General features: G+C 45.9%; 36 protein-coding genes. 20 read left to right on the top strand and 16 right to left on the bottom strand.

From position 1 onward, the window contains the following. Positions 1 to 55 precede the first annotated feature (55 nt). A complete protein-coding gene (locus tag CLV42_RS05680) occupies positions 56 to 706 on the bottom strand; it encodes a YdcF family protein (protein ID WP_106600931.1) in 651 nt (216 codons plus the stop codon). 215 nt (positions 707 to 921) lie between these two features. Here CLV42_RS05680 and CLV42_RS05685 point away from each other — a divergent pair, with 215 nt between their 5' ends. From CLV42_RS05685 to CLV42_RS05695, 3 genes are all read left to right on the top strand, one after another. Beyond that, entirely contained in the window at positions 922 to 1845 is a 924-nt protein-coding gene (locus CLV42_RS05685; RefSeq protein WP_106601346.1) for a 1-phosphofructokinase family hexose kinase, read from the top strand. 72 nt (positions 1846 to 1917) lie between these two features. Beyond that, positions 1918 to 3369, top strand: coding sequence for a L,D-transpeptidase family protein (locus tag CLV42_RS05690; protein ID WP_106600932.1), 1452 nt, complete (start codon positions 1918 to 1920; stop codon positions 3367 to 3369). A gap of 185 nt (positions 3370 to 3554) precedes the next feature. Continuing rightward, positions 3555 to 4586 carry a hypothetical protein gene (locus CLV42_RS05695; RefSeq protein ID WP_146154319.1) on the top strand — a complete coding sequence of 344 codons (1032 nt, stop codon included), beginning with the start codon at positions 3555 to 3557 and terminating at the stop codon, positions 4584 to 4586. A 51-nt stretch (positions 4587 to 4637) separates the two neighbouring features. Here CLV42_RS05695 and CLV42_RS05700 read toward each other — a convergent pair whose 3' ends face one another. From CLV42_RS05700 to CLV42_RS05715, 4 genes are all read right to left on the bottom strand, one after another. After that, positions 4638 to 5315, bottom strand: a complete 678-nt coding sequence (locus CLV42_RS05700) for an ABC transporter ATP-binding protein (RefSeq protein ID WP_106600934.1) — start codon at positions 5313 to 5315, stop codon at positions 4638 to 4640. 2 nt (positions 5316 to 5317) lie between these two features. Next, positions 5318 to 6571: an ABC transporter permease gene (locus CLV42_RS05705; RefSeq protein ID WP_106600935.1), complete on the bottom strand. Its 1254-nt coding sequence runs from the start codon at positions 6569 to 6571 to the stop codon at positions 5318 to 5320. After that, positions 6568 to 7647 (bottom strand): efflux RND transporter periplasmic adaptor subunit, encoded by a 1080-nt coding sequence (locus CLV42_RS05710; protein WP_106600936.1) that lies wholly within the window; start codon positions 7645 to 7647, stop codon positions 6568 to 6570. Before CLV42_RS05710 ends, CLV42_RS05705 begins: the two co-directional genes overlap by 4 nt. A gap of 64 nt (positions 7648 to 7711) precedes the next feature. After that, complete coding sequence (locus tag CLV42_RS05715) at positions 7712 to 8815, bottom strand: site-2 protease family protein (RefSeq protein WP_170117409.1); 1104 nt, start codon at positions 8813 to 8815, stop codon at positions 7712 to 7714. A 175-nt stretch (positions 8816 to 8990) separates the two neighbouring features. Between CLV42_RS05715 and CLV42_RS05720 the strand changes: the two genes are divergently transcribed. The 4 genes from CLV42_RS05720 (at position 8991) to CLV42_RS05735 (ending at position 12955) form a co-directional block, all read left to right on the top strand. After that, positions 8991 to 9647, top strand: a complete 657-nt coding sequence (locus CLV42_RS05720; protein WP_106600938.1) for a BON domain-containing protein — start codon at positions 8991 to 8993, stop codon at positions 9645 to 9647. Positions 9648 to 9658: 11 nt separating this feature from the next. After that, complete coding sequence (locus CLV42_RS05725; RefSeq protein WP_106600939.1) at positions 9659 to 11626, top strand: amylo-alpha-1,6-glucosidase; 1968 nt, start codon at positions 9659 to 9661, stop codon at positions 11624 to 11626. Further along, positions 11623 to 11826, top strand: a complete 204-nt coding sequence (locus tag CLV42_RS05730) for a hypothetical protein (protein WP_106600940.1) — start codon at positions 11623 to 11625, stop codon at positions 11824 to 11826. Before CLV42_RS05725 ends, CLV42_RS05730 begins: the two co-directional genes overlap by 4 nt. Before the next feature lie 292 nt (positions 11827 to 12118). Next, positions 12119 to 12955: a hypothetical protein gene (locus tag CLV42_RS05735; protein ID WP_106600941.1), complete on the top strand. Its 837-nt coding sequence runs from the start codon at positions 12119 to 12121 to the stop codon at positions 12953 to 12955. Positions 12956 to 13080: 125 nt separating this feature from the next. Here CLV42_RS05735 and CLV42_RS05740 read toward each other — a convergent pair whose 3' ends face one another. Next, positions 13081 to 13524: an Hsp20/alpha crystallin family protein gene (locus CLV42_RS05740; RefSeq protein ID WP_106600942.1), complete on the bottom strand. Its 444-nt coding sequence runs from the start codon at positions 13522 to 13524 to the stop codon at positions 13081 to 13083. 238 nt (positions 13525 to 13762) lie between these two features. Here CLV42_RS05740 and CLV42_RS05745 point away from each other — a divergent pair, with 238 nt between their 5' ends. Further along, on the top strand, positions 13763 to 14821 hold the full coding sequence (locus CLV42_RS05745) for a response regulator (protein WP_106600943.1): 1059 nt from the start codon (positions 13763 to 13765) through the stop codon (positions 14819 to 14821). 211 nt (positions 14822 to 15032) lie between these two features. Here CLV42_RS05745 and CLV42_RS05750 read toward each other — a convergent pair whose 3' ends face one another. From CLV42_RS05750 to CLV42_RS05765, 4 genes are all read right to left on the bottom strand, one after another. Continuing rightward, complete coding sequence (locus CLV42_RS05750; RefSeq protein ID WP_106600944.1) at positions 15033 to 15398, bottom strand: PEP/pyruvate-binding domain-containing protein; 366 nt, start codon at positions 15396 to 15398, stop codon at positions 15033 to 15035. A 10-nt stretch (positions 15399 to 15408) separates the two neighbouring features. Beyond that, positions 15409 to 16245, bottom strand: coding sequence for a universal stress protein (locus CLV42_RS05755; protein ID WP_106600945.1), 837 nt, complete (start codon positions 16243 to 16245; stop codon positions 15409 to 15411). 16 nt (positions 16246 to 16261) lie between these two features. Continuing rightward, positions 16262 to 17101: a universal stress protein gene (locus CLV42_RS05760; RefSeq protein ID WP_106600946.1), complete on the bottom strand. Its 840-nt coding sequence runs from the start codon at positions 17099 to 17101 to the stop codon at positions 16262 to 16264. An 82-nt stretch (positions 17102 to 17183) separates the two neighbouring features. Further along, a complete protein-coding gene (locus tag CLV42_RS05765; protein WP_106600947.1) occupies positions 17184 to 17675 on the bottom strand; it encodes a hypothetical protein in 492 nt (163 codons plus the stop codon). A gap of 198 nt (positions 17676 to 17873) precedes the next feature. On the opposite strand from CLV42_RS05765, the gene CLV42_RS05770 reads away from it, so the two are divergent. Continuing rightward, the gene (locus tag CLV42_RS05770; protein ID WP_106600948.1) at positions 17874 to 18695 is read left to right on the top strand and encodes a universal stress protein; all 822 of its coding nucleotides are present in this window, start codon (positions 17874 to 17876) and stop codon (positions 18693 to 18695) included. 158 nt (positions 18696 to 18853) lie between these two features. On the opposite strand, the gene CLV42_RS05775 is transcribed toward CLV42_RS05770, so the two are convergent. The 3 genes from CLV42_RS05775 to CLV42_RS05785 form a co-directional block, all read right to left on the bottom strand. Further along, a complete protein-coding gene (locus CLV42_RS05775; RefSeq protein ID WP_106600949.1) occupies positions 18854 to 19762 on the bottom strand; it encodes a helix-turn-helix domain-containing protein in 909 nt (302 codons plus the stop codon). Positions 19763 to 19835: 73 nt separating this feature from the next. Next, on the bottom strand, positions 19836 to 20642 hold the full coding sequence (locus tag CLV42_RS05780) for an SDR family oxidoreductase (protein ID WP_106600950.1): 807 nt from the start codon (positions 20640 to 20642) through the stop codon (positions 19836 to 19838). A gap of 103 nt (positions 20643 to 20745) precedes the next feature. Further along, the gene (locus CLV42_RS05785) at positions 20746 to 22476 is read right to left on the bottom strand and encodes a hypothetical protein (RefSeq protein WP_106600951.1); all 1731 of its coding nucleotides are present in this window, start codon (positions 22474 to 22476) and stop codon (positions 20746 to 20748) included. 252 nt (positions 22477 to 22728) lie between these two features. Here CLV42_RS05785 and CLV42_RS05790 point away from each other — a divergent pair, with 252 nt between their 5' ends. After that, the gene (locus CLV42_RS05790) at positions 22729 to 22938 is read left to right on the top strand and encodes a YgaP family membrane protein (RefSeq protein ID WP_106600952.1); all 210 of its coding nucleotides are present in this window, start codon (positions 22729 to 22731) and stop codon (positions 22936 to 22938) included. Between the two features lie 335 nt (positions 22939 to 23273). Here the strand turns inward: CLV42_RS05790 and CLV42_RS05795 are convergent, their stop codons facing one another. Further along, positions 23274 to 23732: a pyridoxamine 5'-phosphate oxidase family protein gene (locus CLV42_RS05795; RefSeq protein WP_106600953.1), complete on the bottom strand. Its 459-nt coding sequence runs from the start codon at positions 23730 to 23732 to the stop codon at positions 23274 to 23276. A 148-nt stretch (positions 23733 to 23880) separates the two neighbouring features. On the opposite strand from CLV42_RS05795, the gene CLV42_RS05800 reads away from it, so the two are divergent. From CLV42_RS05800 to CLV42_RS05820, 5 genes are all read left to right on the top strand, one after another. Beyond that, positions 23881 to 24921 carry a zinc-dependent alcohol dehydrogenase family protein gene (locus tag CLV42_RS05800; RefSeq protein ID WP_106600954.1) on the top strand — a complete coding sequence of 347 codons (1041 nt, stop codon included), beginning with the start codon at positions 23881 to 23883 and terminating at the stop codon, positions 24919 to 24921. Further along, complete coding sequence (locus CLV42_RS05805) at positions 24914 to 25933, top strand: zinc-dependent alcohol dehydrogenase family protein (RefSeq protein ID WP_211303392.1); 1020 nt, start codon at positions 24914 to 24916, stop codon at positions 25931 to 25933. The genes CLV42_RS05800 and CLV42_RS05805 overlap by 8 nt, the downstream gene beginning before the upstream one ends. Positions 25934 to 25945: 12 nt before the next feature. Beyond that, positions 25946 to 26836 (top strand): DUF6544 family protein, encoded by an 891-nt coding sequence (locus CLV42_RS05810; protein ID WP_106600955.1) that lies wholly within the window; start codon positions 25946 to 25948, stop codon positions 26834 to 26836. Positions 26837 to 26978: 142 nt separating this feature from the next. After that, complete coding sequence (locus CLV42_RS05815; RefSeq protein ID WP_245901508.1) at positions 26979 to 27590, top strand: LOG family protein; 612 nt, start codon at positions 26979 to 26981, stop codon at positions 27588 to 27590. 12 nt (positions 27591 to 27602) lie between these two features. Then, positions 27603 to 30098 (top strand): cation-translocating P-type ATPase, encoded by a 2496-nt coding sequence (locus tag CLV42_RS05820; RefSeq protein ID WP_106600957.1) that lies wholly within the window; start codon positions 27603 to 27605, stop codon positions 30096 to 30098. Positions 30099 to 30100: 2 nt separating this feature from the next. Here CLV42_RS05820 and CLV42_RS05825 read toward each other — a convergent pair whose 3' ends face one another. Further along, the gene (locus CLV42_RS05825) at positions 30101 to 32188 is read right to left on the bottom strand and encodes an LTA synthase family protein (RefSeq protein ID WP_106600958.1); all 2088 of its coding nucleotides are present in this window, start codon (positions 32186 to 32188) and stop codon (positions 30101 to 30103) included. 130 nt (positions 32189 to 32318) lie between these two features. Here CLV42_RS05825 and CLV42_RS05830 point away from each other — a divergent pair, with 130 nt between their 5' ends. From CLV42_RS05830 to CLV42_RS05850, 5 genes are all read left to right on the top strand, one after another. After that, a complete protein-coding gene (locus CLV42_RS05830) occupies positions 32319 to 32993 on the top strand; it encodes a response regulator transcription factor (protein ID WP_106600959.1) in 675 nt (224 codons plus the stop codon). Further along, positions 32990 to 34036: a sensor histidine kinase gene (locus CLV42_RS05835; RefSeq protein WP_106600960.1), complete on the top strand. Its 1047-nt coding sequence runs from the start codon at positions 32990 to 32992 to the stop codon at positions 34034 to 34036. The genes CLV42_RS05830 and CLV42_RS05835 overlap by 4 nt, the downstream gene beginning before the upstream one ends. A gap of 53 nt (positions 34037 to 34089) precedes the next feature. Next, a complete protein-coding gene (locus tag CLV42_RS05840; protein ID WP_106600961.1) occupies positions 34090 to 36489 on the top strand; it encodes an outer membrane beta-barrel protein in 2400 nt (799 codons plus the stop codon). A gap of 119 nt (positions 36490 to 36608) precedes the next feature. Continuing rightward, entirely contained in the window at positions 36609 to 37853 is a 1245-nt protein-coding gene (locus CLV42_RS05845; protein WP_106600962.1) for an exonuclease SbcCD subunit D, read from the top strand. Between the two features lie 4 nt (positions 37854 to 37857). Then, positions 37858 to 41592 (top strand): AAA family ATPase, encoded by a 3735-nt coding sequence (locus CLV42_RS05850; protein ID WP_106600963.1) that lies wholly within the window; start codon positions 37858 to 37860, stop codon positions 41590 to 41592. On the opposite strand, the gene CLV42_RS05855 is transcribed toward CLV42_RS05850, so the two are convergent. Next, a complete protein-coding gene (locus CLV42_RS05855; RefSeq protein ID WP_245901511.1) occupies positions 41589 to 42512 on the bottom strand; it encodes a lysophospholipid acyltransferase family protein in 924 nt (307 codons plus the stop codon). The two genes, CLV42_RS05850 and CLV42_RS05855, sit on opposite strands and share 4 nt — an antisense overlap. Positions 42513 to 42957 lie beyond the last annotated feature (445 nt).

The raw sequence follows: 42957 nt of genomic DNA on the forward strand, positions 1-42957 counted from the left end.
ACGAAAGCCCAATAGCCCCTTCAGGGCATATCTGGAAAAACGGTGAAGATAAGAGCTAGTTGATACGCTTGTCAAATCCCATACCTACAAGCTCAGTATAGGCGGCCCATACATCCTCCGGTATTTCCTGCGGTATCTGAAACCCTTTGCTGCTGTATGTTTTTATTCTGTATAAATCACCCGCCAGTGTATCGAGAAACGTTTCGTAGGGTATAATGCCACTGGAGAGATAGTCGGTCATGGATATCTGCGGAGAGGTTACTGATATGGGTACCTCTTTAAAATGATTCCTGAAAGTGGCATAGGTACGCCGCTCCATGTAAGGTTTGTGTACGAGTATAAGACTCGACGGATGAATGTCACGCGCCTTCAGTAATTGCATACTGAAAACAACATTTTCACCCGTATTGGTCGATTTGTTTTCCAGGAGGATAGCCGATTCCGGTACACCTCTTTTAATGGCCAGTTCCGCAAATGTTTCTGCTTCACTTACTTTCCACGCCTCCTGTGTCAGATATCCGAAGCCACCCGAGAATACAATCAGGGGCGCCAATCCTTCCAGGAAAATATCCGCAGCTCTTTCCGCCACACTGGTATCATGACTCCCTAATACCAACATACAATCCGATGCTTTGATCTCCTGGTGCATACAAAGGTAGTCCCATATTTTCTGGGCCAGTCCGAAAGTCTTGTTTGCTGATGACATACATTAATTCCCGTTGAGAATGATCACAATATCCGCAAGGTACTCATAGCCTTACATGTCGTTTGTAATAATACTAATTATACTATTTATATGCAACGTTCACGGATCAGTCATTTTGTTAAGTTTTCAAAGACGAGCATCATACGTACCTGATGACGATGATCATACCGGCATATTTTTTAATGAAATACCTTTGAATGGAAAAATCAGTGCCCATGATACTCACAATAACAATGAACCCTGCACTCGATAAAAGTACCACGGTAGAAAAGCTATTAGCAGAGAAAAAGCTACGGTGCGAACAGCCGGTCATAGAAGCCGGCGGTGGTGGCATCAATGCCAGTAAAACCATTAAAGAGCTGGGCGGAGAGAGTGTGGCATTTTACCCCGCCGGAGGTGCGAACGGCAGAAGATTGCAGGAGCTGCTGATAACATTAGGTATTAACAGTATAGTGGTCCCATTAAAGGGAGAAACAAGAGAGAACCTCACGGTGACAGAGACCAGTCATAACCAGCAATTCCGCTTTGTGATGCCTGGGCCTACACTGGATGAAGAAGACGTAGAAAGATGCTTCGCTGCCATTGAAGCCATACTTCCCGTCCCTGATATCATCGTAGCCAGCGGCAGTTTACCTCCCGGTGTACCAGATGATTTCTTTGGCCGCCTGGCACATTTATGCAAACGAACAGGTTCAAAGCTGATCGTGGATACATCCGGTGAACCACTGCTGCATGCCGCCAGGACGGGCATTTACCTGCTGAAACCCAATATGTCGGAACTATGCAGCCTGGCCGGCAAAGAATACCTGGAACTGGACAGTGTCACAGAAGAGGCCCGGAAGATCATTGAAAAAGGTTATTGTGAAGTGCTGGTGATATCCATGGGACCTGCAGGTGCATTGCTCATCACCAAGGACCTGAGCGAACAGATCAGCGCGCCTACGGTAAAGAAACATACTACCGTGGGGGCGGGCGACAGTATGGTTGGTGGTATGGCCTGGATGTTGGACAAAGGAGAACCGATACAGGCTGTGGCGAGATTTGGTGTGGCCTGTGGCACCGCCGCCACCATGAACGCAGGTACACAACTATGTAAAAAAGATGACGTATACCGCTTATATAAGTGGATCAACCGGTGATATGTAAGTGACTATAAACAGTCCTGTCGGTAACCATGATCATTTTCCTGTCTTTTCTGCCATAGTACATTTATGGTAAAAAGCCGTATGCTGAAAAGAGCCTGCCTGTTGATCCTGTTCTTAGCACAATATTTTGATGTTGCCGCCAGCCAGCAAATGTGCTGGCTACCTACCAGTTGCGCTGCAAACAGGCAGCTGCTTTTTAACTATTTCGAACAGTCTGCACTCCTGGGACTTGATCAGCGCGATTATGCCTACACACTGGTACAACAATTGAAAGCCGGTATTGTGCCCATAGACTCCGCAGAAGCAGATGAACAACTGTCGGCAGCCGCCCTTGCATTCTTCACGGATGTGGCATATGGTACTAAAGTAACCAGAGTAGGATATGACGGATTAAAATATACGCCGGACTGCCTGGACATCCCAAACCTGTTGCACCATGCCCTTTCTGACAATACATTCGGACAACTGCTCAACAGACTGGAACCTACCGGCCCTGAATACCGGGCTATCAAAAGCATGATTGCCTCCTATACACAGCGTTTACAACATAACAGTAGCCATCCCGCAAAGGTCAGTTCCGACCTCGTAGACAGCACCAATCATCCCCTGATAGATAAACTGTACCAACTGGGTTATTTGGATACTATCTGCTACAATATATCCGAAGATACCTTGCGGAATAAGGTCCGGGCCATGCAAGGCCTGTTTGAATTCCTCGAAGATGCTGCATTGAGACGCGGGGTACTGGAAGAGCTGAATATTCCGCTTGAAAAAAGACTACTGGAGCTAAAACATGCGTTGAATACTTTCCGCTGGCTGAACTGCGTACGCAAATACCAGTCCGTGCTTGTTGTGAACATCCCCGCAGCAGGCCTTTACCTATATCAGGGGGATAGTCTGCTCCTGTATTCCCGCACTATCGTAGGAAAGGAAAACACGCCCACTTCTCCTCTTACCAGCAGGATAGACGAGATTATCATGTATCCTTACTGGACGGTGCCTTACAAAATTGCCACCAGGGAATTATTGCCCGGTATAAAAGGTGATCCTGTTGCATACCTGGATGCCGGCAACTACCAGGTACTGGACAAATCCGGGAGAATACTGGATCCTTCCACTATCAACTGGCAAGCGCTTAGCAGCACCAATTTCCCTTATACCCTCCGGCAGATGAATGGTTGTGATAATTCGCTGGGCATCATCAAGCTGAATTTCTTTAACCCATACAGTACTTACCTGCACGATACACCGGGCAAAAGCTATTTTATGTTCAACAAACGATACTTCAGTCATGGCTGTATCCGGGTGGAGGATGCTATTCCGCTGGCAAAGCTGTTGCTACCGGAAGAAGCGCAACGTATAGACAGCCTGGTCAAAGTGGCTGCTGCCCCACAGAAAGGGCCTGTTGTTATGCCCCTTCAGCAAAAAACACCGGTATTCATACTGTACGAAGTAGCCTGGCCCGATCAACAGGGGAATATCAGGCTCTATGATGATGTCTATAACAAGTTCAGATAACAGTTTATAAGGATTATTCAAACATTAAGGCTTCAATAAGTGTTATGGTTGTATCAACGCTCCGTGGACCGGGTCGATATGCCAGCTACAACTACTTTTGTGTGATGATAGAGTCATCAGATTGCCGGGATAGTATCTTTTTTTCCACGTGAAGCTGTCACCTAACTTCTGAAAAACAACTATGTATGCTATCACTGTTCTACAGGTCAGCAGCGTTCATGTGCATTTCAGGTTTGATATTTGCCTGTACCCGACCAGTGGCGGAGGATCGTCGCACAACATCTCAAGACAGCCTGGAACAAGCTTCTACAGGGTCTGCAGCCGTATTGTCAGATGAAAAGAAGGATAATAGCGCACGCTATCAGCAATACCTTCTTCATCTTGTACATAACAATCCATCGGAGAAGTGGCCTGCATATGGAGCAGTACCTCCGGAAGGGGCACTGCTTCCATATCACAGGGTCCTCGCCTTTTACGGCAACCTTTATACACCTGCAATGGGAGTATTGGGTATACCCGAAGAAGAGATGCTGGCGAGGCTGAAGGAGGAAACAGCCAGGTGGCAGCAGGCCGACACAATGATCCCCGTATTACCCGCCCTGCATTACATTGCTGTTACTGCCCAGGAAGATCCGGGGCCTTCCGGTAAATACCGCCTGCGTATGCCAAAGGAGCAGATCGATAAAGTGCTCACTATGGCTCACCAGCAAAAGACGCTACTATTCCTGGATGTACAGGTAGGCCTAAGCACCCTGCAGGATGAACTGCCTCTCCTGGAAACATATCTACGCCTGCCGGAAGTACACCTGGGGATAGATCCTGAATATTCGATGAAGCATTTGCAGGTACCCAGTTCCAGCATCGGTACCTTTGACGCGGCTGATATCAACTATGCTATTACCTTTTTGTCAGACATTGTAAAGCGATACAATCTGCCGCCCAAGATACTGGTGGTACACCGCTTTACACAGGCGATGCTCACCAACTATAAGGATATTAAGAAAGTACCGGAAGTACAGGTAGTGATCAATATGGATGGTTTTGGCTCACCTGCTAAAAAGATAGATAGCTACACGGGATTTGTTGCGCGGGAGCCCGTACAGTATACAGGTTTCAAACTGTTTTATAAAGTAGACCCGAAAACAGGTAAACGGCTAATGCGACCAGAAGAAGTACTGGCATTGTATCCGAGTCCTGTTTATATTCAGTATCAGTAAATCTTATTATTATGTATACGTAACTACATCATTATGACATTCGGCATCCAATCACTTGATGATCCTACCGTCTTCCATTTTTATGATCCTGTCAGTACGCGCGGCAAACTCCTGGTCATGAGTTACAATCAACAGCGTTTGTTTGCGCTCACCTGCAAGCTGCCTGAAGATGTCAAATACTATTTCACTATTTTTCTTGTCAAGGTTACCGGTAGGCTCATCAGCCATAATGATACAGGGATCATTGATCAGCGCTCTTGCTATCGCTACACGCTGTTTTTCGCCACCAGACAACTGGTTTGCTTTTTTATAGGCCAGCCGTCCGATATCCAGCATATTCAGCCTTTCCATTGCATGCTTTTCTATCTCCTGCGCAGGATATTTAGCAAGTTTCAGCCCTGGTAGCATGACGTTATGCAACACACTGAATTCACTAAGCAGATAATGAAATTGGAAAACGAAGCCGATCTTCTCATTTCGTACCCTGGCAAGCTCCGGCTCCGGTTTATTGGCCATTGGTACGTGGTCAATAAATAACGCTCCTTCATAGTCCGTATCCATAGTAGACAGAATATATAACATGGTTGATTTACCACAACCAGACTTACCGGTCACCGTCACAAACTCGCCTTTATTGATGCTGAAATTAATATCGCTTAACACCTTCACGTCAACCGGATCGTGAAAGTATTTATTGATATGGCGTGCTTCAAGAATAATGTCGTCCATGGCTATTTTCCCCTGATGATGACTACTGGATCAATCCTGCTGGCTTTTCTCGATGGCTGCCAGCCCGCGAGGTATGTTGATGCGAGTGAAAAAATCCCGCCAATGAAATAGATAAACGGATCATAACTTACCGGATATGTTTTGATCGTGGGCAAAGACGTGGTACGGAAAGGCAATTGATCTATTCCCAGAGAAAACAGAAATCCGGCCATCAATCCCGTGACACCTCCGGCGATCCCTATGCTCATGGCAATGGAAATGAATATACGTCTTACGTCACGTCCTGCAAAGCCGCTGGCTTTCAATATGGCAATAGTATCCATTTTCTCATATATCAGCATGTTAAGTATATTGTAGATACCAAACCCCGACACTGTAAGCAACGTGATGCCCACGGCATAAGATATAAGCGACCTGATAAAACTTCCTGTTTCAAATTCTGCATTGAGCGTCTGAACATCCTGTGCGCTGACCCTGAAAAGGTGGTTGTATTCGCGGGCCATTGCCGGTGCTGCCGTGATATCTTTTATCTTAAGCTGTATATCCGTAATGTAATTAGCTGTTTTGCCAAGTAGCTTCTGAGCCGTGCCCAGCGATGTAAAGCTCTGGACCTTGTCAAAATCCCGGATACCCGACTGCCATATAGCAACAACTTTCAGCGGAAACCGTTCGCCTTCAGCCGTGGTTAGTTGCACAGTTTCTCCTACATGGACCAGCAGATCTTCAGCCAGGACTTTACCAAGAATAATACTGTTAGGCATTTTTTCCAGCATTAATGCATCCCCGGCTACTATATAATCTTCAAAATGAAAAAGAGCAGTTTCCTTACGCTCCTCGATACCATTAACCGTCGCAGTAATATCAACGGTGCCTTCATTAAAAAAAGCCTGCATCACTATTCTGGAGGAGATACCAGTCACACGGTCATCCCTGCGCAACGCATCCAGGATGGCCATGCCATTATAAATCCCCTGCCTGCTTCCGGTAGCTTTTATTGAATGAATAAAATGATAGCCTGAACGATAAACCGGAGACATAAGTATCGGCTGAACAGCCGCTGGCTTTATTTCATTATACAGGCGTATGTGAGGCGTGCGATTCAGGAAAAGCGCATCCATCATTTCATTAAGCCCACTCATGAAACCCAACAGCGACACAAACATCGTAATGCTGAACGCCACACCGATCGCCGCGACAAGTGTTTGCCGCCACCGTGCCAGTAACAATGCCCGGGCTATGCTAAAAATCAGCTTCATGGTGCTGGTTTTATAATAAGATCATTCACTGTTAATCCCGAGATGATCTCTACCTTTTCATAATCCATCAATCCAGTTGACACCTTCTTCCTTTCGTTATTGGTTAATAGCACAAAGCCTTCATTCAACAGGTACGAACGCGGAATAATTAGCGCCTGTGCTTTCTCAGCGACGATGATATTCGCTTCACAGGTCAGATTGGGATATAAGACCGGAGGAGCCTTCAGGAACCTGGCCTCAACGGTAAATGTCTTCGATCTCTCATGCATAAAGGGGGTGACTTTTGTGACCATCGCATCGAACACCTGCCCCTTATAACTATCCATTGATATGATTACTCTCTGCTGTGGCTTTATACGTACGATATCATATTCATCAACCTGCAGCTCCAGTAAAAAAGAGGCGGCGTCTCCAATTACTGCAACAGGCTGTTGCAGGTTCACCATCTCTCCTTCTTCAATAAGCATATCGTACACTTTGCCGCTATACTCACTTTTGACTGTATAGTCGCTTGCCAGCGACCTGGATATCTCAAGGTTCTTTAACGCCTGTTTTTCGTTAAAGCTGATGTCACGTTGCAATTCTGCATAGCGCAAGCGGGCCGTTTCATAGTTGTTACAGGATGTTTTCCAGGCGAGCTCCCGTTGCTCCAATTCACTACGACTACCAATCTGCTGCGCCCAGAGACGCTGTTGGCGTTGCAGCTGCAAGGCATCCTGATCCATTTTTATCTTTGCGTCATTTATACTTAAACGGAGCTCCTCCAATTTTCGAAAATTAGCTGCCTGAGACGCATTATCTGCCGCTATATGGGCATTCTCGGCCTGCAATTGCGGTCTGACGCCGGAAATATACAAGATGGCATCTTTTTTACTAACCACATCTCCTTCCTTCACCATCTTCTTTTCCACAATACCGCTCACAGCAGAGAAAACCTCATACTGATTACTACTTTTTATCAAACCCGAAGCATAAACAGATTCGGTAATTTTTTCAAGCACAGGTTTGACTTTCTGCTGCCTGCCATTGCATGCGACTAACAAAAAAAGAAAACCTGTCAGCACCGGATACCTCATAATAACATGTTTATTTCATTATTGAACCATCTCCACCAAAGCGCTGCCGACTTATCCGATACTATTAACTGAATACTTCCTCGACAGCGATGCTATGCTTATGCATCGCGAGATATTCAATGATCGCATCCCGGCTGATAACACCAACGAGGTTCCCGTTGCTGGTCACAGGAATGATCATATCCGTTTCCGGAGGCAGACTTTCCCACGCGCTAAGTGCCGGCATTGCGATATCAAAAGAAGGATGCTCTTCCGTGATCAGGTCTTTTACAGGATGATCGATGTGCTTTTTATCAAGGTTCCGGATAAGCGTGCCCCTGTCAATAACTCCAACCGGGGCCTCATTTGAGGTGATCACAAAATAGGGTTGGCGGTAATCGGTCAGAGAAGGTAATGCATCTCTTAATGTCAATGAAGAAGATATAGTACGATAATCTGTTACCAGGATATCTCTAAGCATTACATTGTTCAGCGCATCCCGTACAAGGGCATTGTGCTTTTCCATAGTTCCCTGCAACATCAGCACCACTCCTGCAATAACAAGCAGCAGATTCGCATTGATCAGGCCTGAGATCAAAAATAACAACGATACCAAACGGCTGACCCATACCGCAATATTGGTTGCTTTCAACGGTGTAGTGAACAACTCCATCATTCCTCTCAGCACCCTGCCTCCATCCATGGGAAATGCCGGAATAAGATTAATCACTCCCAGCAGTACATTAACAGCATGTAAGAAGAAGATAAAGTTAAGCCGGTCAATGCTCAGGAAAAAAGGTACTGATCTCCATAACGGAGTATGTCCTGACAAAAAAGGTATCAGGGCAAAGGCTATAATAAGATTGACAGCCGGGCCGCTGAGGCTGATCATTATTTCCTGGCCCGGTGTTTCCGGTTGACGTTTCAACTGTGTCATGCCTCCGATAGGCAATAACAGGATCTCTTTAACAGGTATGCCGTAATAGCGGGCGGCAAACATATGGCCTAATTCATGTAGTACGACAGAAGCGAAAGCCGCCATAACAGCTATGATCTTCCACAAGGATTCTACCGCTGTCTTACCGGTAAGTCCATCAGCGATCAGTATCCAGCTGATCAGCAGGATAAAGGTCCAATGTATACCCATTTTGGTGCCTTTAAGCGTAAACAGGTTGAATGTAGCTTTCATGAGAGGTAATTTGAACACTGAAGTTCCGAAACCCATAAATAGCGATCAATGATGACTATCATTGAAACAGGTGGATAAACATCATCTTCCGGCACAATCGCCATCATTGAACAGGTCTGTGATATATAATAATTTCGGTAACAGTCAATCTTTTTAACTCAACAATTCTTCGATTATGAAAACAGACTTTGAATTACAACAGGACGTTCTGGACGAACTACTATGGGATCCTTCCCTGGATTCTGCCGAAATAGGCGTTTCTGTCAATGACGGCGTCGTAACGCTGAGTGGTGTTGTAAACAGTTACACAAAGAAACTAGCGGCCGAAAAAGCAGCCAAAAGAGTAAAAGACGTAACGGCTGTAGCCATGGAAATCGACGTGCACTTCTTTAATGGAGAAGGCAAATCAGATATCGACATCGCACATGCGGGGTTGAATGCACTTTCATGGAGTACTGTCGTACCTAAGGATAGCGTGACCATAAAAGTGGAAGACAGCTGGCTGACGCTGGACGGAGAAGTGGAATGGCAATACCAGAAACAAGCCGCAGAAAACCTGGTAAAGGACCTCCAGGGTGTTAAAGGCGTAACTAATCTGATCCGGTTAAAACCAACACCCAACCAATCTATCGTTAAAGATGCCATCAGAAAAGCCCTGGAACGTAGCGCAGATGTAGAGGCAGCAGCTATCAACATCATTACTGAAGGCAATCACATTATCCTCAAAGGGAAAGTACGTTCATGGGGGGAAAGAAATGAAGTCGAAAAAGCCGTATGGGCAACGCCCGGCGTGGTCGATGTAAAAGATGAACTGATTGTTGCTCCTTATTAATTCCTGCTACTATGCTCTACAACTGCTTTCATGGTCCACTCATGCAGGACCTGAACTTCTCGGCAGCCAGGGAATACCTGGTTGCCGGGCCTTCAGGCAGCTGGAGTGCCAGTACAATATCCGGGTGCCATACCCGTAAATATCATGGTCTGCTGGTAACACCGCAGTCATTTCCGGGTGACGATAACTATGTACTGCTATCATCCCTGGAAGAGACCTGTATTTGCGACGATCAATCTATTCAGCTTTCACTTCACCGCTATACCGGAGCAGAAACGCCTTCTGCCCAGCAATACATCCAGGCTTTTGCTGCTAATCCGCTACCCCAATGGTGGTACCAGGTGGGTGAAGATCTGCTGCTGAAAGAAATTGTACCGGATGCTCATGGAGGCATCATGGTCAGGTATTCTTTGCTGACAGGTATAAAGCCCATTAAATTGCAGCTGCGCCCGCTGGTAGCATTCCGCAATATGCATTCGCTTACACGAGCCAATACCGCTGCAAATACGGCCATACGTACGGTGGAAGAAGGTATCAGTATTAATCTTTACCCAGGGTATAGTGATCTTTTTCTGCAACTCAAAAAAGGCGCATTCCAGCCTGACGGATGCTGGTATTACAATATCGAATACAGCTGGGAAAAAGAACGGGGCTATGACTACCAGGAAGACCTGTATTCCCCCGGTTATTTTGAAGTGCAGATGATACCTGGTGATTCCGTTATTTTCTATGGCGGACTATCTCCCGTTAATGTCAGCACCCTGGAGGAAAAGTATACTAAAGGCGCTACAGCTGCCAGCAAACCGGAGACACTGAAAGACCATCTTTTGTTAACGGCAGGACAGTTCCTGTTGCCCGACCGGATCAAAGCCGGATTTTACTGGTTTGGCAGCTGGGGGCGGGATACCTGTATTTCCCTGCCGGGACTGACATTACTGACAGGAAAGATCCACCTTTTCAAGAGTATCATAAGGTACCAGTTAAAACATATAAAGAACGGCCTGCTTGCGAACTTAGGAACCGGTACATCTGCACAGTATAACACTGTGGATGCCTCATTGTGGTTGATATGGGCCTTACAGCAATACGCAGAGAAAACACATTCATGGAAAGACATCTGGCAGGAATATGGCAAAACACTGAAAAGCATCCTGACGGCCTACAAAGAGGGCACCTTGTTCAATATACATATGGATGAAGATGGGCTCATATATGCAGGAGGCCCAGGGCTGGCATTAACCTGGATGGACGCCATAGCACCTGAAGGCCCTGTTACCCCCCGTACCGGAAAAGCTGTAGATGTAAATGCCCTTTGGTACAATGCGATATGCTTCTGTCTTAATGCCGCTACAGAGGCTAATGATCAGGCTTTCATCGAAAGTTGGGAAACATACCCCGAAAAAATAGCAAAATCTTTTACCGCCTGCTTCTGGAGCGATGAAAAAAAGTACCTGGCTGACAATGTAAATGGCGAAACACGCGACTGGTCCGTCAGGCCTAACCAGCTGTTTGCGGTATCAATGCCATCCTCACCATTGCTGCCAACACAACAGAGGGCTGTTATGGGAAAAGTAAAGGACGACCTTCTTACGCCCAGAGGTTTGAGAACCCTTTCCCCTTTCGACCCACAATATCTGCCGGCATATGGGGGCGATCAGCCTTCCCGTGACAGGGCATATCACCAGGGAACAGTATGGCCCTGGTTGTTGGGACATTTTACCGAGGCACTGCTGAAAGCCGAAGGTCCAGTGGCTTTACCCTTCCTGGAAAAGATCTATGATGGCTTTAAATATGTACTGGACGAGTATTGTATCAATAACATTCCTGAATTATTTAGCGGCGATTTCCCTCATACACCCGGAGGAGCGGTCGCGCAGGCCTGGAGTGTCGCGGAACTGATCAGGATGGAACATCTCATATCCGGATTCAGGACCCAGCAACTGACAGCAACCATTAACACCGTAAATCAACAAATATGACCCTCCCTGGCAATGAGTTTTTGTCTCCCGATTATATATTCGAAATAAGCTGGGAGGTATGTAATAAAGTAGGCGGTATCCATACCGTACTAAGTACGAAAGCAGCATTGTTACAGGATAAACTGAAAGATTACTATATCATGATCGGCCCTGATCTTACCAGGAATTACAACTCTGCAGGCAGCAGGCAAACGAAATAATATATGCCGCAAAGATTCCTTTATTGCACAGCGGAGAGTATACTTATACATTCCGCGTATTTCCCAAAAATCATTTCCTGTACCATCGTATAGATATGCCCCTGGTCAGATGGACATAATGTATAAGAATATATTGGAGTGTCATGGTCACATTTATCACAAGCAACATCGACATGACCACGGTCATTCGGTCCGGTAACAATATTCATATCAAAAGCAACCAATGTCATAGGCATGGCGCACGTAAAGAGATAGCTTTGATACATCAACCCGTCACTGAAAAACAAAAACTATGAAAAAGATACTTGCAGTTATTGATGCCATTAATTATAAAGAAGAACAACTGGATGCCATAGAATATATGGCAGGTATGCTAAAAGGTAATCTTACCATCGTCATGCTGGAAGAGGTCAATAGCATCACGCCGTTGATGGCGCCTGATTTCGCTGCGGGCGTGCCAGGACGGTACTATGAAGTTGTAATAAAAGCATCCGAAGAAAAAAGCAGGATTATCAAAGAAAATACTGAATCCATGCGTCAGGCATGCCTGACACGCGGTCTTACATGTGCTGTACATAACGATAAAGGCTTCGCTGCGGAAGAAGTAATCCTGGAAAGCCGCTTTGCAGACCTGGTACTGCTTGGAAAAGAACTGTCCTTTCCCTTCCTTTTTGACACCGAACCAACAGGATTTGTCAAAAATGTACTGTCAAACGCGCAGTGCCCTGTATTGGTAATACCGGAAGATATGTCCGTAGTGAAAGGCGTCATTTTTACCTATAATGGTACCTTCTCTTCCATGTACGCCATAAAAGCGTTTGCTGGCATATTTCCCGAACTGGTAGCCAAAGACGCTACGGTGGTTTACGTATGCGAAAAAGGGCATGATACCATTCCACATGAAAAGCTGCTAAAAGAATACCTGGACAGCTACAACAAAAATGTCAGCTACAAAATATTCTCTGGCAAAGCGGATACTGTGCTGCAGGCTTACCTGGATCAAAAACAAGATCACATCACTACTTTCGGGGCTTATGGAAGAAGCAGATTATCACGCTTTTTCAACAGCAGCAGTGCTGAAAATATACTCCGCATAATGAAAGGACCACTGTTCATCACTCATCCATGAGATTGTCACTTTGAGATACGCCAACAAAAGAAGATAGCGACCCCAATCGCTATCTTTTTTTGTTGGCATAAAAAACCGCCGGCCAAAGTTTATTGAAACCCTGGCCGGCGGTGCTATTTTCTTTCTTAACTGATCTGAATCTTTTGGGCCTGTCCTCCGTTCTTGCTCTCTTCTTTTTTGGGAAGGCTTAACTTGAGTACGCCATCCTGGTAAACGGCGGAAATACCATCTTTCTTTACGCCTTCAGGCAAACGGAAACTGCGCGAGAAACTTGAGTAGTTATATTCTTCCCGGCTGATCTTTTCATCTTTAGTTTCCTTTTTTTCCTCTTTCTCTGCGCTGATGGTCAGCATATCACCATCAACATCTACATTAAAATCAGCTTTGCTCATGCCAGGCGCAGCCAATGAAAGCTTGAATGCGTCCTTTTCTTCACTGATATTCACCGCAGGAACAGTTGCCGTCCAGGTACGGACCCCGTTACCCTCAAACAAATCTTTCCATGGTTTGAACATATCATCAAAAAAAGTAGGCAGCAATGTGCTTCCCTTTAATAAGCTTGTGGACATAATTACCTCCTTGTTTTAGTTAATGTGACAATAAATGTTAACACCGCTAAATTACACTTCCTATAACCCGGGAAAAATGATGATACTCAAGGTACCCGATGATTATTGTCAACTACCAGGGATAGGAAATCTTATAGCCATATACCTGCTCCTTTTAAGGGATTTATGCTTAAATTTGAATGGACGACTACCTGATACTTTTATCTCTAACCCATTTTTCTGCAAAAAGCATGTCTTTATGCTCACAATACTACTTATAGAAGATAATGCTGATGTTCGCGAAAACACCGCAGAAATACTTGAACTTGCCAACTACAAAGTATTGACTGCCCCCGACGGCAAAGTAGGCGTTCAGCTGGCAGAAGAACATCACCCCGATCTGATCGTATGTGATCTGGCCATGCCGGTACTTGACGGCTATGGCGTATTACACATGCTGAACAAAAAAAGCAACGTTCGTCATATCCCCTTCATTTTTCTGACTGCTAAAACTGAACGGGCAGACATACGTAAGGGTATGGATATGGGGGCGGATGATTATATCACCAAGCCGTTCAATCCTACTGAATTACTCAACTCCGTGGAGTCAAGATTAAAGAAAGCCGCCAGTATCAGAGACGTGATGTTAAGCGGTTTAAACGGGGTGGATTCCCTGCTTAAAATGGTATCTACCGACCAGGCTATGAACAGCCTGAAAGAAGGGCGTAACATTAACAGGTATAAAAAGAAACAGAGCATCTACCAGGAAGGTAATCACCCTTCCTGCCTTTTTTATATAATCAAGGGCAAGGTAAAAACCTATAAAAGGAACGAGGATGGTAAAGAGCTGATCACGGGGTTGTACAATGAAGGCGATTTCCTCGGATACTCTGCATTACTTGAAGGTAGCACCTATAAGGATAGCGCGGAAACAATGGAAGAAAGTGAGCTGGCTATCATACCCCGAAAAGATTTTGAGGACCTTACAAGCATCAATACACAGGTAATGCAGCGTTTCATCCTTCTCCTTGCTAACAATGTTGCAGAAAGGGAAACACAACTACTGGGCATTGCTTATAATTCATTACGGAAAAAAGTAGCTGAAGCATTGATCACAGTCAGCAAAAAATATAATCCTTCTTCTTCAGCCGAATTTGGCATTGACATCAGCCGCGAGAACCTGGCTGCTATAGCTGGTGTTGCCAAAGAATCACTGATCCGTACAGTAGGTGATTTCAGAGATGAAAAACTGATTGATATAAGAGAAGGCTGTATTTATATTACAAATGCAAAGAAGCTCACCGAATTGTCTAATTAGTGACTATTACCTGCTACAAAAGACTTTAGCCCTGATTACGCTGATCGCAACCATAGAGCTGAAACTGCACAACAGCACTATCATCCAATCAGTAATTGTCAATGGTTGAAGCCTGAAAGGCTGCCAGCGCCGGAATAACCATAATCAGCTTTACATCGCAATGGTGGCGATGCCCTGGGAAAGACGCTCAATGAAGAAACGCTTCTTATCATCATAGCCAGCAGTCAGTTCCCCGATCTGCTTTCCATAACCTGGAATATTCATCTTTGATGGCCTTCGCTATAAAGTCCGGCATCTCTGCTCTCAGGATCAAGGCCCTCGCGGCAGCGCCTGTTTCTTTCAGGTTACTGAACTGATGACGGTCCAGGCCCTCCATCAGTTTCTCTAGTGGTTCCCATAGGTTATTGAAGTCCTGGAATGTCCAGTAGGAAAAAGCAGTAGTAGCAAAACCATCAGGTATATTAATACCCTGCGGACTGAGATGTTTCATTATCTCGCCCATAGATGCACTTTTACCACCTACAGTGGCAACATCCTGCATACTTATCTCAGAAAAACTTTTTACCAGCGCTTCCATAACACAGCTTTTACTGGTGAGCAATAAACAACGGCCATTTTATCTCCCGCATCAGTACATCTGCCATACTGTTCCTGAAGAATCTTGACACAACACCTCTCCTGTACGCACCCACCACTATAATGGATTTGCCATCTTCGCTCCTCAGACGTGAGAGGATTTCCTCTTCAGGATCACCTTTCAGAACGGTATAAACAGCATTAGGCTGGTGCCGCTTCATAAACTCTTTCATTAACCTGTTATCAGGCAGATGAAGATCGTCATCACTCTCCTTCACAGTGATCACCTCGGCAGACAATGCATTCAATACCGGTAGCAGGTAACTGAACATCTTGATAGCATAAACCGATGATGGCTGTCCATCATACAACAGGATGGATTTCCTGATGGGCACGTAAAACTTTGGCGCAAGCAATACAGGACATTGAACCTCGGCGAGAAAGTCCCTGATGAACCGGGTGGGCAGATCTTCCGTATACCGGTTAAACGTTTCGCTTGCATCAATAATCACCAGATCAGCATAGGTACTTTCATGCAACAATTCCAGCAGCGCTGTGTCCTTATTTTTATGTACACTATAATTCAGGCCGGCCTCGCTACAGGCAGCGCTGAACCTCTCCACTGCCTTGGCCCGCGTTGCAGCATCTTCCTCTTGCAACTCCTCAAGTGTAATAGCATTGTTGTCTGCCTCCGCTAATATCCTGTACGGATTACGGCTGTAATAGGCTATATTATTCAGGAAAACACCCACGATATGGGACTTGCTCTGTTCTCCAAGTGTAATCGTATAGGATAAAGTGCTTTCAGAAAACTTAAGTCCGTCAAATACGGCAATGATCTTCTTCATATAAATAATGTTAAGGTTAGTGATGAGCGATGAACACCGGTTGAGCTACCAACTTTAATATCGGGGCAGCATGACTGGGCGTAAACAGCGTGGAAAAAGCATTCCTCCCATAGGCACCCATAACAATAAAGTCTCTGTTGCGCAACAGCAGGCTGTCCAGCAAACCTGTTTTCACACTCCCATCTATGATAATAAAATCCACGTCACTATAGTGATCATGCAACCACTCTTTCAGCTTGTATCTCTCTTCCGGAGAAGGTCTATCTCTATCCTCCATAACGGTGATCACTACTACCGCGTGCTCCTTTAATTCAGGAAACAGGTAGGTGAACTGTTTAATGGCAAATACAGACGACGCACGCCCATCATAGGTAAAAACGATCTTGTTCAACCCTTCAAAACTTTCCGGCAGGATAACTACAGGACATTCCGCGTCGGCCAGCACATCTGTCACAAAGCGTGTCGGCACGTCTTCCTTTGCTGCAGAGAATGAGGTCGAAGCATCTATCAGTAGAAGATCGGCATACCTGCTTTCAATAACGACATCATCCAGCGGTACTCCTCTATCACGGTGAACGATGCCTGTTACTCCTCTTCTTTCACAGCTGTCTTTGAACAGTTGAATATTGTCTGCAAGACATTGTTCCTTTAACTCTTCAACATTCTCTGTCTGCACATTAATACCGCCTTCTATTGCAGTCTCCTTTAACATCTTTGCCGGCCTGGCTTCTCTAACCAGGTTCTCCAGGAAAATACATGTCAGTTTTGAATGAGAGAGTTCACACAGGTAACAGGCAAAATCAAGCGATGATAAGTCAAGCTTTACCACATCTGTTACATACAGTATCTTTTTCATGGAAATTTCAGTTTATAGTAATGAGTAATAATCAGATATATTTAATACAGCCTTTACACAGGACTAGTGATAGCCATAAAAGCTAATTTTCAGATGATCTAATATGCAGGATGGTCAATGGCCAGGGCGCAATCTTTTTTTCTCTCAGGAGGAGCAGACATGCGATAGCTAGTATCAAAGAACAGGGAAAAGAAGAGCCTGCGCCGAGAGGCGCTATTGCCACCAGGAAAATAATTGCACAAGTCAGGGCGATTTTTTCTACCGGACCTTTCCATAGCAACGCCAGTCCAATGCCGAACTGCCCGACGGCAATGAAAAGCACTAAACTGGTAACGTGCCGGCCAAAGAACCCGTTAATGAATTGTTCATAGGCAGGTAAAGCAGCAAGACTGGCATACGTTCTGTAAATCTCGGGGTGGGAAATAGATATAACACTATTTACTACAGCAGCAGCAATGAATAGCAAAGACATGCACATCCTGCCGAAAACAGGCTTTATAAAACTAATATACACGATGAGCACTGCAACAAGATTTGATAGCAAGTAAGCCTGGGAAAAAATATTGCCTCTCATAACCGGATGTTTTTAAAGTGGGGAATGTCAGATAATCCGTTTCAAAACTATCCCTAATACCTGGCCTGTTCAATAACGCCCATTACCGCATGAACATATTATAATCACCTGTTGCCATGATGCAAATCACCGTTCTCCGATCCTTTACGACTTAATTTTGGATCAGCAACCCTATTATCATATAAAACCACAATTACTATGAGAAAAATATTATTATCATTTGACGGTGATCATTATTCGAAAGGCGCATTCGACTTTGCCCGGAGAATGAACGAAGACGAGCCTATCCTGCTCACGGGTGTTTTCCTGCCCCAGGCAGACTTCGCCACTACCTGGGTTTATGCAGAGGCTGGCGGTACAGTGTACACACCACTTGTTGAAAGCTATGATGCAGATATCGTTGCTGCTAATATTGCAAAGTTTAAGGAAGATTGTGTCGGGCATCAGATTGAGTACCGCGTACATACAGATTTCGGATCCTTCGCTTTGCCTGAACTGCAAAAGGAAAGCCGCTATGCGGACCTTATGATACTGGGCAGCCAACAGTTCTATGAAAACCTGGGCACGGAAAGTCCTAATGAATATCTGCGGGACACATTACATGACGCAGAATGTCCGGTGCTCATAACACCTGAAGAATTCAACTACCCTGAAAGCGTCGTACTCGCCTATGACGGTAGTAGTTCATCAGTCTACGCCATCAGGCAGTTTGCCTACCTTTTCCCTGAACTATGCAAAGCCAGTACCACACTGGTATATGCGGCCAAAAGGGAAGGAAGGGGCATCCCTGACGAAGATTATATCAGGGAACTGGTAGCCCGGCATTTCAGCGATCTGACCTTTTTTGAGCTGGAAGCCAATCCACGCGAATACATCGGTACCTGGATGGCGGATCTGGACAACCCGATACTTGTAACTGGCGCGTTCGGCCGCTCTGGCTTCTCACAGATATTCAAACGCAGTTTCGCTTCCGATGTGATAGCAGAAAAACAGTTACCAGTTTTTATTGCTCATAGGTAACAGTAAATACATAGTCGCTAACACCCAAATGGCCAGGATGGTCTGTTGAAATGCAGACCATCCTGGCCATTTGGGTGTTAACGACAGCGCATCGGATCAAGTTCAACAAGTAGATAATTCTTAATTATGGAAGGCAACTAACCTGCAGAAGTTTCTCGTCAACTCGCCAAACCCTTCCTGTAGGCTGATGGAGATAGAGAGGTCTTAGTCTTGAAAAATTTGTTAAAAGATTGCGGATGTTCGAAACCCAGGCAATACGCTATTTCTGATATTGTCAGCTCATTTTTTGCCAGATGATCTTTTGCCTTTTGAATGACTTTTTCATGAATGAATTGTTGCGTATTCAAACCGATCAGATTTCTCAATAAATCGCTCAGGTACCGCGGCGTCACGTTCAGATTCTCCGCTAAAGAATTAACGGAGGGTAGTCCTTTCATTAACGACTTATCATTAAGATATCCATCCAGTATTCTTTCCAACTGACTAAGCAAGTCATTGTTTACGTCTTTGCGGGTGATAAATTGCCTGTTATAAAATCGGTTCGCATAGTTCAGCAGCAATTCGATCTGCGAGATCATCACATCCTGGCTGAATTTGTCAATTCGTTCGTTGAGCTCATCCTGAATAAATTCATAAATACTCAGAATCGTCGCCTTTTCCTTGTCGGATAGATAAAGAGCCTCTGCAGCTGAGTAGCTGAAAAAACCGTATTGTCTGATCTTCGAATCTAACAAATAAGGACGCAGGAAATCCGGATGAATATGCAGAGACATTCCTGTATAGTTGGCTTCTTCGTCCTGCATTCGTAATAACTGGCCCGGCGCTATAAAAGACATTCCCGCTTCTTCAAAATCATAATATCCCTGTCCATATCTCAACTGACCTGAGAAATGGGTTTTAAACGAGATTTTGTAAAAATCCAATATAATTCCCTGCTCAAAATCGATGGGATCAAACGTAGCCTTACCATAATCCAGGATACTGAGCAATGGGTGGTTTGGCGCCGGTTGCCCCATTGCTCTGTGCAGCTCGGACAGTGAATGGAAAACGACAGGTCTCTTCTTCATCTCTTGCAAAGATAATCATTCTGAAAAAAAGGCGCCTACTGGCAAACCAGAAAGAGCCAGTATCTTCTTTCCTTTAAAAAAGGAAGTCCAAACGCATTTCCTGAAACTGTTCCTCAGGGGTCCGCTCTAAACGATTATTATACAGTGCAATTGCATCCTGTCCGGCAATGTATCTCAGTCGTTCTTTACCATCGGTTGCTGCTTCATAGATAATCCCAGCAATGTCTTCAGCCTTGGTATAATTGGCGATCTTCTCTTCGCTATATCCCTCGCTTACTTTAGCCACTAATTGCTGATAGGCATCATGCACACCGACCTGGAGGGATCGTCCGGCAAAATCAGTCTGTATACCACCCGGAGCTACAATTTTTACGTTGACGCCAAATTGTGCCAGTTCAAGGGCCAGGCCCTCCGAAAACCCATCAACGGCAAACTTACTTGCATTGTAAATTGAGCAGGTAGGATATCCTGACAGACCAAATATAGATGTGATGTTGATGAATGTTCCGGATCTTCTTTCCCGAAAGTATGGCAGGAAAGCTCTTGTGACATTTATGACACCAAACAGATTAGTTTGCATCTGCAGGTTAATCTGTTCTTCACTGAACGCTTCCAAAGGGCCTATCAGCCCATAACCCGCATTATTCAACACTACATCAACAGTGTGAGTAGATAAAACACTTTTAACTACTTCTTCAATTTGTTTTGATTCCGATACATCAAGCGCCCTCACAGTTACATTTCGCAGTTTAGTAAGCTCCGTTTCTTTGTCTGTATTGCGCATGGTGGCAATTACATTCCAGCCATGTGCGTGAAATAATTTTGCTGCTGCTTTACCTAATCCGGACGAAGCTCCGGTTATAAAAATTGTCCTTTGCATAAACTTGCTTTGATTGTGTTATGCAAAATTGACTGAGATACAGCAGTGAGACGTAGCCAAAATGGTAGAATAATTAGTCGAATTGGAATAATTGTAGCTTTACTCAGGCATTGACCGCGGCCGACTGTTTGAAATACTCCACTCCATCCCAGTGCTGGGTATTCAACACGTGCTCCCGGCTGCACCAACCACGGCGGGCCATGATGATGCCCATCTGCATGTAGTCATAGTGGCTGCATAACTGGGCACTACTGTTGATGACAATCTTTACCCCTTTTTCCGCTGCCCCCTTAAGAAGATGATCCGTTAGATCCAGGTGCTGGGGCTGTGCATTCATCTCGAGTGCTGTACCTGTCTGGGAGGCTTTCTTAAAAATCTGTGACCAGTCCAGGGTATCTGGTTCCGGCTGACCAATGATCCTCCCTGTTGGATTCGCAATGCAGTTGATATATGGATGTTCACAGGCCTGTATGAGTTTGTTCCTGTAATGCGCTGCATCTGTTCCTGTAATAACCGCCGTTACCCAGTCGGCCTGTTGCAGCAGATGATCAGGAATAGCAGTACTGCCGTCTTCCTCAATGTCAACAACAATTCCTTTCTTCAGGAAGGAGAACCCAATCATCCTGTTCACACGGTCTATTTCCGCAAACTGTTCGGCGTACTTTTCAGCAGATAGCTGATCGGATATAACGATATATTCATAGTGAGGGAATGCGTTCAGCGCATAATGGGCAATACAGGGGATATCATCTTCCCCTTTCCCATAGGCAGTCTGCACCCTCATATCGCCCTTGATCTGATTGGTATTGATGAGGTCTGGCAACAAATTACGCGCAGCTCTGAATATCTCCCGTCCGCCTTCCCGCAGTTCCGGAGGAATATAAGAAAGCCCCAGCCGGCTGTATATTTCGCCTTCTGTCTTAGTCACTATCCTGGTACCGGTTGCTGCATCAAAAAGTCCTTCCGCTGTCAGTTCATACCCTTTCTTTTGTGCCCGTTCGGCAAGAAGGCTCACATGTTCCAAAGCGCCTGTATAAAACAAAAGCGTAGCCGCATAAGAGCTATCATCTGCAAATCTGATATCCAGCTGTGCCTCATTGTACAATACGGCGGAAACCCTTTTCCTGCCGGCAGCTGCCAGGCCCTGCACCTGTGGTATCTGCATAAAGTGCTCTAAAAAGCGTTCCCTGTTCTCTTCAGCTACATTCACCACCATATCTATATCTCCCACCGTTTCACCACCTCTTCGCAGGCTACCTGAAAGAGATGCTTCTTCCACTTCGGGGATCAGTCGTACCACACGGAGTATTTCATTTCCCTGCAGGATAGCGTCCCATAGCAATAAGCGGGAACCTTTAGACTTATAGAGCTTCAGGCTGCGTTTCAGATGATCTATCTTTGCATTACTAATGCCACGTACCCTTTTTAGATTGCCAGATAAAATGAGAGATTTCAGCTGTTCAATAGTATTGATGCCCAACTCGTCATGAAGCTTTCTAACCAGGGCAGATCCGAACCCGCTTACATCCAGCACTTCCAGTAATGCAAGGGGGACCTTCTGAATCAGGCGCATGTATTTTCTCAACGTGCCGGTAGCCGCTAATTCAGCCAGATCTTTCTTTATATCCGCCGGCAAATGAAGCAGGTTTTCGCTTTCGCGGGCTAAATAACGGCTGATATCATCTCTCAGCATACTCACTTCAATGGCCATTTTTTCATACACCCGGGAAATAGTTGTACGGCCCTGATACTTGTAACAGGCAGCCATATGATGATAGATCTCAGATAAATCTAATTTAGAGCGTGATGATATTGCTGGATTAATGGTTGTCATGCGCTATTAATTTTTCAGATGATTTAATGTTTGACAGCATATAAGCTTCGGAGAAAATATTGCCTCTCATAACCGGGTGTTTTTATAATGGGGGATGTCAGATAATCTTTTCAAAGCTATCCCTAATAACCTGCCTTTTCAATAACGCGCATTACCGCATTCGCATATTATAATCACCCTTTGTGATGATGGAGGTCACCGTTCCCAAACCTCCTGCGACTTAACTTTGGTTCAACACTTAAACTTTATGTTATGAAAAAGAATATGGGTCAGTTTGACCGGGTAGTCAGGGTCATACTTGCATTAACGGCCATCTTCCTCTTTTATAATAAAATAATAACCGGTACTGCCGCTATTGTTTTGATGATCGTTGCCGCTGTATTCATATTGACAAGCCTTGTGGCAGTCTGCCCCTTATACACACTTCTTGGCATCAGAACATGTCAGGCAAAACACGCATGATCCCCTTTTTCATACATCCCTGTAATCATCTAAAACCACAATTACTATGAGAAAAATAGTATTATCATTTGACGGCAACTCATTATTCAAAGGGCGCTTTCGACTTTGTCCGGAGATCTGGACAGCCCGATACTTGTAAGCGGCGCATTCGGCCGCTCAGGCTTCTCACAGATATTCAAACGTAGTTTCGCTTCCGATGTGATAGCTGAGAATCAATTTCCAGTCTTCATCGCTCATAGATAACAGTAATAACATGTAGTCGTTAACACCAAAAAGACAAGGTCTGCTCTTCAGCAGACCTTATTCATTAACACACATAAAACATAGAAAAAACACTATATGGATTCAAACCGTCCGCTTAAACTGCCTAATCTTATCCGGTATACTATTGGACGTATTTCCGCAGGAACATCTTCCGCTACGTCCCCTTCAAGGGCCATATGAGGCAGCTTCGCTGTCTCACTTATCTTCAGATGCTTCAAACGGCTTACCAGGAATTTCATCGCATAATATCGCTCTCTTTCATCTGTGATCTCTTCATAAGTACCCTGTGCAATCACACACTTCCAGTTACTGAGATCATGTATCTCGTCCACTTCAAAACACACCTGGGGATTCTTCCGCATCATCTCTGTTTTCAACCCTTCCCGGGAATGGGCAATAATGTATTTCTCATTATATGCATAACTCACCGGAACAACATAGATACGATCTCCGTCATGGCAACCGATCCTGCCTGTCACATTCCTGGTCAGTAGTTCATCTATCTGTTGTTGTGAAAGCGTACCCAACATATATATGTGGTTTAGAGGTGAGCAATTAATAAACAATACAAAGAGACGATTTTTAGACAGACAGGACAATGATGACAATCATTACTTACATTATCTTCCGTCATTCTCCCCCCGGATCTTCTTCACTAACTTGGCTAAAAAAAAAGCTATGAAAGCACTCGTATATCACGGCCCTGGCCAGAAAGCATTTGAAGAAAAACCCAAGCCAGTAATCACAGCGCCTACTGATGCCATTGTAAGGATACTCAAAACGACCATCTGCGGCACAGATCTTCACATCCTGAAAGGCGATGTACCTGAAGTTACTGACGGCCGCATACTGGGTCACGAAGGCGTAGGTGTAATAGAAGAAACAGGCAGCAACGTCACCAACTTCAAAAAGGGCGATCATGTATTGATCTCCTGTATCACCTCCTGTGGTAAATGCGACTATTGCCGGAAAGGCATGTATTCTCATTGCGAGAACGGCGGATGGGTATTAGGCCACCTGATAGACGGTACGCAGGCGGAATATGTCAGAATCCCCTACGCAGATACAAGTCTTTATCATATACCGGCAGGTGCCAACGAGGAAGCGCTGGTGATGCTTAGTGATATACTGCCCACTGGTTACGAGTGTGGAGTACTGAACGGCCGGGTACAGCCCGGTAGTACGGTGGCAATAGTAGGTTCCGGCCCTATCGGACTGGCATCTTTATTGACGGCACAGTTTTATTCACCTGCGGCTATTATCATGATAGACCTCGATGACAACCGGCTGGAAGTATCAAAGCAATTTGGCGCTACCCATACTATTAACAGCTCAAAGGAAAATACCGTAGAAAGGATCATGGCCATTACAGGCAACCGTGGCGTAGATACGGCTATTGAAGCAGTAGGTATACCTGCTACTTTCGAGCTCTGCACCACTATTATCGGTCCCGGCGGCTGTGTAGCCAATGTAGGCGTGCATGGAAAACCGGCCACCTTACACCTGGAAAGCCTCTGGGCAAAGAATATCACGATTACCACAAGACTGGTAGATACGGTTACAACACCTTTATTGCTGAAGACAGTGGTGTCTGAGAAACTGGATCCCTTAAAGCTAATTACACACCGGTTCCGGCTGACAGATATCCTGCAGGCATATGAAACGTTCGGACAGGCTGAAAAGGAGAAATCACTTAAAGTAATATTGTCCAATGACTAACGGATTACCCGGTACCATGCAGGCCATGGTACTGGAAACACCCCGTTCACCGTTGCAATTGCGGCAACTACCTTTACCGATCCCCTCGCGCGGCGAGGTATTGATCAGGGTAATAGCATGTGGTGTATGCAGAACGGACCTGCACATCGTGGACGGGGAATTATCTTTCCCTAAACTGCCATTAATTCCTGGGCATGAGATAGTGGGCATGGTAGTACAAAACGGTGCTCATACAGAACAGTTCAGGCCGGGAGATATTGTTGGTGTTCCCTGGCTCGGATATACCTGTGGTGGCTGCAAATACTGCCAGCATGATCAGGAAAATCTTTGCGAGCAGGCCCTTTTTACCGGGTATACCATCAATGGAGGATATGCTGAATATACAACAGCCTGTGCACGGTACTGTTTCCATCTTCCACCTGCTTATGCTTCGGCGGCCGGAGCGCCTTTATTATGTGCAGGACTGATAGGATACCGCTCCTGGCAGATGATCAGCCAGCATGCACAACACATCGGCATATATGGTTTTGGCGCAGCCGCACACATCCTGACACAGATCGCAAAATATAAACATAAATCCATCTACGCCTTTACACGAAAAGAGGATACGCTCGCACAAATGTTCGCTATCGAACTGGGCGCCGTCTGGACCGGCAGCTCCGACGAGGCACCTCCCGTAAAGCTGGATGCAGCACTCATTTTTGCGCCTGTCGGTTCACTGATTCCCACAGCCTTGTCTCATCTCGATAAAGGAGGCCAGATCATTTGCGGAGGCATCCACATGAGCGATATCCCTTCTTTTCCTTACCATCTTCTCTGGGAAGAACGCTCTATAAAATCTGTTGCAAACCTCACAAGGGAAGACGGCGATCTCTTATTAAAAGTCGCTGCAGATGCGAAGGTGAAAACAAGCATACAACAATACAAGCTTTCAGAAGCGAATGATGCACTGGAAGACCTGCGTAAAGGACTGATAAAGGGAGCAGCAGTGCTTATACCTGATCACCTCTAAAAAATTATCGCCATGTTATCAGGATGGATATGGCTTTCTGTAGCCATTATTATTGCTTTCATTTTTCGTTACAGGCACGCATGTTTCTATGGCAGGCTGGAAACAGACTATGAGAAATTATTTACGCAATGTAACTCCCGACGTCCCGATATACTAATTACGGACGATATACGGCACCTCCCTCCTGTCGTGGTGTTATGGCTGACACGCAGCGGCGTGTTGAACAAGGCTTTCAATGGAGCCGTACATCTCTACCAGCAAGGAGCAATGAGAACTGGCGATAACAGCAAATGGATGCCTGTAAAAGCAGAGCAATGGTTCAGCTCCGCCGTTCCCGGTTTCCTCTGGACCGCAGATGTAAAAATGTTTCCCGCACTGCACCTGGCAGGTAAAGACAGCTATATTAACGGTAAAGGGCATATGCTCATCTCCCTTCTTTCAGTGCTGCCCATTGTAAATGCTACAGGGCCTGAAATTGACCAGGGAAGTATGATAAGATACCTCGCAGAAATAGTATGGTTTCCTTATGCAGCCGTAAGCCATTATATCAAATGGGAGGAAGTTGATGATTTAACAGCCAGGGCGACTATCACCTATGGAGGCAATTCGGCATCAGCCCTCTTCCACTTCAATGAGGAAGGAGATTTTGTCAGCCTTAAAGCCAAAAGGTATTATTCGGCAAAAGGCAAAACAACACTGGAAGACTGGTTGGTGGAAACAGAGCCAGGCGCATATCAGACATTTGAGGGGACACGCATACCGAATCGCCTCCAGGTAACCTGGTTGCTCAAAAGTGGCAGGTTTACGTGGTTCCGGCTGAAAGTAACAGACATAAAATATCACGAAAACAGGAAATATCAACTTACTCAACATACACGGCATGAATATCTCTCAAATAAATAAACCTCAACAGAAAAATGGTACCGTGCCCCGATCCGGCTTTCCGGCCAACGAAGAAAAATACTTTCTTGAAGGGCCAAGGTCGAGATTACGTGAATCGGGGTTCCTATTGAAAATAATCATTGAATTTATCCGGGGTTTCAGGATGCTTCACTTCGTAGGCCCCTGTGTGAGTGTATTTGGTTCAGCCAGAACAAAACCGGGTACTCCCTATTACGACGCCGCCTACAAAATGGGTGCGGGAATTACCAGCCTTGGTTTTACAGTGATGACAGGTGGAGGCCCTGGTATTATGGAAGCGGCCAATAAAGGTGCTTATGAAGCCAACGGATATTCCGTAGGCTGCAATATCCTCCTGCCAAAGGAACAAAAGCCTAATCCCTACATGCAGAAGTATTTCAGCTGCCAGTACTTCTTTGTACGGAAAGTGCTGATGTTTAAATACTCCTATGCGTTCGTTATCATGCCCGGTGGCATTGGCACCATGGACGAGTTTTTTGAAGCGCTTACCCTGATACAGACAAGGAAGATCCTTGACTTCCCCGTTATACTGATGGGTAAAAGCTATTGGGAACCACTAATGCCGCTTTTCCATAAAATGCTGGAAGAACGAATGATCGAAAGCCAGGATCTGAAATACATGCTATTTACAGATTCCGAAGAAGAAGCACTGGAACATATAGCGAAGTACGCAGTTGAAAAATATCGTTCCAAACGGAATATACTGTTTAAGAAATTCTTATTATTAGGTGAATGACCTCGTATTCCAATGAATGAACACATCTCTGATACTATTGTAACCAATGGGCTCCGTACCTCGGATATTAACGCCCTGCAGCAACGCTTTGGAAAAAACATCTTCACGCAGCTGCCCGGGAGACGCTTGCCCGTAATACTGAAGAATGTTGTAACAGAGCCGATGTTCTTACTATTGGTATTTGCCGCAGGATTATACTTCCTGTTAAACAGTATAACAGAAGGCATGATGATGCTGACAGCGATTCTGCTGGTCTCTGCTATTTCCGTTTACGAAGAGATGAAAAGTGAGCATGCCCTGGAAGCGCTGAAACAATACACAGCCCCTTTAGCCACTGTTATAAGAGATGGAAAGGAAACTACTATTGCAACAACAGAACTTGTACCAGGCGATATTCTGTTGCTGCATGAAGGAGATATGATTCCCGCAGATGCCATCATCCTCAGCGCCAATGATCTTACCGTCAATGAATCTGTGATCACCGGAGAATCTTTTCCCGTTGAAAAACAGGCAGGCGACAAAACACCGCTTTATCAGGGTAGCACCATCAATTCCGGCGCATGTACAGCAGTTGTAACCCATACAGGCAATAATACTACCCTGGGAAAACTCGGCAAAGCCATTGCCTCCACACCAGATGAGAAGACCGCCCTCCAGCGACAAACGCAGACCTTTGTAAAACAGCTCGCATTTTTCGGCGTCGCTGGCTTTGCGGTGGTATTCACCGTCAACTTTATCCGCAGCGGCGACTGGACAGCCAGCCTGCTGATGGGACTTACGTTGGCGATGGCCGCCATCCCGGAAGAGATACCCGTGTCGTTCTCCTCTTTTATGGCGCTGGGTGCCTATTATATGAGCCGCATGGGCATTATACCCAGGCAGGCACAGATCGTGGAAAACCTGGGCGCGGCAAATGTCTTATGCCTCGATAAAACAGGCACGCTCACCGAGAACAGGATGAAGGTAGTGATGCTATACGACCATATAAACGACCAATTGCATCACCTGGAAGAAAAAGACACTCCTGGCAACAGTCACCTGCTTTATATTGCTGCACTGGCCAGCGAACGGCATCCTTTCGATAATATGGAATGTGCAATCATGGAATCATTTCTGGCGGATAACAAACAGCAGATCATCCTTCCCGATATGATACATGAATATCCGCTGGAGGGCAGACCTCCTATGATGACACATGTATATCCCCAGGGAGAAACAATGCTGGCTGCATCAAAAGGAGCCGTTGAACGCATCCTGCAGGTATGCCATGCAGACCAGCCTACCAGGGAGAAGATCACGGCCTATATCAATGATATGGGTAAAAAAGGCTACCGCGTACTTGGCGTGGCCAGCGCTGTTATAAAAGATGGTATTTTACCCGCAGTGCAGGACGACGCAGACTGGCACCTGGAAGGCCTGCTCGCATTATATGATCCGCCAAGGGCCTCCGCTGCAGATGTGATTTCGCGGCTGTACAAGGCGGGCATCAGGGTGATGCTGCTGACAGGCGATCATCTTAGCACCGCTGCATACGTTGCGTCCAGAGTTGGTATTACTGGCTATCACCAGGGCCTTACAGGAGATGAGATCATGCAGATGGACGGCGAGACACTCCAACGCACAGTAAAAGAGGAATCACTGTATATACGGATGTATCCTGAAGCAAAACGGAAAGTAATAGAAGCATTGAAGGCAAACAATTGTATCGTTGCCATGACAGGCGATGGCGTGAATGATGGTCCGGCGATAAAGGCGGCGCATATCGGCATTGCTATGGGTAAAAAAGGAACTGAAATAGCCAGACAGGCGGCGGATCTTGTCATTACAGACGATAATCTGGCATTGATTCCCGTTGCTATCGAACAGGGACGCAGGATCTACAGCAACCTGAAGAAAGCCATACGCTATATTATTTCCATCCACATCCCCATTATACTTGTTGCTACTATCCCCCTGTTATTGGGCTGGCAGTATCCAAATATCTTTACGCCTATACATGTCATCTTCCTTGAACTCATCATGGGCCCTACCTGTTCTTTATTTTATGAAAAAGAACCCGTGGAAGATAATATCATGCAAATGCCACCGAGGCAAACGACCAGTAGCCTTTTTAGCAAAAAAGAGCTTTTTATCAGTATCATACAGGGCATGATCATCACAACAGGAGTATTGGTATTATATCGTATCTACATGCAGGAGCATAGCCTGGAGAAAACCCGCACAATGGTTTTTATGACACTGATCATCAGCAACATTTTCCTGACATTCGCCAACCGCTCCTTTACCGAAACCTTCGTTAAAACAATCCGTTACCATAATCCGCTGACACCGCTCATTATAGGATTGTCGGTACTATTCCTTGTCGTAATACAGCTGGCACCTGGTATCAGGCAGGCGTTCGGACTCGTCCCATTAAATATCCCGGAATATAGTATCTGCCTGATCACCGGCTTTATCAGTGTTGCCTGGTTCGAAATATATAAATGGTGTCTGCCAGCCTATCGCTGATATTACTCCATTTGCCGGCGGTGCTTCAGCAACCAGCTAATACTCTGATAATAGGCAATCGCTTCATTTGCCAGATCACCCTCCACCTGCACGGTGGTCTCATTACCATTCTTAAAATCAGGCAGGTATTCCTGTATATTCTTCACGGGCGACTGTACCAACAGCTTACCATTCCGCAGATATCCCAGCCCCTGGTAAGTACTGATGAAAGCACGTTCCTTCTCAGCCGGCATATGCAGCACATCCTGTCCGAAGAACTTGGAACGGTAATGCAGGTTCATCAGTCCGAGAATGGTAGGCGCCACATCGATCTGTGCCGTCAGCGTATTTACTTCCCTTGGCTGCAGGATCTTCGGTGCATAGATCAGCATGGGAATATGATATCCCGTGACAGGCAGTTCCACACTACCCGCACTACCAGCACAATGGTCTGCTACAATCACAAAGACAGTACTGTCATACCAGGGCTTATGCTGTGCATCCCGCAGGAATTTATTGATAGCATAGTCAGTATACTTCACCGCTCCTTCCCTCACCTGCCGGGCAGCAGGAATATCGATCCTGCCATCAGGATAGGTAAATGGCCGGTGGTTACTCACTGTCATGATATGCGCGAAAAATGGCTTCCCGGCTTGATTATCCTTGTCAAGTACATGCAGGGACAAATCAAACAGGTCTTCATCTGCCACACCCCAGATATTCTGATAATGCACCTGGTCGGCAGGTATAGCAGATCTGTCGATCACGCTGTAACCATTATGACTGAAGAACTCCTTCATGTTATCAAAATAACTGTAACCGCCGTAAATGTATTGGGTAGTATATCCATGCGAACGCAATACGCTACCTAAAGAGAACAGGTGTCCGTTGTCGGGGCGTTTCACAATGCTCTGCCCCGGTGTAGGCGGTATAGACAGGGAAAGGGCTTCCAGTCCGCGCACTGTTCTGGTGCCTGAGGAATAGAGATTGGTAAACAAGAGGCTATGCTGCGCCAGGGAATCCAGGAAAGGTGTAATATTCTCATTACCGCCAAAGGCATGCATGAAACTGGCACTCAGACTTTCTACACTGATCAGCACGACGTTCAGTTTCCGCTCTGGTCCCGGATAGGCAATCTCCCTTTCAATACTGTAAGGATCATTACTTACAAAATGACTATTCGGTGTTGCCAGTTGTTTTCGCAATAAGCTGAAAGCAGTAGTATCTGGTATCGTCTGATAGAACTTATAGAAGTCGAGTTCATTCTGCGTAAAGGCCACCGCAAATTCATACAGGCCGTTACCCGCCAATGAATTAGCATATTCATTACGGCTGAAATGCCGCCATTTCTCCTGTACGGCATAATATACCAGCAAGGGCATCAGTAAAAGGCTAATTGCTACCGCAGAACGTTTTACAAAAGGGAACGGACTGACAACACTGGCCCTGATCGGCTTACGCAGCAGGAACACAATAACAATAGTCAATACACCTGCAGTACTCAATATCGGCACCAGAGGATATGATTCCGTAATATTCCCCAGTACTTCCGTAGTATATACCAGGTAATCCACCGCAATAAAATTATACCGGGTAGAAAACTCCTGCCAGAAAGCCCATTCCGCTACAGCGTTGAACAACAGCACGAAAACGACCAGGGCCGTACTCACATACAGGACACCTGTACGCCAGCGTATACGGAAGGAATAAGGCATCAGGTATAGAAAGACATAAATAGCAAACCGCGCCGCTATATAGTATATCAGTATATTATACAGATCGGTGTTATAATCCTTCGGTATAATATTGGTGAACAGCAATAAGGCCAGCACACCAGCAAATAAAAGGCATACAAAAGGGAATACACTTCTCCGGTAAATGAAATTATTCTGTAGCCATACATGCAATACGAAAGGTATGATAACAAAAGAAGCTACCGACAGATCATATAATATTCCAATAAAAAGTGAGGCGGAAAATTGTGTTACGGATACACCTGAAGCATGTGTCCCTAGAAGAAGTATAATGCGGGTAAGAGCAGATAGCAATAAAAGTAGCGCTACAATCAATACAATAACCGAGAACTTCCTGTTCTGTTCCTCTTTGGCCATAGGTTGCTGTTTTAATCCACCTGCAAAATTAATAAGCAATTCTGTCGTAAATTAGAAGAAATTCTGAATAGAATCTGAAGAAGGAATACCTCTTCAGATTCTATTCAGAATGCATCAATACTTTCAACGGATGAAAATTTTAATAATAGAGGACGAAACGGCACTGGCCAAAAGCATAGGCACTTACCTCTCAGACGAGAATTATCTCTGCGAATATGCGACTACCTTTGCTCAGGCGCTCGATAAGATCAATATCCATGATTACGACTGCATCTTACTTGACCTGATGTTACCCGGCGGAGACGGATTAAGGGTACTGGAAGAGATCAAAGAACAGAACAAACAGGACGGCGTCATCATTATCTCTGCCAGGAATTCCCTGGAAGATAAAATAAAAGGATTACAGATCGGCGCGGACGATTACCTGACAAAACCTTTCCACCTGCCCGAACTGGCCGCACGCATTTACTCTATTATCCGCCGCAAACAATTTGGCAATGTCAATATCATAGAACAAAATGAACTCAGGATTAACCTGCTTGCCAAAACCGTCACTGTAAATGAGAAGAACGTTACACTGACCCGGAAAGAATTTGACCTGCTGCTTTACTTCATCAGCAATAAAAATAAAGTCATCTCCAAGAGCGCATTGGCGGAACATCTTTCCGGAGATGTAGCAGACATGTTCGACAACTACGATTTCATCTACGTACATATCAAGAACCTGAAAAAGAAACTGACTGAAGCCGGTTGTGATAACTACCTGAAAACATTGTACGGTACCGGTTATAAATGGGAAATATGAGCAAACTGCTGAACCTTTCATTAAAAAGATTCATGATCTACGCCGGACTGGTACTCGTATGCAGTATCCCGGTCTATTATTTCATCCTCAGTAAACTATGGCATCACGAGCTGGATGAACATCATATAGCACTCACACCGGCAGCAGGAAGAGAAGACCGCTACCTGATCATCATGATTGTCACCATGCTCACCATGTTGTTCTTCCTCATGCTGATAATCGGCTTTGTGCTGATCAACAGGCGGATCTCCAAACGCTTATGGCAGCCTTTTTATAACAGCCTGGCAAAGATCAAGAGCTTTAACCTGGATCAACAGCAAACAGTAGTTTTTGAAGATACAGACATCAATGAATTTGCAGAACTGAACCAAAGCCTCAATAAACTGATCGCCGGTAACATCGCTGTGTATAAGCAACAGAAAGAATTTGCCGACAATGCCTCACATGAACTGCAGACGCCATTGGCCATTATACAATCCAAACTGGACCTCTTACTGCAAAGCAAACTGCTGACAGATGATCAGTATGAGCTGATTGAAGACGCTAATAAGGCATTGTCAAGAGTAGCCCGCATTAATAAGAACCTCTTACTGCTGACTAAAATAGAGAACAGCCAGTTCATGGACCGGGAGCTCATCGACCTATCAGGACTACTGGAAAGTACACTGAGCGCCTTCTCTCATTTCTCAGAAAACAAAGACCTGGTACTAAAAAGAGATATTCCACCGGGAATAACAATAGAAGGCAATAAAATTCTTATTGAGATCCTGCTCAATAACCTGATAACAAACGCTATCAGGTACACCGTCAATAAGGGTACTATCGCTATTACACTCTGTGATAAATATTTATCTGTTGCCAATTCAGCCACAGAAGCCTTACAAAACGACCAGTTATTCAAACGTTTTGGTACCACCACTTCTTCGATTACACGTGGTACAGGCCTTGGACTATCGCTGGTGAAGCAGATCAGCAGCAGGTATGGATGGAAGGTGGATTATACTTTTCATGATATGTACCATATCTTCTCCATACAATTCTAACTTTAGATTTCCTTTCGAATCAGGTAGTAACTATGCGGAAATAAACCTACTGCATGAAAGGAAAATTGTTCCTCCATATTCTGTTATTGTTTGTAATCGCTGTAGCAAAAGCACAATCTCCTAAAGTCATCGTCACAGGTGTCGTAAAAGATGCTGCAGGTAAAAACCCGCTATCATTTGTCAGTGTTACACTCAAAACCCGGAATAGCGCCTTTATTGCGGGTACTATTACCGGCGATGATGGCCGCTTCTCTTTGCCGGATATCAACAGTGGTAATTACCTGTTGGTGTTCTCTTATATCGGTTATCAGCCCAGGATTGAACAGTTCAATGTAGGACAACTGAGTAAGTACCAGGATATAGGAAATATTGCACTGACCCAGGATCCAAAATCACTCAATGAAGTGACCGTCACCGGCAGACAGGAAGAGGTCAGAATGGACAAAAAGACCTTCAATGTAGCTGCCAATATCAGTCAGGCGGGAGGCTCTGTACTGGAAGCCATGAAAAACCTTCCGGGTGTTACTACCCAGGATGGACAGGTATTGCTGAGAGGTAGCAATAAAGTGATGATCATGATAGATGGCAGGCAAACCGCACTGACCGGCTTCGGAAGTCAGACAAGCCTGGACAACATCCCTGCTTCTGCCATCGAAAAGATAGAGATCATTAATAATCCATCTTCAAAATATGATGCCAATGGCAATGCCGGTATTATCAATATCATCTACAAGAAAGAAAAGAAAGAGGGATTTAATGGTAAGATCGGTCTTAGCGGCGGCTTAGGTGCCCTATGGGTAAAAAAGGAGAATTACCCGACCATCAGGCCTCAATACGAGCGTACGCCCAAGATCAACCCATCCCTGTCATTGAACTACCGGAAGAACAAAATTAACTGGTTCCTCCTGGCGGATGATCTTTATACCAAAACACTGAATAAAAACGAATTTGTAGACCGGTTCTATAATAATGGTGATACAGTAAAACAACAAACCAAAAGGAACAGGACAACCAACTTTTCTACAGTAAAAACAGGCCTGGACTGGGCTGTCAACAGCGACAATATCATTACTGTATCCGGCCTGTTTGGCACTGAAAAGATCCTTGACAGGGGTGATGAACCTTTCTTCAATGGCAGCCTATCTGAAAGACAACGCCTATGGCAGTTCCTGGAAGATGAGTTGAAAACGACCGCTACTTTCTCCGCCAACTGGCAGCATAGTTTCAAAGAACCCGGCAGAACGCTCAACGTAGGACTGAATGCTACTTTCCACCGGGAAAATGAGAAATACTTCTTTACGAATATAATGCCTGAATATACCGGCCTCGATTCATTCAGAGTCCTGTCTGACGAACATGTCACCGACCTGAATATCGACTATGTACACCCTTTGAAACATGGCCGTTTTGAAGGCGGACTGAAGTTCCGGTACCGGTATATTCCCGTGAATATGGACTTCAAACCAGGCCTCCATTCCGTACTGGACGTGAGTGCCGGCGGCTGGGCGAAGTATAAGGAAACAATTCCCGCGCTGTATGGCAATTACGTATATGAGAGCAACAAGGTCGAGATAGAAGCCGGCCTGCGGATTGAATATGTGGACCTGTCGTACCAGGTCAATCCGACTCATCCTACTTACAAAAGCGATGGATACAATTATACACAGCCATTTCCAAACCTACGACTGGCTTACAAGCTGTCTGGCAATAATAAGTTGTCATTTTTCTACAACCGCAGGGTAGACAGGCCTAACGAAGGTGACATCCGCATTTTCCCGAAGTATGATGATGCGGAGATCATCAAGGTTGGTAATCCTGCCCTGCGTCCTCAATTCACGAATACCTTTGAACTGGGCGATAAGACCAGCTGGAACAACGGCTACCTGTTCTCATCCGTTTATCACAAACGGATGAATGCCACCATCACCAGGATTGCCAGTACCGTTCCAGGCAGCACGCTGATCTATAACATCTTCCAGAATGCCGGCAAGAGCTATAATACCGGTATTGAACTGGTCATCTCCCAGAAGGTATCCAATTGGGCGACGTTCAACCTGAATCTGAACGGCTACAGGAATATCATTGACTCCTTCTCTGTGGTGAATAAATACCCGGTTGAGAATGTGTTCAGTGCTTCCAGGCAGGATCTCTATTCCGGCAACATCAAGCTGAACGGTCAGTTCCATTTCCCCAGACAGGTAGAAGCGCAACTGACAGCTATTTACCAGGCGCCAGATCTCGTGCCACAGGGAAAGACCTTCGCCCGTTTTGGTGTGGACGCCGGTATTAAAAAAGGCATTCAGCAGGGTAAAGGCGAGATCTTCATGAATGCAACAGATATTGCCAATACACTGCGGATAAAAAAGGAGATCAAAGGAACGGATTTCCGGTATACCAGTGTTGACTACAATGAGACACAGGTGATCCGCATAGGATATAGTTATAAGTTCTGATGACCGGACATCGTACCGCTTTGCCATAATGTGTCGCGATTGCCTATTTTTGCAGATAGGTCAGATTACGCAGCGCAGATCTGCTGCGTAATCTCTTTTATCTTTGCAAAAAATATCTGATGAAAATATTGCATACTGCGGACTGGCATATCGGGCAAACCTTTTATCAGTATGACAGAACGTACGAGCACCAGCAATTTCTGAACTGGCTGGTGGATACCATTAAGGAAAAAGACATTGAGCTGTTGATCATCAGTGGTGACGTGTTCGACGTAGCAAATCCTGCTGCGGGTTCCATTAAACTATTTTACTCCTTTCTGAATAGAGCCGTAAAGGCACAACCTGACCTGCAGATCATCATCACAGCAGGTAATCATGACTCCGCTGCCCGGCTGGAAGCGCCCAAGCCCCTGCTGGAATCCTCCAATATTCATATTGTCGGCATGATAGAGCGCCGGGAAGATGGGAGCATCGATTATGAAAAGATGATCATCCCGGTGAAAGACAAACAGGGAAATACCGCTCTCTGGTGCCTGGCCATCCCCTTCCTGCGCATGGGCGACTATCCCGCAGTAGCGGAAAGCGCTACGCTGTATGCAGATGGCGTATCGGCCCTGTATAAGGAAGCCTACGAATATGCGCTGACAAAAAAACAGAACGGTCAGGGTATCATCGCCATGGCGCACCTGCACACACTGGATGCCGAACTGTCGGACCACGACAAGACGGAAAGAGTCATCATGGGAGGAATAGAATTTGTACCGGCAAAAGCCTTTCATGAAGACATCCTCTATACAGCTTTAGGACACATACATAAGGCCCAGAAAATCGGCGGAAAAGAAAATATACGCTATAGTGGCAGTCCACTACCGATGTCATTCTCCGAAATGAATTACCGGCACCAGGTAGTCACCTTCGATATTACAGCAGGTAAGATCGGCGATATTGAGCTGTGTGAAATACCTGTTACCACAGCGCTGCTCCGCGTACCAGCCAAACCGCAGCCACTGCCGGAAGTATTGGAACAGCTGTCACAACTGCCAGAGGCGGGAGAAGATATCGATATCGCCCCCTACCTGGAGGTGCGGGTATTGCTGGAAGGACCTGAACCGGCCCTGCGTCATAAGGTGGAGACTGCGCTGGCCGGCAGGCATGCGCGGCTGGCCAGGATAGACGTGAGGTACCCGTCGGGAGAAACAGACGATGAAGCAGAAACCGGCATCAGCGCCAATCAGCTGCACGAATTGAATCCGCTGGACGTTTTTAAGCAGATCTACAGGACCGGTTACAACAGCGAGACACCGGAAGAACTGGTTACCCTGTTCAACCAGGTATTACAGGAAATCACCACAAAAGAGCAGTAAGCGCATGAGAATATTAGCCATTCGTTTTAAGAACCTGGCCTCACTGGAAGACACCAACGAAATAGATTTCACCAAGGAACCACTTAGTCAGGCGGGTATCTTCGCGATTACCGGGCCTACAGGCGCAGGCAAATCCACCTTGCTGGACGCTCTATGCCTGGCGCTCTATGCCAAGACCCCACGTTACCAGCAGGCCAAAGAAACCGGTATCGAGATACAGGACCTGGCAGGCAATAAACTGAACCAGGGCGATATCAGAGGCATCCTGCGCGACGGTACAGCAGACGGATTTGCAGAAGTGGAATTTGCCGGCACCGATGGTAACAACTATAAGGCTACCTGGTCCGTCAAAAGGGCCCGCAATAAAATAGACGGGAACCTGCAGACAGACACGGTAGACCTCTTCAACCTTACTACCAATATCCCTGTTCCCGGGAAAAAGACAGAAACGCTGAAAGAGATAGAACGGCTGGTAGGACTGAACTTCGAACAGTTCACCCGTTCCGTGCTACTGGCACAGGGCGAATTCACCGCCTTTTTGAAGGCAGACAAGGATGCCAAGGCATCCCTGCTGGAGAAACTGACCGGTACTGATATCTATTCAGAAATTTCCCGGACTGTATTCGATAAATATAAAGAGGCTGACCAGGACCTCAAAAACCTGAAACAGCAGGTAGCGGGCATTGTCAGTCTTACGGAAGAACAACAACAAGCACTGAATGCTCAACGCGAAGATTTGCTGCAAAAGACAGAAGAGCAGGAAAAGATCCTTGCCGGTCTGACTAACGAGATCAACTGGCACCAGTCGCTCGCAGTCCTGACCGCAAACAGGGACCAGGCAGCACAGCATTATCAGCAAGCATTGACTGCCATGGAAAATGCAGGCGAAAGGATCCGCACCTTTACCCTGGTAGAAAATGTGCAGCCGGCAAGAGGACTGATCACAGCCAAACAGGCATCGGCCGCTCAGCTGACGGATAAATCTGCTGCCTTACAGGAACTGGCTTCCCATATACAACATACCACAGAAAGCCATCAGATAGCCCTTAAACAGCTGGATCTTGCTAACCTGGAGCTATCGGCCAGACAGCAGGAAACCCTGCGTTATCAGCCCGATATTGACAGGGCCAAGGCGTTGGATACCCTGATCATTGAAAAGGGTAAACAGGTAACAACAGCAGAAGCGGAAACAGCTGCCGCGCAACAACAACACAACGCACACCTGGAAGCGCTGGTAAAGAAGGAACAGGAGATCGATACGGTCAACGCAGGTATCGCCAGACTGGAAGACTGGCAGAGAGAGCATGTGAGCAGGCAGGATATTGCGGAGAATATTATTGAGATCACTACCCAGCTGGGCCATGCATCCAAATGGCTGCCCATGCAGCAACGACTGCTGGAAAATCAGCAGGCTACCACAGCATTCATTGCTGAAACAGATAAAACGATCACTAGCCTGCAGGAGCAGGTATCCAAATATCAGCAGCAAGGAACGACATTACACACAGCTTACACGCAGCTGAACACGACACTGGCAGCTATCCCCTTTGCTGATATAAAAGCAAAAGAAAGCAGTCTGGCCACCAGCATCCGTGAAGCTGATGCCGCCAGGGCACACTGGGCACTGCTCTTTACCAATCTGCGGGAAAAGGAACACACCACCCGGCAGTATGATACCTGCCGGCAGGAACTGACCACAAAGACCAGCACACTGCAGGAGAAGCAGGAACAACTGAAAGAAGCACAGACAAAGAAAGAACTGGCAGACAAACTCTTTCACCAGGCAAGACTGCAGGTGGCGGAGAATGTGGAATCCCTGCGTGCGCAACTCATACCCGGCGAACCTTGCCCTGTGTGCGGCAGCAAGGAACATCCCTTCGCTGCAGAAAATCCGCTTGCGCATACCATCCTGAAAGGGCTGGAAGAAGAAAGCCTGGCAGCTAACAGTGCATATAACACCCTTTCCGGTGAGATCAGCAGCCTGACGCAGTTGATCAACAGGTTACAACAGGAAACCGCTACACATGAAAAGGCCCTGGCAGACAGAGCACAACAGATAAGCGCCCAAGAACAGCAATGGCTGTCATTTCAGCTCGCTGCAACAAGCGCCACAGTACCCGCCACAGAACGGGCCGCATGGCTGGATGCACAGGTACAACAGTTATTATCCGCACAACGCGAGAACAATACACAACTAGCATCTTATGAAGAAAAAAAGCGGGAAGCAGATCAGGTAAAACTGCAACTGGATACATTGAACAGTAACCTGTCGACTACCAGCGAGCAGCTGAAAGATAAACAGTGGGAAAAGACCAGCAAACAGGAGGCGCAGGTGCAGATCCAACAACAGCTGGATAACATTACACAGGACTTACAGGTAATGACAGAACTGCTGGCGCCTTACTTCAATAATCCTGTATGGATAGATAACTGGAAAAAGGACCCACAGGGATTTGATGACAGCATCCGCTCCTTCGCTAAACGCTGGAAAGAAAATGTGCAGGCTATTACCGATAATAACCAGCAACTCAAAGTACTACAATCCGCCTTGGGCGAAATGCGCAGACAGGCGCCGGCTATTGCTGCAGACGTCACAAATAAGATCAATGCCCAAACTAGCCTTACCGACCAGTTACAGACACTCGCCAACGAAAGGAAAACACTGCTGAACGGTGATGATGTCAACGTCTTTGAAACCAGGCTCAGACAGGCCAGCCACACAGCTACCACTGTACGGCAAACAGCACATGAAACCGTAACGGCCCTGAAAGACGAGTTGCTTACCTATACTACCACTAAAACACAGACGGAGAAAGATATCACCTCACTTAAAAGTAATATCGAAAAACAGCAACAGGAGATTGCCGCATGGATCGCAACCTATGCCTCAGAACATGACATGGCGCTTTCTGAAGAGGAACTGACACAACTCCTCAGCTACTCCACCACCTGGATAGATAAGGAAAGGAAAGACATCCAGGCTATCCGGCAGGCGGTTACTGCCAGCAAGGCCACTCTTGATGAAAGGACCCTGCAGGTAACCAATCACACCAACAAACGTATGAGCGATCGCTCACTGGAAGCAATAACAACACTTTCAGACGATACACGTAAACTACTGAGAGAAATCACTAACGACAAAAATAACATTGAATACCAACTGCGGCAGGATGCAGAAAACAAATCAAAGATCGGTGGCCTGCAGGCGGCGATCACTGCCAAAACTGCCATACATGAAAACTGGAGCAAGCTGAATGAACTGATCGGATCAGCAGACGGTAAAAAGTTCAGGCAGATCGCGCAGGAATACACGCTGGACATGCTGCTGGGATATGCCAATATGCATCTGCAGATGCTGACCAGTCGTTATAAACTGCTGAGAATCCCCGGTAACCTTGGATTACAGGTGTTAGATAAAGACATGGGCAACGAACTGCGGACCGTATTCTCTCTCTCCGGAGGAGAGTCCTTCCTGGTATCCCTCGCGCTTGCATTGGGCCTGGCATCACTGTCATCCAGCAAGATGAAAGTAGAATCACTCTTTATTGATGAAGGTTTTGGCGCACTCGATCCTGATACCCTCAACGTAGCAGTAGATGCCCTGGAACGCCTGCACAACCAGGGACGTAAAGTAGGCGTGATCTCTCACGTACAGGAAATGACAGAGCGCATACCTACGCAGATCAAGGTGATCAGACTGGCGAATGGGAAGAGTAAAGTGGAAGTGGTGGGCGGCTAGGATTCCCTCCGCTCCCACTGCTTATGCGTCCATAGCCAGTATTCCGGCGCATGCATGATATCGTGTTCGAGATACCAGGCAAAGGTCCTGGTGATCTCATATGACTCCACATCCGCAGGATCTTCCGTGATGAGGGAGAAGTAAACATCCCATCCCCTTCCGGTTGTACGTTTCCTTACTGAGGCATAAATAACCACAGCATCCAGCGACTTAGCCAGCTGCTCTGCGCCGGTAAATAACCCTGTCAGCTGATGCAGAAAGTCTGTTTCATACTTTGGCCTTACAGACGGCGATTGGTCTGCAATGAAAATATAAGCATTGGGGTGATCGCGGTGTGACAGCATGAAACGCGCCGTCTCATTGATAGCCAGCAACTTGATACCAAACCTTGAACGGATACGGTATAAGAGCTTGTTGATGAATTGGCTGGGTTCCGGCTTATACACCGCATATACGTCGAACGAAAGATATTTTGGCAAAATATTCAGGCACTCCCAATTGCCATAGTGTCCCAACACAATAATGATGTTCCGTCCCTCCTGGTGACAATGTTCCAACACTTCCGGATTATGAATATTGACCTGTTTGCGATGCGCTTCTTCTGATATGGACAACAACTGCAGTGTCTCTATCAACAGTTCACCTAAGTGCCTGTAAAAGAGTCTTGTAATGGCCTGTATCTGCCTGTAACTCCGCCTGGGAAAAGAACGGGAAAGATTCTGCACCACTACGTCATAGCGGTACCGTGTCACTTTGTACAGTGACCAATACAGTAATTTCTGTAAAATTTTCAACATACCTGCAGGCAACAGGCTTACCAAATACACAAGAACAAATAACAACTCATAAAGCAGATTGCGGCGCCTGACCACAGTTGTATCTTTCATTTCGTGGTGGGCAAGTCCTGCGGGTCTCTTCATAGAATTAGCAGCGTCATACATAGGCAGTTTCTCTTTGACCTTTTGAGGGCTCTATACCGGGCATCCTCCCCATTTTTTAGCAATCATTGTCCGGATAATATCTATAATCCTGACAGTCCTTTAACGCAAATTTAGAACCGATTTATATGAAATATCAAATCTTAACTTTTCTTTGCATGGAAGATGTACACCCGTTATAGTTATCATATTGAACATCAGCAGCAAGAATAAAAGACGCCAGACCTTACTATGAAAAAAAATGGGTAAAGGATGTTGTAAGAAATACCCATAGTGTATCGGAACTACTTACAGCGTGATGATCCTGAAGTAAATCTGAAGTAATTGCATGATTAACAAAACACAATAGGACTCCGCTAGGAGTCCCCTTGTTTGTAGCCCGGGGTGAAACTCCGGGGAACCAGATGTTTATATCAAACACAATTAA

Origin of the sequence: Chitinophaga ginsengisoli, assembly GCF_003014595.1 — a bacterium.
GTDB lineage: Bacteria > Bacteroidota > Bacteroidia > Chitinophagales > Chitinophagaceae > Chitinophaga > Chitinophaga ginsengisoli.

Bases quoted from the DNA above. Each gene is read 5' to 3' on its own strand.
- CLV42_RS05680 (WP_106600931.1), bottom strand. From the start codon at position 706: ATGTCATCAGCAAACAAGACTTTCGGACTGGCCCAGAAAATATGGGAC.
- CLV42_RS05685 (WP_106601346.1), top strand. From the start codon at position 922: ATGATACTCACAATAACAATGAACCCTGCACTCGATAAAAGTACCACG.
- CLV42_RS05690 (WP_106600932.1), top strand. From the start codon at position 1,918: ATGGTAAAAAGCCGTATGCTGAAAAGAGCCTGCCTGTTGATCCTGTTC.
- CLV42_RS05695 (WP_146154319.1), top strand. From the start codon at position 3,555: ATGCTATCACTGTTCTACAGGTCAGCAGCGTTCATGTGCATTTCAGGT.
- CLV42_RS05700 (WP_106600934.1), bottom strand. From the start codon at position 5,315: ATGGACGACATTATTCTTGAAGCACGCCATATCAATAAATACTTTCAC.
- CLV42_RS05705 (WP_106600935.1), bottom strand. From the start codon at position 6,571: ATGAAGCTGATTTTTAGCATAGCCCGGGCATTGTTACTGGCACGGTGG.
- CLV42_RS05710 (WP_106600936.1), bottom strand. From the start codon at position 7,647: ATGAGGTATCCGGTGCTGACAGGTTTTCTTTTTTTGTTAGTCGCATGC.
- CLV42_RS05715 (WP_170117409.1), bottom strand. From the start codon at position 8,815: ATGAAAGCTACATTCAACCTGTTTACGCTTAAAGGCACCAAAATGGGT.
- CLV42_RS05720 (WP_106600938.1), top strand. From the start codon at position 8,991: ATGAAAACAGACTTTGAATTACAACAGGACGTTCTGGACGAACTACTA.
- CLV42_RS05725 (WP_106600939.1), top strand. From the start codon at position 9,659: ATGCTCTACAACTGCTTTCATGGTCCACTCATGCAGGACCTGAACTTC.
- CLV42_RS05730 (WP_106600940.1), top strand. From the start codon at position 11,623: ATGACCCTCCCTGGCAATGAGTTTTTGTCTCCCGATTATATATTCGAA.
- CLV42_RS05735 (WP_106600941.1), top strand. From the start codon at position 12,119: ATGAAAAAGATACTTGCAGTTATTGATGCCATTAATTATAAAGAAGAA.
- CLV42_RS05740 (WP_106600942.1), bottom strand. From the start codon at position 13,524: ATGTCCACAAGCTTATTAAAGGGAAGCACATTGCTGCCTACTTTTTTT.
- CLV42_RS05745 (WP_106600943.1), top strand. From the start codon at position 13,763: ATGCTCACAATACTACTTATAGAAGATAATGCTGATGTTCGCGAAAAC.
- CLV42_RS05750 (WP_106600944.1), bottom strand. From the start codon at position 15,398: ATGGAAGCGCTGGTAAAAAGTTTTTCTGAGATAAGTATGCAGGATGTT.
- CLV42_RS05755 (WP_106600945.1), bottom strand. From the start codon at position 16,245: ATGAAGAAGATCATTGCCGTATTTGACGGACTTAAGTTTTCTGAAAGC.
- CLV42_RS05760 (WP_106600946.1), bottom strand. From the start codon at position 17,101: ATGAAAAAGATACTGTATGTAACAGATGTGGTAAAGCTTGACTTATCA.
- CLV42_RS05765 (WP_106600947.1), bottom strand. From the start codon at position 17,675: ATGAGAGGCAATATTTTTTCCCAGGCTTACTTGCTATCAAATCTTGTT.
- CLV42_RS05770 (WP_106600948.1), top strand. From the start codon at position 17,874: ATGAGAAAAATATTATTATCATTTGACGGTGATCATTATTCGAAAGGC.
- CLV42_RS05775 (WP_106600949.1), bottom strand. From the start codon at position 19,762: ATGAAGAAGAGACCTGTCGTTTTCCATTCACTGTCCGAGCTGCACAGA.
- CLV42_RS05780 (WP_106600950.1), bottom strand. From the start codon at position 20,642: ATGCAAAGGACAATTTTTATAACCGGAGCTTCGTCCGGATTAGGTAAA.
- CLV42_RS05785 (WP_106600951.1), bottom strand. From the start codon at position 22,476: ATGACAACCATTAATCCAGCAATATCATCACGCTCTAAATTAGATTTA.
- CLV42_RS05790 (WP_106600952.1), top strand. From the start codon at position 22,729: ATGAAAAAGAATATGGGTCAGTTTGACCGGGTAGTCAGGGTCATACTT.
- CLV42_RS05795 (WP_106600953.1), bottom strand. From the start codon at position 23,732: ATGTTGGGTACGCTTTCACAACAACAGATAGATGAACTACTGACCAGG.
- CLV42_RS05800 (WP_106600954.1), top strand. From the start codon at position 23,881: ATGAAAGCACTCGTATATCACGGCCCTGGCCAGAAAGCATTTGAAGAA.
- CLV42_RS05805 (WP_211303392.1), top strand. From the start codon at position 24,914: ATGACTAACGGATTACCCGGTACCATGCAGGCCATGGTACTGGAAACA.
- CLV42_RS05810 (WP_106600955.1), top strand. From the start codon at position 25,946: ATGTTATCAGGATGGATATGGCTTTCTGTAGCCATTATTATTGCTTTC.
- CLV42_RS05815 (WP_245901508.1), top strand. From the start codon at position 26,979: ATGCTTCACTTCGTAGGCCCCTGTGTGAGTGTATTTGGTTCAGCCAGA.
- CLV42_RS05820 (WP_106600957.1), top strand. From the start codon at position 27,603: ATGAATGAACACATCTCTGATACTATTGTAACCAATGGGCTCCGTACC.
- CLV42_RS05825 (WP_106600958.1), bottom strand. From the start codon at position 32,188: ATGGCCAAAGAGGAACAGAACAGGAAGTTCTCGGTTATTGTATTGATT.
- CLV42_RS05830 (WP_106600959.1), top strand. From the start codon at position 32,319: ATGAAAATTTTAATAATAGAGGACGAAACGGCACTGGCCAAAAGCATA.
- CLV42_RS05835 (WP_106600960.1), top strand. From the start codon at position 32,990: ATGAGCAAACTGCTGAACCTTTCATTAAAAAGATTCATGATCTACGCC.
- CLV42_RS05840 (WP_106600961.1), top strand. From the start codon at position 34,090: ATGAAAGGAAAATTGTTCCTCCATATTCTGTTATTGTTTGTAATCGCT.
- CLV42_RS05845 (WP_106600962.1), top strand. From the start codon at position 36,609: ATGAAAATATTGCATACTGCGGACTGGCATATCGGGCAAACCTTTTAT.
- CLV42_RS05850 (WP_106600963.1), top strand. From the start codon at position 37,858: ATGAGAATATTAGCCATTCGTTTTAAGAACCTGGCCTCACTGGAAGAC.
- CLV42_RS05855 (WP_245901511.1), bottom strand. From the start codon at position 42,512: ATGAAGAGACCCGCAGGACTTGCCCACCACGAAATGAAAGATACAACT.